We start from the raw sequence: 56,881 nt of genomic DNA on the forward strand, positions 1-56,881 counted from the left end.
CGGCGCCCCGGGGGGCCCGTTCGAGTGTTTGGCCGGGGGGCCGCCCCCCCCCCCCCCGGGGGGGGGGGCCCCCCCCCCCCGCCCCTGAGGCAGTGCAATCGCCTGCGGGAGCGAAGGCTAAAGGTGCAGTGCCCGGAACAGCCCGAGCGTGTTCGCCATCAGGAAGACCGCGTACGCGCACAGCAGCAGCCCGGCAATCCGGGCCGGCACGCGGCGGGCCGCCGTACGGGTCGCTGCCGCGCCGTCGAAGCCGAAGCCGTCGCCGAGGGTGCGCATCGCCCGGGTCGGGGCCAGCAGCAGGGTGCCGCCGACGGCGAGCAGGGTGAAGGTGATGATGCAGGGCAGCGCGGCGAGTTCGATCAGGCCCACGGGGTGCTCTCCTCCGACTTCGGTTCAGCGGCTCGGCCGCGATCAGACGCTCAGCTGGCCAGGGCCACGCCGTGGCCGTGGTTGTGGTGATGGCGCAGGCCCAGCCGGGCCAGCACGCCGGCTCGGGGAGTGGGCAGGAAGGTGACGTCGCCGGGCCGCACCGCCACGGACTCGACGGCCTGCCGCAGGGTTTCCGACCGGACTACGGTCGGCTGGACCCGCACCGGCTCCTCGGGACCGATCGCGTCCACAACGAGCTCGTCGAGCTGGTCGCAGGCGCGGCGCTCCCAGTCGCGTGCCAGTTCCGGGCACGGGTGCGCCCGGTAGAGCTGCTCGCCGCCGACCGGGTACCAGGCCAGCACGGGGACCAGCACGGCGTGCTGGCGCCGCGCCTCCTCCGCCGCGCGACGCAGCAGGGCGATGTCGCCGACCTCGTCGCTCACGCCGACGATCACTCGTGAGGTCTCAGTCATGGCACACGCTTCTTTCCGAACTCTCTGACTTCTGAACTGACTTTCTGAACTGCCGAACAGCACTACGGCGGCCCGTCCGGACCGCCCGACTCCATTGGACGGCCTGAGAAGGGGTGCGACCAGGGGCATTGACGCGCTCCATACGCGCGCGGGCCGCTCCTTTACGCCTCCCTGACCCGTCCCTGTGCCGGGTGTTCGACCGACGCGCAAACTGGGCAGGGAGCGGACGCGGGTGGGCGCGGGTGGACGCGAGGGGCAGCGGCGGCGGTGGACAAGGAGAGGGTGCGATGAGCGATGCCGGCGGGGTCGTCACCGGCGTCTTCCTGGGTGTCGGCGGGGTCGTCGCGTATCTGGCGGGGATCGTCGGTCTGGGGCAGACGCGCCGGATCCGTCACTATGGCCGTCGGGTCCGCGCCCTGGTCCGGCTCCGGCCCGGCGCCACCCGGCCGTTGCTGCAGTTCACCACCGACGACGAGCGCGAGCTGGTGATGGAGGTCTACGGGCCGGCCGGGCTGCGCGACGGCAGTGAGGTCTGGCTCCGCTACGACCCGGCCGATCCGCGCGAAGTGGTCGTCGAGGGCCGAGAGGGCCAGGGGCGCGAACGGGTCTTCGTCGCGCTCGGGGTGGTGGCCGTGCTGGCGGCGCTCGCGCTGCTGGTCGCGCCCGGCTGAGGGCGACGTCCCCGGCGCCCGTGCTGAGCTGCGGAAAGGCGTCCGCGTCAAGGGTTCGTCAGGAGATCGGCCAAGGGCGTGAAGGAGGCGTCAGGGCGGTCGGGTCGGGGCGCGGGATCCGGCTAGGTTCTCTGGTCAGGGGGAACCAGGCCCGCAGTTCCGTGGGGGAGCATCGGGCCGGGGTTTGCTTTCCACCGGTCATGCCTTGCAGGGCGGCGACCGGTACAGGTGGGAGAGCAACAGCGAGGGGCGTGCGGCCCGAGGGAGAGCCGCGCGCCCCTTTTCCTTTGCCTGCGTCGGCTGCTCTCGTCTGCGCCCACCTGTGTCCCCTCGCGTGGAGCAGGGTTGACCGAAACCCCGCTTGTTTCGCAACGCCCGGGCGACCCTCGGGTCTCAGCCGGATAAAGGACCGATAAGAGCGCGTATCGGTTCCCGGGGGCCGCGCAAGGAGGGCGTCAAGGATGTGCTGACGGCATCTGCACGTGCGCTTTCCTTTCGGTTGCCGCCCTCAGGGCGGCGCCGCCCGGGAACTCCCCCGGCCGGATCACACCTTCGTTCTTCTGGGGTGGCATTCCCATGCAGGACCTGTTCTTCGTCGGGGTGACGATCGTGGTGTTCGCGGTCCTCGCCTTGATTGTCAAGGGGGTTGAGCGGCTGTGAACGCCGACAACATCATCGGCCTGATCGTGTCGATCGGCCTTGTCGCCTACCTCATCGCGGCCCTGATCCGTCCGGAGAAGTTCTAGTGAACCCTACCCTCGCGGGCTTTCTGCAGGCCCTCGCCCTGGTGGGAGCGCTGGCGCTCTCCTACCGGCCGTTGGGCGACTACATGGCCTACGTGCTGACGACCCGTAAGCACCTGCGCTTCGAGCGCGGCATCTACAAGCTGATCGGCGTCGACGGTGACGCGGAGCAGACCTGGGCCGCCTACCTGCGCTCCGTATTGGCTTTCTCGTTCATCTCGGTTCTCTTCCTCTACGGATTCCAGCGGCTGCAGGAGCACCTGTGGCTGTCGCTCGGCTTCCCGGCGGTCTCGCCGGCGATGGCCTGGAACACCGCGGCGTCGTTCGTCACCAACACCAACTGGCAGTCGTACTCGGGTGAGGCGACGATGGGCCACCTGGTGCAGATGGCCGGTCTCGCGGTGCAGAACTTCCTCTCCGCGGCCGTCGGCATCGCCGTGGTCACGGCGCTCATCCGCGGCTTCATCCGTCAGAAGACCGACCTGCTGGGCAACTTCTGGGTGGACCTCACCCGCCTGACCCTGCGGGTGCTGCTGCCGATCTCGGTCGTCTTCGCGATCGTGCTGGTCGCGAGCGGCGTGGTGGAGAACCTGCACGCCGCGCAGATCGTGCACACGCTGAACGGCACCGCGCAGTCGATCCCTGGTGGTCCGGTGGCCTCGCAGGAGGTCATCAAGGAGCTGGGCACCAACGGTGGTGGCTTCTACAACGCCAACTCGGCGCACCCGTTCGAGAACCCGAACCCCTTCACCAACCTGCTGGAGATCTACCTCCTGCTGGTGATCTCGTTCGCGCTGTGCCGCACCTTCGGCACGATGGTGAAGTCGCAGAAGCAGGGCTACGCGATCGTCTCGGTGATGGGCCTGTACTGGGCCGCGTCCGCCGCGCTGATCTCGTTCTTCGAGAACCAGCACTCGGGCATCGCCGCCCACATCGCCGGTGCGGCGATGGAGGGCAAGGAAGTTCGCTTCGGCATCCCGGGCAGCTCCCTGTTCGCTGCTTCGACCACGCTGACCTCGACCGGTGCGGTCAACGCCGCGCACGACTCGCTGACGCCGCTCGGCGGCGGCGTGACGATCCTGAACATGATGTTCGGTGAGATCGCGCCCGGCGGTACCGGCTCGGGCCTCTACGGCATCCTGATGCTCGCGATCGTCACCGTCTTCGTGGCGGGTCTGATGGTCGGCCGCACGCCGGAGTACCTGGGCAAGAAGCTCGGCGCCCGTGAGATGAAGTTCGCCTCCCTCTACATCCTGACCACGCCCTCGATCGTCCTGGTCGGCACGGGCCTTGCGATGTCGCTGAAGGCCGGTCACGGCGGCGGTATGAACAACACCGGGCCGCACGGCTTCTCCGAGGTCCTCTACGCGTTCACCTCGGCCGCCAACAACAACGGTTCCGCGTTCGCCGGTATCACGGTGACCAGTAACCACTGGCAGGAGGCGCTCAGTCTGACGATGCTGTTCGGCCGGTTCCTGCCGATGGTGTTCGTGCTGGCGCTCGCCGGTTCGCTGGCCAAGCAGCAGCACGTGCCGGCGTCGACCGGCACGCTCAAGACCCACAGCCCGCTCTTCGTCGGCATGTTGTCCGGCGTGATCCTGATCGTCGTCGGGCTCACCTACTTCCCGGCCCTGGCGCTCGGGCCGCTCGCGGAAGGCCTCCACTGATGTCCACTCCCACCCTGCACTCTCCGGAGGTCGCGCCGGAGTCCCCGCAGCCCGAGCTCCCGGCTGAGCGCCGGATCGGCGGGGGCCTGCTCGACCCCAAGCAGCTGCTCAAGTCCTTCCCGGACGCCTGCAAGAAGCTCGACCCCCGGGTGATGTTCAAGAACCCGGTGATGTTCGTGGTCGAGGTGGGCTCGCTGCTCACCACGCTGTCCGCGATCGAGAAGCCCAGCGTCTTCGCGTGGGTGATCACGGTCTGGCTCTGGCTGACCGTTGTCTTCGCCAACCTGGCCGAGGCCGTGGCCGAGGGCCGCGGCAAGGCGCAGGCAGACACCCTGCGCAAGACCCGTACGGACACCCTGGCACGCCGTGTCGTCGGTGCCTGGGCCCCGGGTACCACGGAGGTCGCCGAGGAGGAGATCTCCGCAACCCAGCTCAAGCTCGGTGACTTCGTCATAGTCGAGGCCGGTCAGGTCATCCCCGGTGACGGTGACGTTGTCGAGGGTGTCGCGTCGGTGGACGAGTCGGCCATCACCGGCGAGTCCGCTCCGGTCATCCGTGAGTCCGGTGGTGACCGCTCGGCGGTGACTGGTGGCACGAAGGTGCTGTCGGACCGGGTCGTCGTGAAGATCACGTCCGAGCCGGGCAAGACCTTCATCGATCGGATGATCGCCCTGGTCGAGGGCGCCGCTCGGCAGAAGACGCCGAACGAGATCGCCCTCAACATCCTGCTGGCGTCCCTCACCATCGTCTTCCTGCTGGCAGTTGTCACGCTGCAGCCGATGGCCAAGTACGCCGGTGCGCCGCAGACGATCGTCGTCCTGGTGTCCCTGCTGGTCGCGCTGATCCCGACCACGATCGGTGCGCTGCTCTCCGCGATCGGCATCGCGGGTATGGACCGGCTGGTGCAGCGCAACGTGCTCGCGATGTCGGGCCGCGCGGTCGAGGCCGCCGGTGACGTCTCCACGCTGCTGCTCGACAAGACCGGCACCATCACCTTCGGCAACCGCCAGGCCGCCGAGTTCGTGACCGTCGGCGGTGCCGACGCGAACGAGGTCGCGAGTGCCGCGCAGCTCTCGTCCCTCGCGGACGAGACGCCCGAGGGCCGTTCCATCGTGGTGCTGGCCAAGGAGAAGTACGGCCTGCGCGAGCGGGCCCAGGGCGAGTTGGCCCACGCGGAGTGGATCGAGTTCACCGCGCAGACCCGGATGTCGGGTGTGGACCTGGACGAGCCCGCCGGCGTCCACGCCATCCGCAAGGGTGCCGCCGCCGCCGTCGCGACCTGGGTCCAGGAGAACGGCGGTCAGACGTCCAACGAGCTGGACGTGGCGGTCGAGCGCATCTCCAACCTCGGTGGCACGCCGCTGGTGGTCGCGGAGAAGAAGGGCGACGCCCCGGCCCGCGTGCTCGGTGTCATCTACCTGAAGGACGTCGTCAAGCCTGGCATCAAGGAGCGCTTCGCGGAGATGCGCACCATGGGCATCAAGACCGTCATGATCACGGGTGACAACCCGCTGACGGCCGCCGCGATCGCCGAGGAGGCGGGCGTGGACGACTTCCTCGCGGAGGCCACTCCCGAGGACAAGATGGCCCTGATCAAGAAGGAGCAGGAGGGCGGCCGCCTTGTCGCCATGACCGGTGACGGCACCAACGACGCCCCGGCCCTGGCCCAGGCTGACGTGGGTGTCGCGATGAACACCGGTACCTCGGCCGCCAAGGAGGCCGGGAACATGGTGGACCTCGACTCCAACCCCACCAAGCTGATCGAGATCGTCGAGATCGGCAAGCAGCTCCTGATCACTCGCGGCGCGCTGACCACCTTCTCCATCGCCAACGACGTCGCGAAGTACTTCGCGATCATCCCGGCCATGTTCGCCAGCGTGTACCCCGGCCTCGGCAAGCTGAACATCATGCAGCTGCACAGCCCGACGTCGGCGATCGCCTCGGCGATCATCTTCAACGCGCTGATCATCATCGGCCTGATCCCGCTGGCCCTGCGCGGCGTCCGCTACCGGCCCTCGTCCTCGCAGTCGCTGCTCCGCCGCAACCTGGGGATCTACGGCATCGGCGGTCTGATCCTGCCGTTCGTCGGCATCAAGGCGATCGACCTGATCGTCATGTTCATCCCCGGCCTGCACTGAGCACTCCGTAAGGAGATTAAGAGAAGTGATGAATCGTCATGGCTAAGCCTCTTCCCACCTCGGTGCGGAACCACCTGACGGGTCTGCGGATCCTGCTGCTCTTCACGGTGCTCTGCGGCCTCGCCTACCCGCTGGCGATCACCGGGATCTCCCAGGTGGCGTTCAGTGACCAGGCCAACGGCTCCATGGTCAAGAACGCGCAGGGACAGGTCGTCGGCTCCTCGCTGATCGGCCAGAACTTCACCGTTGTCTCCAAGGACGGCAAGTCCCAGACGCCGGACCCGAAGTTCTTCCAGTCCCGGCCGTCCGCGGCAGGCGCGCTCGGCTACGACCCGACCGCGTCCGGCGCCACCAACAAGGGCACCAACGACGCCGGTCTGGCCTCCACCTACACCCAGCTCAAGGCGGCCATCGCCTCGTTCAACGGGGTGTCGCAGAGCGCCGTCCCGGCCGACGCGCTCACGTCGTCCGGCTCGGGTCTGGACCCGGACATCAGCCCGGCCTACGCGGCCATCCAGGTCGACCGTGTCGCCAAGGCGCGTGGTCTGTCGGTCGGTACCGTTCAGGCGCTGGTCGCGAAGTACACCCAGGGCCGTGACCTCGGCTTCCTGGGCGAGCCCCGCGTGAACGTGCTGGAGCTCAACATCGCTCTGGCCAAGCTCGGCTGAGCTGGCGTCAGACAGGTAGTTCGTAGTATGACCATCACCGGTCCGGCCGCGCGGAGCCGATCTGCTCCGCACGGCCGGGCCGCACAGGTCGTCACTCGTCACTCGTCACTCGTAACTCGCAAGGGAGTTCGTGGTGTCAGCGCGGAACGGGTCGGTCCCGCCGGGCAAGTTGAAGGTCTTCCTCGGTTCGGCGCCGGGTGTGGGAAAGACCTACAAGATGCTCGACGAGGCACAGCGCAGACTGGCCCGAGGGCAGGACGTGGTGGTCGGCTATGTCGAGTGCCACAAACGCCCGAATACCGAGGCGCTGCTGACCGGTCTGGAGACCGTGCCGCGGCTCGAACGCGACTACCGCGGCGGCCGGTTCACCGAGATGGACGTGGACGCGGTGATCGCCAGGGCGCCCCGCGTCGCCGTGGTGGACGAGCTCGCCCACACCAACGTGCCCGGCGGGCGCAACGCCAAGCGCTGGCAGGACATCCAGCAACTCCTCGACGCGGGCATCGACGTCCTCACGGCCGTCAACGTGCAGCATCTCGAATCGCTGAACGACGTGGTGCAGAAGATCACGGGCGTGCCGCAGCGCGAGACCGTCCCGGACGAGGTCGTGCGCCGGGCGGACCAGATCGAACTGGTCGACATGGCCCCCGAAGGCCTGCGCCGCCGCATGGCCCACGGCAACGTCTACACCGCCGAGAAGGTCGACGCCGCCCTCTCCAACTACTTCCGCGTCGGCAACCTGACCGCCCTGCGCGAACTCGCCCTGCTCTGGCTGGCCGGACGCGTCGACGAGGGCATGCAGCGCTACCGCGCCGAGCACGAGATCAGCAAGGTCTGGGAGACCCGCGAACGCGTCGTCGTCGCCCTCACCGGCGGACCCGAGGGCGAGACCCTGATCCGCCGCGCCGCCCGCATCGCCGACCGCGCGGGCAGCGGCGCCCTGCTCGCCGTCCACGTCGCCCGCAGCCACGGCCTCGCCGACGCCAACCCCGCCGCCCTGGCCACCCAACGCCACCTGGTCGAATCCCTCGGCGGCAGCTTCCACTCCGTCGTCGGCGACAACATCCCCCAGGCACTCCTGGACTTCGCCCGCGCCTCCAACGCCACCCAACTCGTCCTCGGCACCAGCCGCCGCGGCCCGCTCCGCCGGGCGCTCACCGCCGGACGCGGCATCGGCGAGACCACTGTCGAACTCTCCGGCGACATCGACGTCCACATGGTCACCCACGAACGGGCAGGCCGGGGACGGGTGTTGCGGGCCGCCGGGCAACTGCACTCCACCGGACGGCGGGTGACCGGGCTGGTCTCCGGACTGGTGCTGCCAGCGTTGTTGACGGCGGTGCTGTGCCAGACGCGCGAGACGGTCAACCTGACCAGCGACACGCTGCTCTACCTGACCGTGGTCGTCGGCGTCGCCCTGCTGGGCGGGATCACGTCGGCGCTGGTGGCCTCGGTGGTGGCGTCGCTGCTGCTCAACTACTACTTCATGCCGCCGATCCACTCGCTGAACATCAACGAGCCCAACAACGCGCTTGCGCTGGTGGTCTTCGCAGTCGCCGCCACCGTCGTCGCAGCCGTGGTGGACGCCGGCACGCGGTTCTCGCGGCGAGCGGCTCGCGCTGCGGCGGAGGCGGAGACGCTGTCCGCACTCGCGGGTGCGGTGCTGCGCGGGGACCAGGCGGTGCCCGCGCTCCTTGCCCGACTGCGCGAGACGTTCGCCATGGACAGCGTCGAGCTGGTCGAGAACGCGCTGCTGCCGGAGGAGTTGGCGCAGCAGCACGGAGCGGAGACGGTCCCGGTCGGGACGGACTCCTCACTGGTGCTGCGCGGCCGTCCGCTGCCCGCCTCCGACCGCCGCGTCCTCGCCGCCTTCGCCGCACACGTCGCCGTCGCGTTGGAGCGCGCCAGGTTGGCCGAGGCCGCCGCCGAAGTCGAACCCGTCAAGGCCGCCGACCGGCTCCGCACCGCGCTGCTCGCCGCCGTCAGCCACGACCTGCGCACGCCCATGGCCGTCGCGCTGGCGTCCGTCACCTCGCTGCGCAGCCGCGAGGTCGAGTTCAGCGCGGACGACCGCGACGAACTCCTCGGCACCGCGCAGAGTTCGCTGCTCAAGCTCAACCGCCTGGTCGACAACCTGCTCGACATGAGCCGGCTCCAGGCAGGCGCGCTCACCCTGCACCTCCAGCCGACACCGCTGGCCGAGGTCGTCGCGAGCGCCCTCGACTCCCTGCCCGACGACCACCCTGCGGTGCGCACCACCGGGCTCGACACGGTACCGCCGGTGCTCGTCGACCCGCCGCTGCTGGAGCGCGCCATCGCCAACCTGACCGCCAACGCGCTGCGGCACGGCGAGGGACGCTCGGTGGTCCTGGCCGCCAGCGCGCTCGACGACCGGGTCGAACTGCGCGTCGTCGACCGCGGCCCCGGCCTGCCCGCAGCTGACCGGGAGCGGATCTTCCAGCCGTTCCAGCGCCTCGGCGACCACGACAACACCACCGGCGTCGGCCTGGGCCTGGCCCTCTCGCGCGGCCTGGCCGAGGCGATGGGCGGCACGCTGACGCCGGAGGACACCCCCGGCGGCGGACTCACCATGTCCCTCGCCCTTCCTGCGGCGTCGCCCTCCCCGGGCACGGCGCCGCCCGAGCCGGATGCCGTCGACGGCATGCCGGAACCCCTGACCTCCCCAGCCCCAACCAGCCCCGTGACCGACGGAATGGCCTCGCTGTGACCCGTATCCTCATCGTCGACGACGAACCCCAGATGCTGAAGGCCCTGCAGATCAACCTCCAGGCCCGGCACTACACGGTCGCAACCGCCGCCGACGGCAGACGAGCCCTGTTGGAAGCCACGCAGAACCCCCCGGACGCGGTCATCCTCGACCTCGGCCTGCCGCAGATCGGCGGGCTGCAGGTGATCCAGGCGCTGCGCGCGTGGAGCGCGGTCCCGGTCATCGTGCTGTCCGGGCGGTCGGAGTTCGCCGAGAAGGTCGCGGCGCTGGACGCGGGCGCGGACGACTACGTCACCAAGCCCTTCGCCATGAACGAGCTACTGGCCCGACTCCGCGCCGCGCTGCGCCGCCCGACGCGGGCGGAGGCGCCCGCACCCACGGTCGAGATCGGCGCCTTCACCGTCGACCTCGCCGGCGCGGTGGTCCGCCCGTCGCGGGGCGACGGCCCGCAGGTTCGGCTGACGCCGACGGAGTGGCGCATCCTTGCTGTGCTGTTGACGCATCCGGGCAAGCTGGTGACGGGTGCTCAGATCCTCCAACAGGTGTGGGGGCCCGGCCACGAGCAGAAGACCAACTACCTCCGCGTCTACTTCGCGGGCCTGCGACGCAAGTTGGAGGCGGACCCGTCACGACCACGGCATCTCCTGACGGAGCCGGGGATGGGGTACCGCTTCGAGCCGTGAGCGGACGGTTCCGTGGGCAGGTGGGACGTTGCACTCACCAGGGGCGCGAGGCTCTGCTGATATGCGGCTCCGCCGCGTGGGCGCGAACAATCACTGATGTGCGGATGGCCCTGAGCGTTGAGGACCATCCGCATGCCGGTGGCTTGTCGCGCAGTTCCCCGCGCCCCTGGTAGTGCAACCGCCTGCGGGAGCGTCGGTGACCCGTCGCGCCCACGCGGCGGAGCCGCACATCAGCGGAGCCTCGCGCCCCTGGAGGTGCAACTGCCTGCGGGAGCACGTCGTCACGTCCTGGCGCTAAGCCGTCAACAAGAACCGCATCGCGGACATATCGGCCGCGTCAGGGTCCGTCAGGACGCTTGCGGAAGGGAGTCGGCGTCGGCTGGGATGGGCGGTATGGACCTCCTCGTTCGCAGCCATGTCCGCGCGGTCACCGCGCCGGGCTGCGCAGCCGCGCACTCGCGGCATGAGGATCGTCCGCCTCATCGCGCTCACCGCTGAGCTGCTGACGCCGCCTCCCGGGAACTTCCCTCCCGGGGTGAGCCCTGTGATGTCCCCTTTTCCCGATTTTCGAAAATTCTCGAATGGATCGCCGTGTCCGCTGACACCTTTGCCTTTGCCGGTCGCACCGCCCTGGTCACCGGCGCCACCAACGGTCTGGGCCTGCAGGCCGCACTGCGACTCGCCCTCGGCGGCGCTCGCGTGATCGTGCACGGCCAGACCGAGCAGAACACCGCCGTCGCCGTAGAGGCCCTGGTCGAGCTCGGCGCGCCGACCGGGCGGCTGGAACAGGCTCCCGCCGACTTCCGCCACCTGGACGAGGTCCGCAGCCTGGCCGAGAACCTCGTCGAGCGTCACGAGACGCTCGACCTGCTCGTCCTCAACGCGGGCATCGCCGCGCCGGAGCGGCGCACCCTCAGCGACGAGGGCAACGAGCTCAGCTTCCAGGTCAACTACTTGGCGCCCTACCTGCTCACCCGCCTGCTGGAGCGTCCGCTGGCGCGCGGCACGGACACGCGGATCGTGGCCGTCGGCTCGACCCTGCACCGCACCGCCAACATCGACTGGACCGACCTGACCCGCGCCAAGCGGTACTCGCGGATCGCCGCCTACGGGCAGTCCAAGCTCGCGCTGACCACCTTCGTGACCGCGCTCGCCAAGTGGCTGCCCGAGGGTCACACCGCGATCAGCGTCCACCCGGGCATCGCCGAGACCGCGACCCGTCCGCTCTACGGCACCACCGGCCGTCCCGCCGGTGAGGTCGCCGCGACGGTCGTGGCGCTCTGCGACCCGACCACCCCGGTCGTCAACGGCGCCTACTACGAGGGCTTGACCGTGACCGCCGCCGGCCCGCAGGTCACCGAGCGCCGCTCGGTGGACCGGCTGCTCAAGCTGAGCGAGAAGCTCACCGCCCAGCTTGAGCCCGCCCTCTGACGATGCGGCACGCCGCCTTCCACCCCGACCAGAACCTGAGGAACCCCGAGATGTCCAAGCGCGCCCGCAAGAAGCACGACCGCCGCAAGAAGGCTGGATCGCACGGCAAGCGCCCCAACTCGTGAAGAGGTGACCGCGCCGTTCATCTGAACGGACGCGCCGTCAGGCGGCCCGCGTCGACCCCCGCAAGGCTGAGCAGGACAGAGCCGGGTGGAGGGAGCGCGGGCCGTCATGACGTCGCAGCAGGTGCTGGTCGGCGCCGGACTGATCGTGGTGCTCGTTGACGGCAGGCGCAACCACGGCGGTCGTGCTCGCGCCCGAGCCCGAGCACGTGCCTGAGCCCGCGCCGTGACGGCGCTGTGGGGGACTGAACGGCCGCGGCCTACTCGTCCAGGCGGAAGCCGACCTTCAGGCCGACCTGGAACTGCTCGACCCGTCCGTCGCTGATGCTGCCGCGGATCTGGGTGACCTCGAACCAGTCCAGGCCGTGGAGGGTCTGTGAGGCACGGGTCAGCGCGCTGCGGATGGCGGCGTCGATCCCCTCCCCGGAGGTGCCGACGATCTCGGTGACGCGGTAGGTGTGTTCGCTCATGCGTCCACGGTCTCGCGGCTTCCCCGAGCCCGCACGTCCGCGCGGACGTCGCCGCCGAGCCTCGCCGTCGTCGGCCGCCATCGTCGGCACGGCGGCTGAAAGTGGTTGAAAAGTGGTTGAAAAGTGATGGAACGGCGTGGGCTCCGCGTGGGTGCGGCCCAGGTCGAGACCGGCGGATTTGCGATAGTTTGGCGGTGTAGGCGAGGGGTACTCGACCACGAGATCCCCTGCCCCTGAGGCCGAAAGGCACACGATGACCGAGCATGTCCGGCTGACGTCCCCCGAACCCCGCCGGAGCGCGTCGTGAGCGACCAGCGCGGCACCGGCGGCAGCATGCGGGTGGTCCGTCCCGTGCTGGGCGCACCCTCCTGGGTGAGCCTGATCGCGGGCGACCTGGACGTCGCCCAGCGCTTCTACGGCGAGCTGCTCGGCTGGGACTTCGAGCACGGGCCGGAGCGGCTCGGCCCGTACGTGTCGGTGCTGGCCGACGGCGTCCCCGTGGCCGGGATCAGCGGCGTCGCGATCTCGGCCGGGACGGGCGTCGGCTGGACCCCGTTCTTCGGCGTCAAGGACGCCCACGAGGCCGCGCGCCGGGGCGTGGACCGGGGCGGCACGATCGGCGTCGGGCCGGTGTCCATCGACGCCGGACGCATCGTGATCGCCCGCGACCCGGACGGCGCCTCCTTCGGGCTCTGGCAGGGCCGTGCCGCGGGCGTGGGCGATCCGCCCCGGCAGACCGGCGTCCCGGACTGGATCGAGCTGCGCACCGCCGACGCGTTCAAGGCCGCGCTCTTCTACGGCGAGGTCCTGGACTGGGACGCGGCGGAGCGCTGCGAGGTCTTCTACGAGCACGAGCGCGTCGTCCTGCGTGTGGACGGGCGCAGCGTGGCCGCGCTGCGCGGCCTGGACCGCCCCGCGTCCGAGGACGCGCCGGTCGAGACGCCGCGCTGGCAGATCTCCTTCGCCGCGCCGGACGTCGACCGGGCCGCGGCCCGCGCCGTCGAGCTGGGCGGCAGGGTGGTCCGGCGTCCTATGGACACCCCGTACGGCAGGACGACGGAGCTCGCCGATGTCGAGGGCGGCCTCTTCTCGCTGATCACGCCGAAGGCGCGCCCCTCCGCCACCGCCGGGGAGTGAGCCACTACCGGCAGTGACGCCGGTCACGCGGGCGGCAGCAGGTCGACAACATTCGCGCGGTGGGCGTCAGGAACGCGTCAGGGGCGGACGCAGGGCTGCGAGCTGGGGGAACAGTGTGGTCGTGAAGCCGTGATCCGCGACGGTTCACCGTACTGCGGACACGGGTTGACGCTTTCTCACTGAACGCTCGAAGGGTGACACCCATGGTCCAGATGCTGTGTGGGAGCGATCCGGAACCGTCGGAACGCGTCCCGGCCGGACTGCTCCTCATCCCCGTCCGGTCGGGTCCCGCAGGATCGGTCGTCCGCCTGTTCCGCACGCCGCTGGGCGAGCGGACCGCGGTCGGCTTCACGACCCGGCGGCAGCTCGCGGCGGTGCTGGGGGAGACGCAACGGTGCGTCGCCCTCGCCGAGGACGTGGTGCGCGCGATGACCGAGCCGCTCGGCGTGACCCGGCTGGTGGTGGACCCGCAGCTGGCCGCGCTCCCGGCGGGCCGCCTGCACCACAGCGCGTCCGACGCGTCCAACGCGTCCGATGCTTCCTGGGCGCACTGGGAGTCCTCGCTCGAGGGCTCGACGCACCTGCGGATCGCCTGAGGAGGACCACCGCCATGACCACCACCGTTCTCCCGACCGGCACCGCTCTCCCACCCGCCACCGTTCTCCCGCCCAGCGTCGCGGTGGCCCCGGACGACTCGTGGCTCGGCCCGTGGCCCGCCTCCACGCGGCCCGCGCCGCACGGGGACCTGACCGTCGGCGGCGTCTCGCTCACCGAGGCCGCCGACCGCTTCGGCACCCCGGTCTACCTGCTGGACGAGGACGAGATCCGGGCCCGCTGCCACGCCTACCGGGAGGCCTTCCCGGAGGCGGAGATCCACTACGCCGCCAAGGCGTTCCTCTGCCGGGCCATGGCCCACTGGGCCGCGGAGGAGGGCCTGGGCCTGGACGTCTGCTCGCGCGGCGAGCTGGAACTGGCCGTGACCACCGGCTTCCCGACCGAGCACATGATCCTGCACGGCAACGCCAAGAGCCCCGACGAGCTGGAGGCCGCGCTGCGGCTGGGCGTCGGGCGGATCGTCATCGACTCGCCCGCCGAGATCGCCCGGATCGCCGCGCTGGTCCCGCACGGCAGCCGGCAGAAGGTGCTGCTGCGGATCGCGCCCGGCATCGCCGCCGGCGCGCACCCGGCGATCCGGACCGGCACCGTCGACCAGAAGTTCGGCCTGGCCAGCACCGACGGCACCGCGCAGCTCGCGGTCGCCCGGGTGCTGGAGCAGCCGCGCCTGGAGCTGGTCGGGCTGCACTGCCACCTCGGCTCCCAGATCACCAGCGTCAAGCCGTTCGTGCAGGCCGTGCGGCGGATGGTCGGCATGATGTCCTGGGCACGGCAGGCGCACGGCGTCGTCCTGCCCGAGCTGGACCTCGGCGGCGGCCACGGCATCGCCTACCGCCCCGGCGAGGAGGCACTCGACCTGCGGACGCTGGCCGTCCGCGTCCAGGCGGAGCTGCGGGCCTCGTGCGCGACCGTGGACCTGCCGGTGCCGAAGCTGCTGCTGGAGCCCGGACGCGCGATCGTCGGACCGGCCGGGGTGGCGGTCTACCGGGTGCTCTCGGTCAAGCACGGCGGTGAGGGTTCCGGCGCAACCGGTGCTGCTGCGCGGCACACCTTCGTCGCCGTCGACGGCGGGATGAGCGACAACCCGCGCCCCGCGCTCTACGGCGTCCGCTACTCGCCGCGGCTGATCGGGCGCGAGGCGAGCGCGGAGTTGCGCCCCGCGCACGTGGTCGGGCGGCACTGCGAGGCCGGCGACATCATCGCCTCCGGCGTGCCGCTACCCGCGGACATCCGTCCCGGGGACCTGCTGGCGGTGCCGGCGTCCGGGGCCTACCAGGTGTCGATGGCCTCCGGCTACAACCTGGTGGGCCGCCCGCCGGTGGTCGCGGTGACCGGCGGCTCCGCACGGCTGCTGGTACGCCGCGAGTCGCTGGCCGACGTCCGGAGCCGTGACGTCGGGTTGTGAGCCGTCAACCCCGCGACGTACGACGTCGGCTGTGAGCCGGGTAACGCCACCGGGTGAAACCTCTCCCGCCGCAACCCCGTTGGACTCTCCGACGGGGTTGCGGCACATCGGGGCGGAGGTCAGGACGTGCGGCCGACAGGACGCGGGGGAGCCCAGGACGACGGGGTCGTCTGGGGGTGGGCGTTCCTCGGTGCGGGCGTGTTCACGCTGCTCGCGGGGGAGCTGGGCGGTGACCGTCATCTGGGCGCGACCCTGGGCGGGTTCGCGGTGGTGGCGGCGTGGTTGGGGACCATCGCGACGGCGCGCTCGGTGCCGCTGGTCGCGGCCACATGCTGGCTCTTCTACGACGGGTTCTTCGTCCACCGCAACGCCCGGCTGACCTGGGAGGGCGGACCGGACGTGCAGCGGCTCGCACTGCTGCTGGGCGCGGCCGCGGCGGGTCTGCTGGTCCACCGGGCGCTCCGCGGCCCCGGCCGCGCGGTGCGGACGCCGTCCGGGGTCCTGCCCGCCCTGGCTGCTCTGCCCGCTCTGCCCGCGCGGCCGAACCCGCTGCTCAGGGACACCGACCGGGCGCGCGCCCGGGTGCGGAGAGCGGTGCCCTACCTGATGGCGGTCTGCTTCGTGCTCGCCTGCTTCCTCGCAGCCTCGGCGGAGCGGACGACCGCCCAGTCCGCCGCCGACACGCGCGGCGCCGACCACGCGCTGACGGCGCGTACGGTCGCCGTGGCGGCGCAGCCGCTCGACCCCTCGGGCAAGCCGCTGCGCGGCGTCTACCCCGGCCCGGTGGAGACCGCCGTCAGCTGGGACGACCCGGCGGGCACGGTCCACAAGGGCTTCGCCCTGGTCCCGGTCGGACGCCCGGCGGGCACGCCGGTCCGTGTCTGGGTCGACCGGCACGGCGACCAGGTGGTCCCGCCCGCGACCGGGGCCGAGCTGGTACTGGAGGCACTCTTCGTCGGCGGCATGGCGTTCCTGGCCTGCGGCGGACTGGTCCTGACGGCGGGTTGGACGCTGCGCCGCCGCTACGACCGCCGCGACGAGCGCGCCTGGGGCGAGGCCTGGGCCCGCTTCGAGCCGGAGTGGTCCGGCCGCCACCGCCCGGGGCACCTGCCGTAGGCCCTGACGGGACAGCAACTCGCGGCCGGTCGGCGACCGGCAGGTCTGGCGGGACGTGAGGAAGCCCCGAGGGGCTCCCCTCGGGGCTGGGCACGGAGGGGGTCAGGCCTGGGGTGGGATCGGCAAGGAGGCGATGAGATCCCGGTCCCGGTCCCGGACGTCGATCCGGTCGGGCAGGGTCCGCCGTCCCGCCGTGCCGCCCACCGGGTCGGCGGGCCGTGGGGTGCCGAAGATCTGACGGACAGTCAGGCCGAAGGCGGCGGCGTTGGCGGGCTCGGTGATGGTGCGGGCCTGGTCGTCGAGGCAGTGCAGCACGAGGACCCAACCGTGTCGGTGCAGGCTGGTCCGGGGTCCGGTCGGCTCGGCGTCGAGGCCGAGCCGGTTGAGCGCTTCGAGCAGGCCCTCCATGTCCTGGCCGTCGATCTGCTGGAAGTTCTCCTCGATCAGGATGTGTGCCATGTTCCTGACGATATCCGGCGGTTCGGCGCCGCCGGGCGGGAAGATCGAAACTCACTGCCGGGGGTTGGCCGTCACCCGCTGGCCACCGCGCGTCCGCCGCCGTTCGTTGGCCACCGCCCGTCCGCTACCGCTCGCTCGCCGCTGGTGAGGTCCGTTCGGCCGATTCCCGCCGTGCTTGGCTGTCGCCGGTGCATCCCGCGCCGCATCCTGGTCCAAGGACGTCCGCCGAAGGACCCTGGGAGGTGCACGCGTGGCTCAGGGTCCTGTCGCCGACACGGACAAGAGCGCCGGTCGCGGCCGTGAGCGGGACCGGCTGACCGTCTCTCAGGGCATCGCGGCGCTCTCCCTCGACGCGCTCGCCTCGGTGGCGTACGGGCCCGAGGCGATCGTGGTGGTGCTGGCCACGGCCGGGGCGCAGGCGCTCGACTACACGCTGCCGGTGACGCTGGCCATCGTCGTGCTGCTGACCGCGCTGACCCTCTCCTACCGCCAGGTCATCGCGGCCTTCCCCAACGGCGGTGGCGCGTACGCGGTCGCCGGGCGGCATCTGGGGCGCCGGGTCAGCCTGGTCGCGGCGGCGTCGCTGATCATCGACTACGTGCTCAACGTGGCCGTCTCCGTCTCGGCCGGTGTGGCGGCGCTCACCTCGGCGTTCCCCGGCTTGTACGGCGACCGCGTCTGGATCTGCGTCGGGGTGCTGGCGCTGATCACCGGGCTCAACCTCTACGGCGTGGCCGAGTCCGCCAGGGTGCTGATCGCGCCCACCGTGGTCTTCATCGTCGCCATCTACGCCGTGATCCTGTTCGGCCTCGTCCGCTCCACCCCGGCCACCGAGCCGACCCACCCGTCCGCCACCGCGACCGGGACGGTCGGCGTGCTGCTCCTGCTGCGCGCGTTCGCGTCCGGCTGTTCCGCGCTGACCGGCGTCGAGGCCATCGCCAACGCCGTCCCCACCTTCCGCACCCCGCGCGTCAAGCGGGCCCAGCGGACCGAGGTCGGGCTGGGCCTGCTGCTGGGCACCATGCTGATCGGCCTGTCGCTGCTGATCCGGAAGTTCCACGTCGCACCCAACCCGACCAAGACCGTGCTGGCGCAGCTGACCGAGGCGTCCTTCGGGCACAACATCGGCTTCTTCGTCGTCCAGTTCGCCACGGTGGTGCTGCTGGCGCTCGCCGCCAACACCTCCTTCGGCGGCATGCCGGTGCTGACCTCGCTGCTGGCGAGGGACAACCACCTGCCGCACGCCTTCGCGCTGCGCGCCGACCGGCAGGTCTACCGGCACGGCGTCCTGGTGCTGGCCGGAGCGGCGCTGGTGCTGCTGGTGATCGCCCAGGGGAACACCCAGACGCTGGTGCCGGTCTTCGCGATCGGCGTCTTCATCGGCTTCACCCTCTCCCAGGCGGGGATGGTGGTGCACTGGCGGCTGGAACGCCCGCCGGGCTGGCAGGGGCGGGCGCTGCTCAACGGCGTCGGCGCGGTGCTGACGGCGGCGGCGACGGTGATCGAGCTGCTGTCCAAGTTCCGCGAGGGCGGCTGGCTGGTCTTCCTGGCGGTCGCGGTGCTGGTGGCGATCTTCGAGTGGGTGCACCGCAGCTACCAGCGGATCGGCGCGGCGCTGCATCTGGGCGAGCGGCCCGCGCATCCGGAGGCGCGGCGGTCGCTGGTGCTGGTCCCGGTCGGGGCCGTCAACCTGCTCACCGAGGAGGCGATCAGCGCCGCGCTCTCGCTCGGCGACGAGGTCCGCGCGATCACCGTCGTGCACGTCGACGACAGCCATCCGGACGACCCGCACACCGACACCGACACCGGCTCGGACATCGAGGCTACCGAGGCCCGGATGCGCGAGAGCTGGCTCGCCTGGCAGCCGGACGTGCCGCTGATCATCCTGCGCAGCCCGACGCGGTCGCTGACCCGGCCGGTGGTCGACTACGTCCACGAGGTCGAGCGCGAGGACGCGCACGACCGGCTGGTGGTGCTGATCCCGGAGATGCAGCTGACGCACCCCTGGCAACGCCTGCTGCAGAACCAGCGCGGGCCGATCCTCGACCTGGCCCTGCGCCGCAACACCGACGCCGTGATCTGCCGCCTGCGGATCCCCATCGAGACATGAACAGGCCCATCATGCGAGGCCCTGGAGCCGGGCCCGGAGCCGGATCCGGAGCCAGGCCTGGAGCCAGGTCTGGGAGAAACCTGGGCGGTCAATGGCCGAAATGCCGCACTCACCCGGACGGGCTAAGCTCGCGCCAGGTGAGCCGGGAAGTCTGGTCGGCAACGCGCGGTCCCGTCCCGGAGACGGGAACAGGCCGTCGCGACGATTCGGCCTGGAGTGAGTGACACATGCCCGCGCAGTTCCGCTACCGGTTCCGCGTCCACGACTGGCGCAGAGAGCGGCTGCGCACCAACCTCTGGCTGGTCCCCGCGCTGGAGGCGGCGGTCGCCGCGGTGCTCTTCGCGGGCACGCTCAAGCTGGACCGGGTCGCCTACAACGGCGGACTGCACTTCCCCTCCTGGGTGTTGAGCGGCAGCGCCGACGGCGCGCGGCAGGTGCTGAGCACCATCGCCGCCGCGATCATCACGGTGGCCGGCCTGGTCTTCTCCATCACCATCGTGGCGCTGACGCTGGCGTCGACCCAGTTCGGCCCCCGGATGCTGCGCAACTTCATCCGGGACCGCGGCACGCAGTTGACGCTTGGTACCTTCGTCGCGACCTTCCTCTACACCATGCTGGTCCTGGTCGCGATCAGCCCCGGCCCGCACGGGGACTTCGTCCCGCACCTCTCCGTCACCGTGGCGTTGGCGCTCACCCTGGCCGACCTGGCCATGCTGATCTACTTCATCAACCACATCGCCCGGGTCATCCAACTGCCGCATGTCATCGCGGACATCGCCCGCGAGCTGGCCCGGGCGATCGAGCAGGAGGGCACCGGCGACGCGGTCGGCGTGGGCGGCCGGGAGCGCGGGCTCTCGCCCCGCGAACTGCTGGAACGGATGGCCACCGAGGGCGCACCCGTGCTCACCCCCGAGCCCGGCTACCTCCAGTACCTGCGCCACGACCGGTTGATCGCCATCGCGCACGAGTCGCACGCCGTCGTCCACCTGCTCAACCGGCCGGGCCACTTCCTGGTCCAGGGCAGCCCGCTCGCCCTGGTCTGGCCGCCGGAGGCGGCGCCCAGGGTCGAGGCGGGGCTGGACCGGGGCCAGGTCACCGGGCCGTACCGGACGCTGACGCAGGACATCTCGTTCGGCGTCGACCAACTGGTCGAGATCGCCATCCGGGCGCTGTCCGCCGCCGTCAACGACACGTTCACCGCGCTGACCTGCATCGACTGGCTGGGGGAGTCCCTGTGCCGGATCGGTCCCGGCTGGCACCAGCAGCGGGTGCACCGCGACACCGAGGGCTACGTACGGCTCATCGCCTACCAGGCCTCCTACGAGCGGTTGGTGCAGCGCGCCTTCGAGAAGATCCGGCAGGGCGGCGTCGGCATGCCCGCCGTGATGATCCGTCAACTCGACGCGCTGGCCAAGCTGATGGAGCGCGCCGGCACTGCGGACCGCCGCGACCTGCTGCTGGAGCAGGCGGACCTGATCGTCGCCTCCTGCAACGCCTCGGTCCCCGAGGCCGCCGACCGCGAGGACGTGATGCGGCGCTACCGGGCGTTGCAGGAGCTGGCGAAGAACGAACCGCTCGGGATGCCAGGAGTACCTCGGTTCGACCCGCCGGAGGGCGGCTGACTACGTGAAGGCGGGCGACGCCGGGTGGCAATTCCTGACATCCGCCTTACGGCGCGCGGCCCGCTCTTGTCGCGGCCTTGGCGGCGCGACGGGAGCCGGCCGCGCGATCGCGGTGGCCGGGTCGGTCAGCAGGCCAGCGGCTCGTACTTGTAGCCGACACCGCGCACCGTGACCAGCATGGCGCGGAAGCGCTGCCCGAGCTTGCGACGCAGCCGGACCACGTGGACGTCGACCGTGCGCCCGTCGCCGATGGCGGGTTGGTGCCAGACGGCCTCGATGAGCTGGTCGCGGGTAAAGACCTGGTGGGGGCGGGAGACCAGATGGGCCAGCAGGTCGAACTCGACCTTGGTCAGCGCCAACGGCTCTCCGCCCGCAACTGCCGTGCGACGCAACGGGTCGACGGTGACGGGTTGGATCCTCGGGGCGGGCCCGGACGGCAGGGGTCCCGGTGCGGGTGGCAGCGGGACGAGGTGCGGCGGAATGATCGCCGCAGGGCCCGTTCGGTGCTGCTGCAGGCGGTGTGCGCGCAGGTAACTGACCGACACGCGAGTGTCCTTCCGGGATGGGGCGCGGTGGTTCCGAGGGTGCGAGGTACCGAGGGGGTGCCCCGACGACCCCCGCTCGATCCAACACCACGTCGCCGACCTGCGGGTTCGCGCTGACGTCATGTTGACGGGTCCGGCCGAGCTCTTGACGCCGCCATGACGCCCGGGCCGGTTCCAGCCCGTCCCGTCGCTCGCGCCCCGGTTCATATCGTGTTCATCTCGCGTGCTGGGACACCTCGTTGACACCCTCCGTGTTCGGATGTTGACTGCACGTGCTGTCGCCACACCAGGAGCACAAGGCTCCATCGGGACTCGCGACGCAAAGGACGCTCTCCACTTGCAGACAGCGACCAGAACCTTGTTCCACGTCAGTCCGTATACGCCCCACTGCGCCCTGATCGAGGCGGACGGCGACCATGCGGTGATCGGGATCTCCCCGGGGAACAGCTACTTCTCAGCCCAGCGCGTCAACGACCTGGCCCAATGGGGCGTGGACCACTTCCGCCGGGTCGACCTGGTGTACACGGACCTGTACGTCGCGGAGATGTACGAGGCCCTCGGCTACACCCCGGACGACGCCCGCCGAAAGGCCGTCAAGAACCTGCGCGGGGTGAGAGCGAAGGTGCACAACGCGGTCGAGGAGGCCCGCGCCGGTCTGGCCGGTCTGGCGGACGACGGCGGGGACCGGATCCGCGCCCACGCCATGTCGGACTTACGCGCCAATCCGGCCTACCGTCAGATCCACGACCAGCTCTGGGGACGCCTGGAGCGGGACGACGAGTTCCGGGGCGTGATCGACGAGTTGGTCGGCCGCTTCCTTGCGGCCAAGGTGCTGGGCGGCCAGACCGGCACGCCCGAGCAGCGCGAGATCTGCCTGCGCTACATCTGCGCGGAGGCCCCGCTCTTCCTGGACAGCCCCGCGATCCTGGGCGTGCCTTCCTCGCTCAACTGCTACCACCAGCTGCTGCCGCTGGCCGAGTTGCTCTACTCGCGCGGCCACGGCCTGCGCGCCTCCCGCAACCAGGGCCACGCGATCGTCACGCCGGTCGAGCCGGTCGAGCCGGTCGCGCCCGTCGCGCCCGTTGTCGAGCCGGTCCCGTCCGCGCAGCCTCTCCCTTCCGTCCAGCCGGCCTCGACGCCAGACGCGTCCGCTGCCGCCGCTGCCCCTACTCACGCAGGAGACGACCGATGACCGTGGACGCCCTCGCCTCCGCCCTCGCCTCTGCCCCCGACCTTGGCGACGACCTGGATGTCGACGCACTGCCGGCCTTCCCCTTCTCCTGGCGCGGTGACCGACTGCCCGACGAGATCGCGGAGTTGCGGGCCGAGCCGGTCCGCCGGGTGCGCACCATCGCCGGAGCCCCGGCCTGGCTGGTCTCCTCCTACGCGCTGTGCCGGCAGGTGCTGGAGGACCGGCGGTTCAGCCTCAAGGACACCTCCGCACCGGGCGCGCCGCGGCAGTACGCGCTGACGATCCCGCCCGAGGTCGTCAACAACATGGGCAACATCACCGGCGTCGGACTGCGCAAGGCCGTGCTCAAGGCGATCAACCCCAAGGCCGACGGCCTGGTCGACTGGCTGCGGGAGCACGCCGCCTGGCTGCTCGGCGGACTGCTCGCCGAGGGCGCTCCGGTCGACCTGCGTACGGGGTTCGCCAATCCCTACTCGGAGGCGATGCACTGCCGCATCCTCGGCATCCCGCTCGCCGACGGCCCGCGCCTGGCGGCCAGCCTGGACATCGCGTTCATGAACTCGGCCTGCCCGGTCACCGGCGCCAAGCTCAACTGGGACCGCGACATGGCGTACATGACGGAGCGTCTGGACGACCCGGCCACCACCGGGTTGATGGCCGAGCTCGCCGCCCTGCGCGACGACCCGGACTACGCGCACCTGACGGACGAGATGTTGGCAACGGTCGGTGTGACCCTGTTCGGCGCGGGCGTCGTCTCCACCGCCGGGTTCCTCACCATGGCCTGCGTCTCGCTGCTCCAGCGGCCCGAGCTGTGGGCGCGGTTGCGCGAGGACCCGTCCCGGATCCCGGCGGCCGTGGACGAGTTGCTGCGGATCAACCTCTCCATCGGCGACGGACTGCCCCGGATCGCGCTGGAGGACGTGCAGTTGGGCGACGTGCTGGTGCGTCGCGGTGAGCTGGTGCTGGTGCTGGTCGAGGGCGCCAACTTCGACGAGGCGCACTTCGCCGACCCGTACCGGGCCGACGTCGACCGGCCCAACAGCACCGACCACCTCTCCTTCGGCGGCGGACAGCACTACTGCCCGGCCACGGCCCTCGGCAGGAAGCACGCCGAGATCGCGGTCGAGACCCTGGTCGAGATGGCGCCGGAGCTGCGGCTGGCCGTGCCGATCGAGCAACTGGTCTGGCGCACGGGCTACATGAAGCGCCTGCCGGAGCGGCTCCCGGTCATGTGGTAAGCAGACGTCGGGGCGCGGCCGGCAGAAACACCGGCCGCGCCCCCGAACTGACGTAGCGTCAGGAACCCGGTTACGTCATGGCTGCTGCAGGTCCACCACGGCGTAGATCGCGCCGGGGTTGATCCCCTCACCCGTCGACGGGTAGTCGACAGTCAGGTCGGTGGTGCCGTTGGCGAGCTTGCCGTCCAGCAGGAACCGGTGGTTGTCGTAGCCGAGCGTGTTCTGGTAGTCCGGCGTCCGGTGCCACATGTAGTTGCTGTCGTTGGGGTCGTCGTTGGCCAGCACCGAGTTCTGCACGTCGTCCGGCGGGCTGAGGCTGTCGCCCAGCGCGAAGGGGGCGCCGATGTTGGGCGTCACGTTGGCGTGGTCCGCCCAGCCGCGGTCGCCGTCGTAGGTGATCTCGCCGAGTCGCAGGCCGACCGGGCCGCTCGCGGGGGTGTGCAGCCCGTGCAGGGAGACCGCGACGGTCCTGCCGGAGTTCATCGCCTGGTGCTCGTATCCGTCCCAGACCTGCAGGTGGCGCAGTGGCTTGTTGCAGTCCTGGTAGCCGACCACCATCGACCAGCCGCCCCAGGAGTCGACCGCCAGCGCGGCGTCCAGGTCGGCGACCTCGTAGGTGCCGGACCCGCCGGCGCGCACCAGGTTGGTGATGTCCGCGGAGGTGGCGTAGCTGTGGTCCGGGTTGGTGCCGTCGAAGCCCAAGGCGGCGTCGTGGTCGATCCGGACGTAGCCGTGGCTGTTCGGGGTCCTGAAGTCGACCCAGCCGACCTGCTTGATCGACTTCTGCACGTTGATGTGCAGGCCGGGGATCACGATCCCGTACGTGCCGCCCCAGTACAGCCTGGCGAACTTCACCTCCGCGCCCGGCGGCAGCTTGAAGTCGGCGGAGCTGGAGGAGTAGATCGGGTTGCCCTGCCGGTCCCGGTGACCGGGTCCGTCGATGTTGATGTACTTCATCCAGTAGTCGTTGTTGCGCCCCGCGCGCTGCCCTGTGGTGGGCGGCACCTGGTCGCGGGCGACGAGGCAGTCCGGCGCGTCCTTGTTCCGCTTCGGCTTGTGCGGGTCGCACGTGACGACGGAGTTGCCGACGCTGGTCACCGTGCCGTGGATGTCGGCGGACCAGCGCGTGCTGAACGGGACGTTGTGCTCGGTCCCGGCCTTGACGCGGTGGTTCGCGACGGCGGCGTCGGCCGGCGAGAACGCGGGCGAGAACAACGAAGGCAGCACGGCGGTCAGCGCGCCGACGGCGGCGACGGCGGCGAACCGTCGGGCGCGGCTGACCTTGGAAAGCCCGCGACTGCTGCGGGGCATGAGACCTCCCATGAGGGTTCGGACGGACTGATGCCCATCCGAACATGACGCTCCGTTGGCTTCTCGTTACGGTGCGCCATCTGGGCCGTTCGTAGGCCGTCGATTGCGCCGTCCGGAGCCCGTCCGGCGACCGCCTCCCTTGCGGAAGGCTTACGGACACGAGCACCTTCTGTCTTCGCGCGCACACCGGGATTACGCTGGAAGCGCCGACGCGGTGGCCCGCATGGTGACCGCGCGACGGCGCGTGTGCCGACGGAGGCGATGATGGTGAAGTCCCGCTTCGCTCCAGACCGACAGCTGACGGTCCGCATGGTGACCGTGCTGTTCCTGTTGGGGCTGCTCTACGTGGTGTTCGCGGCGGTTCTCGTCGCGCTGCTCAAGTCGGTCGTGCTGGTCGTGCTCATCGCCGGAGGCCTTCTCTTCGCGCAGTACTGGTACTCCGACCGCGTCGCCCTCTTCGCCATGAAGGCCCAGGAGGTCTCGCCGGAGGAGGCGCCGCAGCTGCACGGCGCCGTCGACCGGCTCTGCGCCCTCGCGGACATGCCCAAGCCGCGGATCGCGCTCGCCGGGATGGACCTGCCGAACGCGTTCGCCACCGGCCGCGACGCCGACCACGCCGTGCTCTGTGTGACCACCGGCCTGCTCCGCCGCCTGGAACCCGACGAGCTGGACGGTGTCCTCGCCCACGAGCTCTCGCACATCGCGCACAAGGACGTCGCGGTGATCACCATCGCCTCCTTCCTCGGCGTGCTGGCCGGGCTCGGGGTCCGGGTCGGCTTCTACACCGGACTGGTCGGCGGCCGGGCCCGGCGGGACCAGAACACCACGATGATCGTGCTGGCCGTGGTCGCCGTCTCGGCGGCGGTCTACGCCCTGAGCTTCGTGCTGATCCGCGCGCTCTCCCGGTACCGGGAGCTGGCGGCGGACCGGTCGGCGGCGATCCTCACCGGACAGCCGTCCGCGCTCGCCTCCGCGCTGGTCAAGGTGACCGGGGCCGGGGCCAAGATCCCGAGCAAGGACCTGCGCACCGCGCAGGCGTTCAACGCCGTCCTCTTCGCCCCGGCGCTGACCGGCGAGGAGGGCTCGGTGTCCCGGTTCTTCTCCACCCACCCGCCGCTGCAGCGTCGGCTTGACGCGCTGGCCGAGCTCAGTGCCCGGCTGGGCGACCGCGTCGTGGAGCACTCCGAGACGGAGTGAGCTCTGTGGCCACCCGTTCACCCGAACGGGTGGCCACGGTGGCGTTCTCGGCCGTGCCGATCTTGACTGACCGGTACCAGGTCGAGAAGGGGGCGGGTCCGTGTCCGAAGAGGACGAGAACCCTCCGGCCGAGGATCCCACCGGCCGAGCGGTCCGGGCGCGGGCCCGTGTGGGGCTGGTCAAGGGCCGCGCCCAGGTCCGCTTCGCGATGCTGGAGCGGCAGTTCCCCGTGATCACCGCGCTGACCGAGCGGATGCTGACGGTCGGCCTGATGGACGCGGCGACCCGGCTCGCCGCCCAGATCTTCATCACCACCGTGCCGCTGCTCTTCGCGCTCGGGGCGTTCGCCTCGGACTCGGTGCGGAACACGATGGTGGACTCGCTGCGCGCCGTCTTCGGCATCCACGGCGGCGCCGCGCAGCAGGTCCAGGAGGTGCTCCACGCCAGCGGATCGGCGGGCGAGCTGCGGCAGACCACGGGCATCATCGGCATCCTGATGGCGGTGGTCGCGGCGACCAGCGCCAGCCGGGCGCTGACCCGTATCTGCAACGACTCCTGGCGGCTGCGCAAGGCCTCCACCCGGATCGCGGCCTGGCGCTGGCTGGCCTGGATCGCGGCGATGATGGTGATGCTGGTCTGCCAGGGCCCGGTGCGGAACGGCTTCGGCGTGGGCCTCTGGCTGGGTGTCCCGTTGACGTTCGTGCTCAGCGTCTCGCTCTGGTGGTGGACACAGCACCTGCTGCTGGCCAAGCGCGTGCCCTGGCTGCCGTTGCTGCCGGGTGCCCTGCTGTGCGCGATCAGCGTCACCGGGCTCTCGCTTACCGCCCGGGTCTACATGCCCAACGCGCTGAACCGCGCACTCGACCAGTACGGCGCGCTGGGCCTGGTGCTGACCTGCCTGTCCTGGCTGATCGTCATCTCCGTGGCGCTCACCTTCAGCATCGCGGCGGGCGCGGTGCTGGCGCAGAACGCCCCGCTCGACCGGGTGCTCGGCACCCCGGCCGCTCTGAAGCCCGCCGCGGACTGACCGCGCGGCAGCGGGCCGCCCGGCCCGCCCGTGCGGTTCGTGCCGTCCGTGCCGTCGGCTGCCGTCAGACGTGCAGGCCGAAGACGCCGACGAAGAGCGGGCCGGTGATCGGCAGCAGGAAGTTGGAGAGCGTGTAGGTGATCGTGTAGCCCAGCATCGGCACGCTGGACTGGGCCACGTTGCCGACCGCGGTGATCGCCGGGGTCGAGCACTGCTGGCCCGCGATCGCGCCGACCAGGATCGGCGGCTCGATCTTCAGCAGCTTGCGGCCGATGAAGAGGCCCAGGAACGCGGGCACGAGGACCATGCCGATGCCGGACAGCGGCAGCAGCACCGGATACTGCTTGAGCAGCGGGCCCGCGTCCGGGCCGGCGGCCAGGCCGGTCACGGCGATGAAGATGGACAGGCCCAGGTCCTTCATCGTCTGCGCGGCCACCGGCGGGTACGCGCCGAAGGTGGGCCGGGTGGCCCGGAACCAGCCGAAGATCAGGCCGGTGATCAGGCAGCCGCCGCCCGTGCCGAGCGCCAGGTTGGCGCTGCCCACCTTGACCGTCACCATGCCCAGCAGCACGCCCAGGCAGATGCCGAGCCCGATGTAGATCCAGTCCGCGCTGGACGTGCGGACCTTGGCGCCGAAAGCGCCGGTGAACCGGCTCAGCTTGGCGCCGGTGCCGACGACGGTGAGGGTGTCGCCGCGGTGCAGCTCGGTCGATCGCAGCACCGGGATGTCCTGGTCGACGCGCTGGATCCCGGTGAGGTAGATGCCCTCGGTGGCGTCCATGTGGTGGGCGCGGATCTCCCCGAGGGTGTGCCCGGCGACGGACTTGTCGGTCACCACCACCTGCCGGACCGTCAGGGGGCTGTCCAGGCCGGGCACCCCGGGCGTCTCCGGGCCGAGGTCGCGGCCGGTGTCGATGACCGACTGCCGCCGCCCGACGACCAGCACCTGGTCCCCGCGACGCAGCCGCAGGTCGGGTGCGACGTCGAGCACCCGGCCGCTGCGCTTGACCCCCTCGATGGACGCGTCCTGTCCGACCGCACCCTCCAGATCGGCGATCGAACTGCCCTCGCCCTGGGAGACCAGGTACGTGCGCCCCACCAGCACGGGCAGCGCCGCCGTCTCGTCGTCGGCCAGGGACGCGTCGCCGCCGCGCATCTTCTCCCACAGCTGGCGGCTCGCGTCACGCAGGTTGATCCGCATCAGCATCGGGAAGAACTGGCTGGTCAGCAGGACGATGCTGATCAGGCCGAAGAGGTAGCAGACCGAGTAGGCGGTGGCCACGTGGGCCTGCAGCTCCTGGGTCTGCGCCGGGGTGATGCCGGGCAGCTTGGAGATCGCGTCCTGCGCGGTGCCGACGACGGCCGACTCGGTCGCGGAACCGGCCAGGATGCCCGAGGCGGTCCCGGTGTCCAGCCCCGCGCCCTTGCCGATGGCCAGGGCCATGCCGACGACGAGCACGGCCTCCATCACCGACAGCACGCCGAAGCGCAGCCCCTTGGCGTTGAGGTTGGCGAAGAACTGCGGCCCGGCGATGTAGCCGAGCGAGAAGATGAACAGGGCGAACGCCACGTTCTTGACGTCGGCGTTGACCTTCACGTGCTGCGCGCCGATCAGCATCGACACGATCAGGGTGCCGCAGATCCCGCCCAGTTGGATGGGGCCCACCCGCAGTTTGCCGACCAGGTAACCGAGCGTCAGGCAGGCGAAGACCGCCAGCACCGCGTTCTCGCGCAACAGGCTCACAGAACCGTCCCTTCCCACCGCTGAGGCCACTGCGGAGGACTCCGGGATCACAAGATCACGGAGTCTTCCCTTGCATCAGAACCCGGAAGGGGGGCGGTCGGCCCGCGCTGTGCGACGAACGGGTGAACAGGGCGTCAGATCGGGCCGGGGGTCGGACGACAGGCCCTACGGCGCGAGCAGCGACAGGGCCCCGGGGAGGACCTCGATCCGGGCCGGGAGGGAGGCGATCTCGTCGCCGTCCGCGCAGACCGGGATCGGCCGGTCCGCGTCGACGGTGACCGTGCGGGCGGTGGCGAGGGTGACCTCGGGGCGCTCGATGTGCGTGCCGCGCTTGGCCTCGCGCATGAAGGAGACGACCTGGCTGCGCGGGCCGTCGCCGACCACCATCACGTGCGCCACACCGTCGTCCAGCTCGGCGGGCGGCACGATCCGCAGGCCGTGGCCGTAGGCGCCGCTGTTGGCGACGACGACGGTGTGGCCGCGCGTGCGCAGCTGCTCGCCGTCGATGTCCAGGGTGTACTCGGCCGCGCGCCAGCCCAGGATGGCCCGGACCGGGGCCACCCGGTAGACCAGCAGGGCCGGAAGCCACCGTCCGGCGTTGATGATCTGCGTGGCCAGCGAGTCGATCCCGATGTAGACGTTGCCCGGCGCGATCACGCCGTTGACCTCCAGCACGTCGATCCGACGAGCCGTCCCGTCGAGCAGTAGCCGGGCCAGGCCCTCCGGGTCGGTGGGGAGGCCGAGCCGCCAGGCGAGGTCGTTGCCGCGCCCGGCCGGGACCAGGCCGAGCGTGCCGCCGCCGCGGACCACGCCGTCGGCGGCGTCGCGGGCCATTCCGTCGCCGCCCACCGCGACCACCACGTCGCCGCGCTCGGCGGCCTGCCGCGCCGTCTCGACGGCGTGCTCGCGGCTGCGGCTCGGGATCGTCCGCACGGTCGCGCCCGCCGCGCGGAGGTGGTCGGAAACCGGCTGCCAGTGCTCGAAGCCGTGGCCGCCGCCGGAGACCGGATTGATGATCGCGGTGAACTCGCGCGCCTCGCGGTCGGATTGCACCCCGCCCTCCTTCTCCACCTCAGTCGCCGCCCGTCGTGGGGTCGATGAGCACGCCGGGGTTGAGGATCCCGGCCGGGTCGAGCGCCTGCTTCACGGCGCGCAGCGCGTCGACGGCCAGCGGGCCGATCTCCTGCGCGTACGTGTCGCGGTGGTCGGTGCCGACGCCGTGGTGGTGGGTGATCGCGGCGCCCGCGGCGCGGATCGCGGCGTTGGCGGCGGACTTGGCCTGGGCCCACTGGGCCAGCGGGTCCTCGGCCTGGGCGCAGGCGACGGTGAAGTAGAGCGACGCGCCGGTCTCGTAGAGGTGCGAGATGTGGCAGAGCACCAGCGGCGCCGTGCCCTGGGCGGTGAGCGACTCGGTCAGCGCGGTGGTCACCGCGGCGCGCAGGGCGTGCAGGTTGGACCAGAAGGTGACCGTCTCCAGGGTCTCGATCAGCACCCCGGCGTCGAGCAGCGGGTCGCGCAGGTAGGGGGCGCGGTAGCGGCCCTTGCGCCAGGCCTCGCCGCCGTCGGGGCCGAGCAGTTCGCCGCCCGCCTCGGTCAGCACGGCGGTCGCTCCCGCGCGGCGCGCGGCGACGTCGGCCGCCGAGCCCTCGTAGCCGACGACGGCCAGGCAGCCGCCGGGGCCGCTGCCGAACATCGCCGACGGGTCGGCCAGGTTGATCCCGGTCTCCGTCTCGTCGGACAGCCGCAGCACGGTCGGCTCGGGGCCGTCCTGGACCAGCCGGCGCAGTGCGTCCGCACCCGCCTCGAAACTGGCGAACCGCCAGGACTCGAAGACCCGCTCGGCCGGGGCGGGCCGGACCCGCACGGTGACCGAGGTGATCACGCCCAGCGTGCCCTCGGAGCCGAGCACGAGCTGCCGCAGGTCGGGCCCGGCCGCGGACTTGGGCGCGCTGCCGAGGGTCACCGTGCCGCGCGGGGTGGCCAGCACCAGGCCGACGACCATGTCGTCGAACCGTCCGTAGCCCGCCGAGGACTGCCCGGCGGAGCGGGCCGCCGCGTAGCCGCCGATGCTGGCGCCCTCGTAGGACTGCGGGAAGTGGCCCAGGGTGAAGCCCTTCTCGCCCAGCAGCGCCTCGACGCGCGGCCCGCGCATGCCCGCCTGCAGGGTGGCGGTGCGGGAGACCGGGTCGAGGTCGAGCAGCGCGTCCAGTTGGCCGAGGTCGATCGCGACCACCCCGGCGAAGCCCTCGCGCCGCGGGGCCAGGCCGCCGACGACCGAGGTGCCGCCGGAGTAGGGGACCACGGCGATGTTGCGGGTGCTGCACGCGTCCAGCAGCGCGACGACCTCGTCGTGGGTGCCCGGCTTGGCGACCGCGTCGGGCGCGTCGGTGGCGTCGCCCGCGCGCAGGCGCAGCAGGTCGGGGGTGGACCAGCCGCGGGTGTGGCCGAGGCGGGCGTCGTGGTCGGTGTGCACGTGCTCCGCGCCGACCACGGCGGCGAGGGCGTCCAGCGCCTCCGCGTCCAGTGCCACCGCCGGGAGGGTGATCTCCACGGGCTCGACCGGGCCGTGCTCGGGGGTCTTCACGCCGAAGAGCGCCAGCGTGTCCTTGGCGGACGTCGGCAGTTCGGTGGCGTGCGCGGGATCGCCCCAGCGGTAGGGGTGGAAGTCCACGACGGGAAGGTCTGACTCGGTCACGGGCGCGATCCTCGGATACTGGGCGGTAACGTGTGCTGATACACTTCTACATGTGATGTCGCAGCGAATCAACACGCCGGACGGAACCGGACCCACACCGAGTGGCGCAGCGAGCGGTCCGGCCGGTGCTCCGGCGAGCGGGCCCGAGTTCAGGGCGGCCAACGCGATCCCCGAGGAGCGCATCCTCGAGGCCGCCTACCGGCTGCTGCTGACGATCGGTCCGCAGCGCATGACCATGGCCGACCTGGCCCGCCAGGCCGGCGTCTCGCGCGCCACGCTCTACCGGCGCTGGGGCTCGGTCCGCGACGTCGTGGCCGCGCTGACCACGCGCGTCTGGGTGGAGCTGGCCGAGTCGGCGTTCCCGCAGGGCACCCACGAGGACGTGACTCGGGCCCGGCTGGTCGACGGCGTCGTCACCCTGATCCGCGCGGTGCGCACCCACCCGCTGCTGCGCACGATCATCGAGCTCGACCCCGACTTCCTGATGCCGTACCTGCTCAAGCGGCGCGGTACCAACACCGACCACCAGCTCGCGCTGCTGGAACTGGCCCTGGCCGCCGGCATCGCGGACGGCTCGGTGCGCGAGGAGGAGCCCGCGCTGCTGGCCCGCTCGGTGCTGCTGGCCGCCTGGTCGTTCACGCTGACCGGCCCGGTCCTGGTCGGCGCGGCGGACGGCACGGGCGAGCAGCTGGACCGCCTCGACGAGGAGCTGCGCCTGATGCTGGACCGCTACCTCGCGCCGCTCGACGTGTAGCGCCTCCCTGTTCCACACGCCCGCCGTTCCACCCGCCCGCCCCGGAAGGCAGGACCATCGCGTGAACATCGCCCCCAACGCCTCTCTCAACGCCGACCGCCGCGCCCGCGACCTGGCCGCCCTGCGCGCCGCGAGCGGCCCGGACGCGACCGGCCCCGCCGTCGACCTGCTGGTCGTCGGCGGCGGTGTCACCGGCGCGGGCGTCGCGCTGGACGCGGCCGCGCGCGGGCTCTCCGTCGTCCTCGCCGAGAAGCACGACCTCGGCTTCGGCACCAGCCGCTGGAGCTCCAAGCTGGTCCACGGCGGGCTGCGCTACCTCGCCTCCGGCGCCGTCGGCATCGCCCACGAGAGCGCGGTCGAACGCGGCATCCTGATGCGGCGGACCGCCCCGCACCTGGTCCGCGCCCTGCCGCAGGTCGTCCCGCTGCTGCCCGGCACCGGTGCGGCCGAGAGCGCGCTGGTCCGCATCGGGTTCCTGGCCGGGGACGCGCTGCGGATCGCCGCCCGCACGCCGTCGTCCAGCCTGCCGCGCTCGCGTCGTCTCTCCCGCGCCGAGGTGCTCCGTTACGCCCCGACCGTCGCCGACGCGGGCCTGCGCGGCGGCCTGGTCTTCTGGGACGGCCAACTGACCGACGACGCCCGCCTGGTGACCGCGCTGGCGCGGACCGCCGCCGCCCACGGCGCGCAGGTGCTGACCCGCTGCGGCGTCAGCGAGGCACGCGGCGACGGCGCGGTGCTGACGGACGGGCTGACGGGGGAGAGCTTCCGGCTGCGCGCCCGGATGGTCGTCAACGCGGCGGGCGTCTGGGCGGGCGAGCTGGCCCCGGACATCACCCTGCGGCCGAGTCGCGGCACGCACCTGGTCTTCCGCCAGGAGTCGTTCGGCGGACTGACGGCCGGTCTGACGGTGCCGATCCCGGGCGAGACCAACCGCTTTGTCTTCGCCCTCCCGGCGCCCGACGGCCGCGTCTACGTCGGCCTGACCGACGAGGAGGCCCCCGGCCCGATCCCGGACGAGCCGCGGCCGTCGGAGGACGAGATCGACTTCCTGCTGCGGACCATCAACACCGCGCTGCGCCGCCCGCTCACCCGCGACGACCTGATCGGCAGCTTCGCGGGCCTGCGCCCGCTGCTCGACACCGGCTCCGGCCGGACCGCCGACGTCTCGCGCAAGCACGCGGTGCTGACCGCGCCCGACGGCCTGGTCACCGTCGTCGGCGGCAAGCTGACGACCTACCGGCAGATGGCCGAGGACGCCGTGGACGCGGCGCTCGCGGCGTCGGGCCGGGCGGCGGCGAACTGCCGGACCCGCTCGCTCCCACTGGTCGGCGCGGCCGACCGGGACACCCTCGCCCGGGTCGACGCCCCGCTGCGCCTGGTCCAGCGCTACGGCACCGAGGCGGCGGCGGTCGTCGCCGAGGCGGAGGGCGACGCGTCCCTGCTGGAGCCGATCGCGCCCGGCACCGACACGACCATGGCCGAGCTGCTCTTCGCGGTCCGCCACGAGGGCGCACTCGACGTCTCCGACCTGCTGGACCGTCGCTCGCGCCTCGGCCTCGCCCCGGAGACGCGCGCCGCCGCGCTCCCGGCCGCGGAGCGGGCGCTTGCGCGGGCGCTGGAGCGCGCCTGAGCCGGTGGTGACCGGCGGTCAGGCCCCGCCGTCGGCGGTGGCGACGGCAGGCGGTGCGGGCAGGCGGTTGGCCCGGCGCATCAGGGAGTCGAAGGCGCGGTCGGGCAGCACGCGGCGCAGCATGATCAGCGGCTTCGCACCGCGGCCGATCGCGTAACGGGTCCGGGGCTTCTCGGACTGCACCGCGTGCGCGATCGCCTCGGCGACGACGCCGGGACCCGAGCCGAAGCCGGAACCGATCCGCTCGCCCCGCAACGTCTTGGCCATGGCCTTGGCCTGCCCGGCGTAAGGGCCGGAGCCGGAGGTCGCGAGCAGGTTGTCGGCGGCGATGCCACCCCACTCGGTCTTGATCGCGCCCGGCTCGATCACGACCACCTGGATGCCGAACGGCTCCAGCTCCAGCCGCAGACAGTCGCTGAGTCCCTCGACCGCGAACTTGGTGGCGTGGTACCACCCGCCCAGCGGGGAGTGGAGCCTGCCGCCCATCGAGCTGATGTTGACGATCCGTCCGCTGCGCCGCGCCCGCATCTGCGGCAGCACCCGCCGGATCAGGTCGGCCGCGCCGAACAGGTTCACCTCGAACTGCGCCCGCGCCTCTGCCAGCGGCACATCCTCGACCGCGCCGTAGGAGCCGTACCCGGCGTTGTTGACCAGCACGTCGATCCGGCCGGCCTCGGCCAGGATCCGCTCCACCCCGGCCCGGTTGGACTCCGGGTCGGTCACGTCCATCCCGACGACGTGAACGCGGTCGAGCTCGGCGAGGTCGCTCATCCGCTCCACCCGCCGCGCGGCGGCGTAGACGGTGCAGCCGAGCGCCTGCAACCTGCGCACCGTGGCCTCGCCGATCCCGGACGAGGCCCCGGTGACCAGAACCACCTTGCCTGATGGGGCGACCTGCCCGGACGGGGCGATGGACACGGAGTTCTCGGACATGCCACCCATCTCACTGCGTGGCGGGCCGACCCGCATCCCAACCGCGTCCGGACGCGCTCAGCGGATCACGTCGGTGGTCCAGTCGAGGGCGTTTGCGCCGAGTGGCATGCGAGATTTCGGTCCCTGTTCTGGCCGTCACCCGAGCGGGGGGCTTCGACCTGCGCGGCGACCGGGCAGCCCCCAAGGTAAGGGAACAGCGGAGGAGTGCTCCATGACGAGGACCGACGGCGAACTGCAGCACGCGGAGCCGCACCGTGAGCCCGTGGTGGGCCACGAGGCCGGTCGGGCCGCGCGGAAGATCGTCGCGCGTGCGGCGCAAGGGCCCTGGCACGCCCCGGCGGACCGGCCGGACCCCCTCGCGATCCTGGAGCGTCAGTGCGCCGCCCGCGTACCGGAGTTGGTGCCGATCCGCTACGGCCGAATGGCCTCCTCCTGCTTCGCGTTCCTGCGCGGCGCGCCCGCGGTCATGGCGGCGGACCTCGCGTCCTCGCCCAACACCGGCCTGACCGTGCAGCTCTGCGGCGACGCGCACCTCTCCAACTTCGGCTTCTTCGCCTCGCCCGAGCGCACCCTGCTCTTCGACCTCAACGACTTCGACGAGACACTGCCCGGTCCCTTCGAGTGGGACGTCAAGCGCCTCGCCGCCAGCCTCGCCGTCGCCGCGCGCGAGAACGGGGACTCCGACCACGCGGCGGGCGAGGCGGCCCACGCCGCCGCCCGGGCCTACCGGGAGCACATGCGCGAGCTGTCCGTCCGCGACGAACTCGACGTCTGGTACGAGCGGGTGGACACCGCGGACCTGCTGGAGACCGTCCGCGAGGCCAACCGCGCCGAGGCCCGCGCCGAACTGGTCAAGGCCGGGCGCCGCACCAGCCTCCAGGCGCTGGAGAAGCTCACCGAGACCGGTCCGGACGGGGAGCCGCGCATCAAGCACGACCCGCCGCTGCTCCAGCCGATCAGCATGCGCGACCTGGGTCTCGTCCAGGAGACCTACGAGGACTACCAGCGCAGTCTGAGCGACGAGAAACGGGCGCTGCTGGGCCGGTTCCGGCTGATCGACGCGGCGATGAAGGTCGTCGGCGTGGGCAGCGTCGGCACCCGCTGCTTCATCGGCCTGCTGGAGGGGACGACGACCGGCGACCCGCTCTTCCTCCAGGTCAAGGAGGCGGACCAGTCCGTGCTCGCCGCCCACCTCGCGCCCAGCAGCCACCGGCACCAGGGCCGCCGCGTCGTCGACGGGCAGCGGCTGATGCAGGCGGCCGGGGACATCTTCCTCGGCTGGGCCACCGGACCGGGCGGCCGGCACTTCTACTGGCGTCAACTGCGGGACATGAAGGGTTCCGTGGAGATCGGCAAGCTGACCGCGTCTGAACTCGCCCGCTACGGCGAGGTCTGCGGTCGCACCCTCGCCCGCGCCCACGCGCGCTCCGGGGACCGCGCGGCGATCGCCGGATACCTCGGCCACGGCAACGCGTTCGACCGCGCGATCGCCGAATGGGCCCTCAGCTACGCGGACCAGACCGCCGCCGACCACGCCGCGCTGCTCGCCGCCGTCGCCGACGGCCGGATCACCGCCCGCGCCGATGTCTGACCCGGACGGACGCCGGCTGACGCGGGCCCGAGCGCTGGCGCGGCTCGCCCTGCTCTGCGCGGCGGGCGCGGTGGCGGTGCTGCTGGTGGTGGTCGGGCACCACGGCGTGCTGGTGCCAGTCGTCGGACTGCTGGGGCTCGTGCTCGCGGCGGGCGGCGCCTGGTGGGCACTGGCGCACCGGGGCGTGCGACGGCTCGCCGGGGCGCTGGTGGTGCTCGGTGCGCCGGTCGCCGTGCTGGTCGTCTACGCCGTCACCGGCCTGCTGCTGGCGGCGTTCGGCGCGCTGCTGCTCTGGGGCGCGGCGCTCACCTGTGCGCGCTCGGCGCTGCGTCAGGTCCGCCGGCCACGGCGGATGCACGCGCACCGGACCTCCCGGCCGCTGCGGCCGGTGCTGATCATGAACCCGCGTTCCGGCGGCGGCAAGGTCGCGCGGTTCGGGCTGGTCGAGAAGGCGGAACGGCTCGGCGCGCGGGTGCTCCTGCTGGAGCCGTCGGCGGCGGACGACGGGCCGGTGGACGTGTCGGCGCTGGCCCGGCAGGCGGTCGCCGACGGCGCGGACCTGCTCGGCGTCGCAGGCGGCGACGGCACCCAGGCGCTGGTCGCGGCGGTCGCCGCCGAGCACGGCCTGCCCTTCCTGGTCGTCTCCGCCGGGACCCGCAACCACTTCGCCATGGATCTGGGTCTGGACCGCGCCGACCCCTCCCGCTGTCTGGACGCGCTGGAGGACGGCGAGGAGCTCCGCGTCGACCTCGGCACCGTCGCCGGGCACCCGTTCGTCAACACGGTCTCCTTCGGCGCGTACGCGGAGATCGTGCAGAGCCCCGCCTACCGGGACGCCAAGGCGGGCACCGCTCTGGAGGCCCTGCCCGATCTGCTGCTCGGCGACCCCGAGGGCCGGCTGCGGGCCCGTGCCGACGACCGCAGTCTGGACGGGCAGCAGGCGCTGCTGGTCAGCAACAACCCGTACTCCGGCGGCGATCCGCTGACCGCAGGGCGGCGTTCCCGGCTCGACCGGGGCCTGCTCGGCGTCCTTGGCATCCGCGTCGACGGTCCCGCGCAGGCGGCCGAGGTCGCGCTGCTCGGCGTCCGCGCCTCAGGGCTCTCGACTCTGACGGCACGTCAGGTCGTGGTCCACGCGGACGCGCCGACGATCGCCGTGGCCGTCGACGGCGAGGCGCTGCGGATGACGCCGCCGGTCACCTGCACGGTGCGTCCGGGCGCGCTGCGGGTCCGGGTCCCGCGCCACCGCCCGGGCGCGCCGGTGACCAGCCCGCCGCTGGACTGGCGGCGCATCGTCGCTCTGGCGCTGGGCCGCCCCCTGCCGCAGCCGCGCACGGCCGCGCGGACGGCCGGGACGGCGGCCGAGGCGCGGGACTCCAAGGACGCGCAGGACCCGAGCACACCGGAGGAGAACTCCCATGGCTGAAACGGCCGTTGCCCCGGGCACGTCCCGTGTCTCGTCGCTCCTGCACGACCTGCAGCAACTCGACCACGCGCTCTACGCGGCCGTCGCGGCGACCGACACTCCGACGCTCGACACCGGCCTGCGCCGCCTGTCCCGCGCGGCGGACAACTCCAAGATCTCGCTGACCATCGCCGCGCTGCTCGCCCTCCGCCCCGGCCGCGGCCGCCGTGCGGCGCTGACGGGTGTCGCGGCCGTCGGCCTGGCCTCGGCGAGCGCGAACCTCGTCGGCAAGGAGCTCGTCCGCCGCCCCCGCCCCGACCGCGCCGCCGCGGAGGTCGTCGCGGACCGTCAGGTCCCGATGCCCGCCTCGGCGTCCTTCCCCTCCGGTCACACCGCCTCCGCGGTCGCCTTCGCCTTCGCCGTCAGCGCCGGCCTGCCGGCGGCGGCTGTCCCCCTCTTCCTCCTCGCCACCGCCGTCGGCTACTCCCGCGTCCACACAGGCGTCCACTACCCCGGCGACGTGGCGGCCGGCGCGCTCCTCGGCACGGCCTGCGGCGCGGCGGCGGTGGCCCTGTTCCGCAGCAGGTAGCAGAGGACGACCGGAGGCCACGGCGTGGGCTGGGTGGGGGTGACTTGGGCTGGATGGCATGGGGTGCTCCCGTTCGGTCAGGTGGTGCTACGAGTGGTGGGTGAAGCCGTTGATGAGCCACTGGACGGTGAAGTCCAGGGGGTTCCCGAGCGGGCTGCGGGCGAGGTAGAAGCCGAACATCGTCAGCACGAGCACCTGCCAGACGCGCAGTTCGCCGGAGCGGATCAGCAGGAACACGACCACGGCGAGGAAGCCGACCAACGGCATGGCGAGCGTCATCGGTCGATCACCCCACCGATCGGGCCCGCTTCCCCGCCCGAGTCCGCCATGCCGTCCGGCGGGCTGTCGACCATGGGGTCTGCCTTCACCAAGTGCACGCCGAGCGCCTCCGGCATGGCAGGAGCCGGGGGGTCACCCAGCGGCGGCAGAACCGGCGTCATGTGGGCGTACCTGCCCGAGGACTTCCGGGCTTGGTCCGGGGTGACCAGGAACGAGCGGGCGCGCATGACTTGTCCGTCGACGTAGGTCACCGTGACGCCCTGTTGGGTGTGGCTGATCTGCTGCGCGGCGATCACGGCGTCCTTGCTGAAGTCACCGAGGACCATGTCCGCCGTGGCGGGATCGTTCACGCGGTGACAGACCCGGCGGCCGAGCTGCGCGCGCAGCGCAGTCACCCCCGTTCCGAGGTCCGAGCCCACCCGCTGACCGGCAACGACCAGGTGCACGCCGAGCGCCGCGCCGAGCTGCGCCAGCCGCAGCAACGCCGTCGAGACCCGGCCCACCTCCGCCTTCTCAGCGCTGGAGGCCATGAGGTACAGCTCTGCCACCTCGTCCACCAGCACGATCACGGGCACCGGACGAGCCTTGTCGCTCAGCTCCCAGATCGAGCGCACCCCCGCCTCACTGACCGACCGCAGCCCGCATCAACTGGCCCCGATGGTGCGCCGCTCGCGAAGAACCCGGCCATGCCGCACCCCAAGGCCCAGGCTGCACTGACCAAGGCCCACGGGCCGCTCCAGTGGCGGGAATCCATCAGCGCCCGCATGCCGCAGCCCGACGAAACCACAGCGCTCAAACTCGACCAGCCCAAATACCTACTGGTCATACAGCGTCACCGTCGCCGCAGACTCTGGACTCCCTCTGATCACCGAGACGACCGCGACACCCTCCGACGCCACCCGCTACACCTACACACTCACGTCTGAGCCCGCGTCGGTCCCGGGCACGCGCAGGAAGTACATGCGGCCTGTCCAATCATGAGTCTGCGCGCACATGGAGACCCTAGGAGTGGCCTAACCACGTTGAGCTAATGGGCCGTCTCCTCGCCTCGTATACAGCGGCCCCGGCAGACGCTCGGGGTTCGAGACGTCGACCGGGGCCGCTTTGGTGCTGGCGTTCGTGGCTGACCAGGACCCACGGTGGCCGAGACGATACGAGTTCGCTTCAACCACCGCAGGACTGACAGATGCGCCTACCCCTGTGTCGCCAGGAGCGAAAAGACGCTGCCCGGCTGAGATGAGACGTCGATCTTGAGGGGTGCCGTGCTGTCGGCGGTAAGGGAGACCTTCTGAACGCTGCCCTCACAAGGTTGCCTGTTGATCTGGTAGATCGGCTTGGCGCTCCCCTGATAGATCTGTGCCGACACGGCCAGCTTTCCCCCACCGCCGATGCACCCGAGCTGAATGGTGATCGAGCGGCTGGCAAGAGTCAGGGTTGTGTAGCTCTTCTGCCCCGCCTGGTTGGAGGCCGACGCCAGCAGGTTCTGCTGAGGGACCGTCGGGAACGCGGGCATCGTGGCACTGGGCGTGGCCGAGCTTGTGTGCGATGGAGCGGGGGTCGCAGCTCCAGAGGTGCAGGCGGTTGCCACGCCGCACACCAATGCCATTCCGGCGATACCGAGTACCACGGGGCGCATCTGTTGTTTGCTCATGCTCAAACCTAATAGTTCGTCAGCCAGGTGTGCCAGCCGTCGCCCTCGTCGAAGTAGGTCTCCCCCTCCGCGATGGTCGTCTTGGCGCACACACTGTTGAGGCTGTAGGTCTCGTCGTAGGTGTCAGCCTGGAACTCCGCATACTCGGCGTGGAGCGCCTTGTGCGGGGCGACCGTGTAGGTGACGGTGTGACTCCCGCCGATTGTGGCGGAGGCAGTCAGAGACAGCCCCAGGTCTGCGGACACCCCCTCCACAAGCGTGCTCTCACTGACGTGGAAGTTGGCGTTGATGGTTGCCGAGATCGTGCCACTCCATGTGTTGGAGAAGCTGGTGGTGGAGTTGTTCCCCGTGCCGTTGTCGTCGACGAACGGCCCAGACTTGACGTTGTAGTAGGTGCCGTAGTTCGTGAGCACCTCCACGAACGGCCCCGGGTCGCCGCCGCAGGCACCCTGCGGGACGACCGCACCGGGGTTGACACTGTGGGGCGCAGCCGTGTGTGCGCTGGCAGGCGCGACCGTCGCGAGCATGGCCCCCGCGACCACGCTCGCGACGGTGACGCCCTTCAGCGCGACCCTCGTGATATGTGAAACGGAACGCATCTTTCCCCCTGGACTTTTCGGCCTCTGCCGAGTGCGGTAACCGCTACCGCTTGCGCAGACACTAGGTAGATTGACGCGAACACAGCACAAACTTGAGGAAGACTTGAGTGTCCATCCTCAGCAGTTTCTCGACGATCCAACTCATTCCGGGCTCCCCGGCTGGGTCATTGCCACGGGATTGCCCGATTCCCGATGGCCCCATCGAGCACAAATGCGGCTGAAGGGATGCTCGCGAGAGTGACACGGATCACATGAACCACCAACTGGCTGACCATCAGCGAACTGGGCGGCAGCGCAGTTAATTGGCCTTGGAAAGCCGCCTACGGACAGCGCGGAGCGCCTCCGCCGGGTCCCACGGCTCGCCGCGCCCGCGCGTCAGCGGGTAGCAGGCGAAGCCGATCAGCGCAGCGCTGAAGTGGCCCACGCTGGTGAAGTCGCGGCTCTGGATCAGGTCGAGGCCGTAGTAGAGGACGACGGCCGCCGCGTAGACGTACCGCCAGGGCTTGGCGATCCGGTACGTCAGGACCGCCTCCACGCCCGCAAGGGCGTAGCTGACGCCGTAGTCGAGCGTGTAGCGCGCCGACTCGGGCGCGTAGCCATGTTGGATGCTCCAATACAGGACGCCCTCGCTGATGTACGTCGCGCCGACGTGCGCGATCGCGGCGACGCAGAGCCAGCGCAGCGTGCCCAGCCAGCGTTCGGCCGGGACGTGGAAGATGTTGTAGAGGACGAAGTACGAGAACCACCCGCTGCCCGCGATCCACAGCGCGCTGGTGATCAGCACCCGGATCGGGGACTTCTCCAGGTAGTGGATGTTCGTGGAGCGCCGCTCCAGGATCCGGTCCGCCGCGGCCGGAGCGACGTGGCGGATGATCAGCGTCGTGACGAAGAGGATGGCCAGCCAGACGAACGTCCCCGGCGCACGGCGGATGTAGGCCCAGGTCGCGCGCCCGGCACGGGCGACGCCGCTGACGACGGCAGTCCCGCGCTCGCGCATGGCGGGTCTCCCTCCCGGCTACCGCTGCCGCTCTTCGTGGTCCAGTTCCTCGTCCAGCGACATGGCCGCGTCGATCAGCGCCAGGTGCGTGAACGCCTGCGGGAAGTTGCCGAGTTGCTCGCCTGTCGGGCCGATCTCCTCGGCGAAGAGGCCGACGTGGTTGGCGTAGGTGAGCATCTTCTCGAAGGCGTACCGGGCTTCGTCCAGTCGACCCGCGCGGGCCAGGGCGTTGACGTAGAGGAAGCTGCAGAGCGAGAAGGTGCCCTCGCTGCCCCGCAGGCCGTCGGGGGAAGCCTCGGGGTTGTAGCGGTAGACGAGGCTGTCGGAGACGAGCTCCTCGCCCATCGCGTCGAGCGTCGCCAGCCAGCGGCGGTCGCGCGAGGAGACGAAGCCGCTCAGCGGCATCAGCAGCAGCGAGGCGTCCAGCACGGTGCTCCCGTAGGACTGGACGAAGGCCTGGCGTTCCTCGTTCCAGCCGTGCTCCATCACCTGGCGCAGGATCGCGTCACGGGTCGCGGTCCAGCGGGTGAGGTCGGCGGGGCGGGAGAACTCGACGGCGACGCGGATGGCGCGGTCGATCGCGACCCAGCACATCAGGCGGCTGTAGGTGAAGTTCTGCCGGCCGCCGCGCGTCTCCCAGATGCCCTCGTCGGCGCGGTCCCAGTGGTCGCAGAGCCAGTCGCCGAGTTGACTGAGCGTCACCCAGCCGTCGTATCCCGCCTCCAGGGCCAGCCGGAGGGCTTCGGGGCCCTGCTGGAACAGCGCGTAGATGGCCTCGCCGTAGATGTCGAGCTGGAGTTGGTCCGCCGCGCCGTTGCCGACCCGGACCGGGGCTGAGCCGCGGTAGCCCTCGAAGTGCGGCAGGATCTCCTCGGTGAGGTGCGGGTCGCCGTCGATCCGGTACATGATCTGCAGCGGTTCGCCCGACGCGGTCCGTCCCGCCTGGATCCGCCCGCCCAGCCAGCGGCGGAAGGCGTCGCCCTCCTCGATGTAGCCGAGCCGGATCAGCGCGCTGGCGGAGAGCGACGCGTCGCGGATCCAGGTGAAGCGGTAGTCCCAGTTGCGCTCGCCGCCGATCTGCTCGGGCAGCCCCGTGGTGGCCGCGGCCAGCAGCGCGCCGGTCGGGGCGTAGCTCAGCAGCTTCAGGGTGATCGCCGACCGGTTCACCACCGCCTGCCAACGGCCCTTGTACCGGCAGCGGCCGGTCCAGTCGTGCCAGAAGCGGCGGGTCCGCTCGAACTCACTGCGCAGCATGGGCCCTTGCAGCGGGACCGGTGCTTCGGCGTCGGCCGGGCCGGTGGTCAGCAGGAAGGCAGCGAACTGACCGTGCGTCAGAGTGAAGGTCGCGGTGACGTCTTCGTGGTCGGCGTCGTCGCCCGCGCTGTCGTCCCGGCCGCCGTCCGCGCGCCGCTCCAGATCGAGGGCGCCGAGCGCGCCGACGGCCTGGAGGTACACGGACGCGTCGGCGTCCGCCGAGCGGAAGGAGATGCCGCCGTCGGGGTTCCGCTCCGCGACGTGCAGCGCGCGCCCGTAGTCGAACCGCGGTCGGCACTCCAGCCGGAACGGCACGCTGCCGCGCACCACCCGGACGGCGCGGACCAGCCGCCGGACCTCGTCCGCCTGCTTCGGGTCGTCGGCCAGCGGCATGAAGTCGACGACCTCGCCGATCCCGGCCGCGGTCAGGAACCGGGTCACCACGATCGCCGTGTCCGGGAAGTAGAGCTGACGTACCGTCACTTCGTCCGCAGGGACGTCGGCCGTGATCGAGAAGTGGCCGCCCCGGTCGTGGTCGAGCAGGGAGGCGAAGACGCTGGGCGAGTCGAAGCGCGGCGCGCAGAACCAGTCCACCACGCCCTCGGAGGAGACCAGCGCGCAACTCTGCAGGTCGCCGACGAGGCCGTGGTCGGCGATCGGGGGATATCGGCGCATGGAGCGCTCCTCCGGGGCAGGTCGGGGTGCTGGACGGTTGACCGCGAGGGTGACCGGGCCGGTCAGGCGAGCAGCTTCGCCTTGGCCCGCTGGAACTCGTCCTCCGTGAGCGCGCCGCTGTTCTTGAGGTCGACGAGCTTGGCCAGGTCTTCGACGTGGCCGGACGACGCACCGCCGCCCGAGGCCGTGGCCCCGGCCGTCCCCGCCGCACCGCCCGCGCCCGCCGCGCCGGAGGTCCCGGCCGCGTCGCGGACGTACTGCTTGAACGCCGCGTCCGCCTGCTGCGCCCGCTCCATGTCGCGTTCGCCCATCGAACGGCCGCGCACGATCACGTAGACCAGGACGCCGAGGAAGGGCAGCACGATCACGAAGATGATCCAGCCGGCCTTGCCCCAACCGCCCATGTCGTGGCTGCGGAAGATGTCGGCCAGGACCTTGAACAGCAGGAAGAACCAGAGGATCCAGAGGAAGAACTCCAGCATGGTCCAGAACACGTTCAGCAGCGGATAGTTGGACACGACGCCTCCTGCACTCCTGGCCTCCCCGATCGGGTGACGCCCGTCCAACAGACCTACCGTCGGCACCCGGTTCCCGCACGCGCACAGAGCCGAACGGGCGTACGGGTGGCACCGCGCATCCGAGGCGTGCGCGCGTCCGAACGGTGGACGCGCGGGCGAACCGCGCGGCGTGGCGGGCGGGGAGCGCGGTGCGACGGCCCTGTAATGACGGTCCTGTCATTGGGCGACCGCAGGGGACGTGACCGGGAGTGGGCGGATTGCAGCAGGTGCACGAGTCGCAGCAGGCGCAGGAGATGTCCGTGGCGTGGGACCCGGTGGGTGACGCGTGGTTGGCGGCGCTCCAGGACGACGGGCACACGTGCGGCCCGCTGTGCGAGCAGGAGCTGGGCATCGCCCAGGTCCACTGGACCGAGCTGCCGCTCGCCGCACCCCTCGGGGAGGCCTGACGCCGTGTGCCGGGTCACCCGGCCGGCGCAGCCTGTCTTCGCCAAGTACGACGTCCGCGCGGACCGGCTCCGCACCGACCTCGCGGCGCGGGGGACGACGCTGGTGAACCTCTTCTCCGGCCCCCGCAGCGGCAGCAGCGCACTGCTGGAGGCGCTGCTGGCCCGTGCCCGTGAGCGAGCCCTCCCGGTCGCCGCCTTCGCCGCGGCGACGCAGCTGGAGGACGCCCCGGCGGCAGCGGCAGCGGCAGCGGAAGGGGGAGCGACGGCGGCGGCGGTGACGGCGGAGCTGCCGGTCAAGCGGTTGCTCACGGGCGGTCTCTGCCACCTCGAACCGGCCATGGTCGACGCCCACCTGCGTGACTGGCCGCCGTACCCGACCCGGCTGCTGTTCGTCGAGAACGTGGGCGAGCCGAGCTGCCCCGCCCCTTACGAGCTGGGCGAGTCGCTGCGCGTGGCGCTGACCTCGGTCACCGAGGGGGAGCAGCGGCCGCTGCGGTCCCCGCTGGGTTTCGGTCTCGCCCACGCGGTCGTGGTGACCAGGTACGACCTCGCCGAGGCGGTCGACTTCGACCCGACGGCCTTCCGCGCGGCGGTCCACCGGGTCAACCCGGGTGTGCCGGTGGTCTTCACCTCCGCCCGCTCCGGCCAGGGGATCGACTGCCTGCTCGACCTCACCCTCGCCGTGGCGGACGGTACCCCGCCGCACCGACCGGCGCTGGCCACGCCCGGCGCGCGGGTGAGCTACCTGTACGCCGTCGACGACGACGGCCATGCCTACGCTGAGGACGTGGAGCCCGCCGGAGCGCACGCCCACGGGCACGTGCACTGAGTGCGCTGAGCGCGCTGAGTCCGGCGCGCGCACGTCGATGACGCCGGGTCGGCGTCGCCTCTCCGCTGAGGCGACGTCAATCCGGCGTCGGGTGCTGCGCGGTGCGGTGCTGTGCGATGGGGTGCTGCACTGTCCGGGCTCAGGCCGCCTGGGCCAGCTGGGCGCGGCGGGCGTTCGAGGTGAGCCGGTGGCCGCGGATCCGCAGGACCAGCATCCGGGAGACCACCTCACCGAGGGCCATCAGCACCAGCGCCGCGACCCAGGCCTGCGGGGTGATCGAGTGCTGGACGCTGAACCGGCCGATGGACGGGCCCATGCCGTGCGTGGAGGCGAAGGCGAAGGCCATCCGCAGGCCGATGCCGACGACCCAGAGCGCGGCGGCGGTGACCCCGGCCCGGGCGAACGGCACCCCGTCCTTGCCGAGGTTGAGCCGGGTGGTCGCCGCCGCGCCGACGCCCAGCGCCACGCCGAGTGCGGCCAGTCCGCCGATCAGCACCAGGTCGTTCCCGGCGGTCGGGATGGAGTGCAGGTAGCTGAAGCCAACGCCGACCGTGATGGCCAGCGGCAGCACGAGATTGACCAGGTCGAGCCGGGATCCGCGGATCTGGCGGACGACGAGGAGGACCAGTACGGCGTTGAGGAGGTAGTCGGTGAGGCTCATGTCCTCAAGCCTGCCGAGCGGCGCGCCCGCCGTGATCGGCTCCGGGGTGGAGCGCCGGGTGGACCTCGGGTGGAGACCGAGGCGGGTCGTGGGTGGAGCGGCAGGTGGAGCGGGGTGGAGACGTGTACCTTCGGATCAGACTCCGTCAGAACAGGAGCCCGGAAGTGTGGGGGGCGACCCCCGCCCAGTCGGGGGTCGCCGGCGTTCGCGAGCCGGGGGGAGCCGTGAACGCATAAGGATCATGTCATCGCGGACCGTGTTTGTCCATGGACCGTCAAAAGCTGGCCGTGAGTTCTGGGATTGCGCGTTCATGAGACCCGCCCGTTCATGAAAATCCGGTTCCTACCTTCCTGACGAGCGTGCCGGGCCCGCCAACGGGGCACGGGTCAGGGCAAGGGGGCGCCGAGCACGGAGGAGGCGCCATGCGGTGGAATGCGGCAGGGGTCGTGAGCTGCGCGGTCGCGGTCGTCCTGGGAGTCACGGGATGCTCGCTGTCGATGTCCTCGGCGAGTTCCTCCGGGAGCTCCTCGCCGTCTTCCGGCGCCGCGTCCGGTACGTCGCCCGGCGGCTCGTCCGGCACATCGTCCGGTGGCTCGTCCAGCACATCGTCCGGCGCTGCGTCGTCGGGCTCGTCGGCGTCCGCGGGTTCCTCGGTCCCGGCGGTGTCGGCGACCTCGCCGCCGTCGGCCCCGCCGAAGCTCTCCATATCCCAGGTGGACGCGGGCATGGTCGACCTGGTCAGTCAGCAGAGCCTGGCCGGAACGGCCGCCGCAGGGACCGGCATCGTGCTGACCTCGAACGGCGAGGTGCTCACCAACAACCACGTGATCACCGGGTCCACCTCGCTGAGCGGGGTCGACATAGGCAACGGCCGCACCTACACGGCCTCGGTGATCGGCTACGACCGCACCCACGACCTCGCGCTCGTCCAACTCCACGGCGCGTCCGGCCTGCAGACCCTCCAGCTCGACTCCGCCGCCAAGGTCGCCGTCGGCGACGCGGTCACCGCGCTCGGCAACGCGGGCGGCAAGGGCGGCACCCCGGCGGTGGCCACCGGGTCGGTGACCGGGACCGACCAGCAGATCATCGCCAGCGACGAGGGCAGCGGCAGCTCCGAGCAGCTCAACGGCCTGATCCAGGTGGACGCGCCGATCCAGGCCGGGGACTCCGGCGGGCCGCTGCTGAACGCGTCGGGGCAGGTGATCGGCATCGACACCGCGGCCACCGTCAGCTACCAGTTCCAGACCGCGCCCGCCCAGGGCTTCGCCATCACGGCAGCGCAGGCACAGCAGACGGCCGCGGCGATCGCCGCGGGGCTTTCGTCGAGCACCGTCCACATCGGCCCGACCGCCTGGCTCGGCGTCGGCGTGGGCGCGGCCAACGCGTCGGTGGCCGGGACCAGCGGCGCGGAGATCGTCCAGGTCATCCCGGGATCGCCGGCCGATGGGCTGGGCCTGGCACCCGGCGACATCATCACCTCGCTCAACGGCAGCCAGGTCGGTGACCCGACCACGCTCACCCGGCTGCTGGACCTGCACCACCCGGGCGACTCGGTCACGATCGGCTGGACCGACGCCAACGGCCAGGCGCAGTCCTCGCCGCTCCGCCTCGGCAGCGGCCCGGCGGGCTGAACACGCAGGCCCGCTGGCCTGCTGGCCTGCTGGCACCGCGCGACCTCACCCGCGCGGTGGCGTTCCGGTTGCCGGGGTCGAGCAGGCGGGTGAGCCTGGGGCGAAGACTCGATCATCCGGACGGGGTGAGGGATGTGCTGTCGGCCAAGAGCGTGTTCCAGGAGATCCTGGACGACGACGAAGCGTTCCGGCTCTTCTGCTCGGTCGCCGCGAGCGGCGAGGCGCAGGGCGGCTGGGAGAACGGCCGGATCGCCGCGCTGCTGCCCGACAGCATGGAGTACCTGACGCCACGCGTCGCCCGGCACGGGGCGGATGAGGACAAGCACGGCCGGATCTTCAACGCCCTGATGCGCAAGCGGGGGCTGACGCCCGTGCCCGTCCCGCCGGAGACCGACTACACCATGCTGCTGGAGCAGGCCGGCATCGGCCTCTCGCACCAGAAGCTGCGCGGCGACCGGCCGTTGGAGGAGCGGGACGTGGTCGCCTACCTCGCGCACAGCCGGGTGACCGAGCAGCGCGCGTCCGAGCAGATGCAGCTGCTGGTCCGGTACTTCGGCGAGGACCCGGACATCGGCCGTGCGGTCCGGATGATCTGCCACGACGAGGACAACCACCTCGCCTACTGCCATGAGGAACTCCTGCGGCTGGCCGCGACGGGCCGGGGACGCGAGATCAAGGATCTGCTGGACGGCGCCGCGGAGGTGGAGATCCGCGTCTACCGCGACGTCAGCCGCGCGGTGATGGCCCGGATGGCCGAGATCCTGCGCTGGCCGAAGGCCAAGACGGCGGCGATCACGGCCGGGATCCAGGGCGTCTACGCCTTCGAGCGGGTCGGCGGCTGGTACCGGATGGTCAGCCTGCACATGCCCGACCGACGCGGCGCCCTCGACGGCCCTGCTCCGGCGGTGGCGGCCGAGTTCGGCTGACGCGCCGGTTGACGGGTCGTCCGACGCTGCGCCTGCGCCCGGGCCGGTGCCGGGCGCGCTGCTCGGTTCGGGTGGACCGTCGCCGCGCGCTGGTGCGTCGCGCCGAGCCGACGCCCGTCCCCGTGGTCCGCTGGAAACCGCGGCGAGCGGTGGCGGCGCAGGAGGCCCGCCCGGAGCGGAGGGCGACGGCATGCGGGCACGGCGGTGGATGTGGCAGTACCCGACGGCGGCGGCGTTGGCCCTGTGCGCGCTGCTGACCGGCGGTGCGGGAACGTCGGGAGCGCGCATGGCGGCTGACGTCGGTCTCCCGCACGTGGGACTTCCACAGGTCGGACTCCCGCTGGCCGGGCGGACCGTCGTCGTCGACCCCGGCCACAACCCGGGCAACCCGGCCCACCTGGCCGAGATCAACCAGCTCGTCGACGTGGGCAACGGCCGCAAGGCCTGCAACACCACCGGTACCGCGACCGACGGCGGCTACCCCGAGTCCGCTTTCACGCTGGACGTCGCCCGGCGGGTGCGCGCGCTGCTCGACGCGGAGGGCGCGCGGGTGGTGCTGACCCAGGACGGCGACCGGCCGTGGGGGCCGTGCGTCACCGAGCGCGCCGCCGTCGGCAACCGCGAGCACGCGGACGCGGTCGTCGCGATCCACGCGGACGGCGCGCGGCCCGACGGCTACGGCTTCCACGTGATCCTGCCCGCTCTCGTCGTCGCGGGCGCGGCGGACACCAGCGCCGTCGTCGGCCCGTCCCGCGCGTTGGGCCTCGCCCTGCGCGACGCCTTCGCCCGGGCGACCGGCGAGCCGTACTCCAGCTACCTCGGCCAGGGCACCGCGCTGGTCACCCGCGGCGACCTCGGCGGGCTCAACCTGTCGCGCGTGCCCGCCGTCTTCATCGAGTGCGCCAACATGCGCAACGCGGACGACGCAGCCCGCGTCACCTCGCCCGAGTGGCGGGAGTCTGCGGCCCGGGGCATCGCCGCGGGCATCACGGCGTACCTGACCGGCGCGACGGCGGGCGTGGCGCCCGCGCAGTGGCGTGGCTGACCACACCGGCCGGACGCAGGCATAGTTGACTGATCGTCAGTTCTGCCTGGCGTCGAGCTGTCGCAGCGCCGTGAGGGTGTCGAGGGCGAGCGACGGGTCGGCGTCGTCGGGGGAGTGGACGGAGAGCCGGGTGACCGTGCCCGCGTAGCGGCGGTGGACCTCCGCGGCAGCCTCGGCCGGGGTGCCGGCGACCGCGAAGGCGTCGAAGACCGCGTCGTCGATCAGCGCGCCCATCTCCTGCCAGCGTCCGCGAACCGACAACGGGTGCAGCTGGTCCTGGAGTTCGCCCCAGCCGTGCCGGTCGAGGACCGCCCGGTAGGCGGGCGTGGAGGCGTAGAACGCGATCCGCTCGCGCACCCGGACGCGGTTGGCGGCCAGCTCCTCCTCGGTGCGGCCGATCGCGGCGAGGACGTTGCCGACCACCTCGAACGGCCGGTCCGTCCAGGCCGCTCCCTCCGCCTCCGCCTGGGCGCGGGCGGCGAGGACGCCGGGCAGGACGTGCTCGGTCAGGTAGGGGACGGTGGTGAACGGGTGGCTGATGAAGCCGTCGGCGACCGCGCCCGCCGCGGCCGTCATCAGTGGCCCCACACCCGCCAGCAGGATCCGTGGCAGACCGGCGGCGACCGGCTCGGGGGAGAAGACCGGCGTCATCAGCGTGTGCTGGTAGAAGTCGCCGCGGAAGGTCAGCCGGGTGCCGTGCTGCCAGCTGTTCCAGATCGCGCGGACGGCGTGGACGTACTCCCGCATCCGCGCGGCGGGCTGACTCCACGTCATCCCGAAGCGGCGCTCGATGTGCGGCTTGATCTGCGAACCGAGCCCCACCACCGCCCGTCCGCCGGAGGCCTCGTGCAGGCCCCAGGCCTCGTAGGCGAGCGTCATCGGGGTGCGGGCGAAGGCGATGGCGACGCCGGTGGCCAGCTCGATCGACCGGGTCCGGTCGGCGGCGCGGGCGAGTTGGACGAACGGGTCGTGCGCGGTCTCGGCGACCACCAGCCGGTCGACGCCCGCGGCCTCGGCGCGCTCGGCGTCGGCCAGGATGCTGCCAGGCCGCCCGGAGGCGGTCGCGTCCAGCAGCAGCGGCGCGGTATCGGCGTGGGCGGCTTCTGCGGGGCGGGCGGCGCGGTCGGTCATACGGCCGGATCCTAGGGTTCCGCGCCGCCGACGGCCAAAACGGACGTCCCGTCCGGTCGCGGGCAGGAGCGATCGGACGGGGCGCCGAGCCGTGAGGTGCTGTGCGGGACTACGGCAGGGAGAAGGTGGCGGTCACCGGGTAGTGGTCGCTCGGCGCGTTGGTGTCGAGCTGGCCGCTGGTCCAGCCGGACTGCGGGTCGAAGGCGATGCCGACGGTGGGCAGCGAGGTCGGCACCGGGCGGCTGCCGTCGTTCAGGTAGCCGATGTAGTCCAGGTCGTCCTGGTAGTTGGTCGGGAAGGACTCGACCCCGCCCATGTACTGGCACCAGGACGAGATCGGGCAGTCCATCGTGTACATGGTCTGGCTCGGGTCCAGGGCGGGGCTGCCCAGGACGCCGCCGACCGCGTTCTGGGCGTTGGTGTAGTCGCCGCGCGAGGCGCCGTTGTAGTACTCGACGTTGAGGTCACCGCCGATCAGCACCGGCGCGGAGGTGCCGACGATGCCGTTGACGAAGTTCTTGATCTCACCGAGCTGCGCGAGCCGGGTCGACTGGGTGGTGTTGGTCGAGGTGCCGGACTGGTCGGCCTGCAGGTGCGTGCCGACGACCCACTCGTTGGACCCGTTGACGTTCAGCTCGACCAGGTCGGCGCCCTTGTTGGCGTCGTAGTCCCAGGTGCCGGAGGTGGAGTTGGAGAAGATGTGCGCGTACTGCTTCTCGATCGGGTACTTCGACAGGATCATCGTCCCGCCGTTGATGACGAACGGGGAGTTGGAGCAGTCGCCGCTGATGCCCGTCCAGCCGCCGCCCGAGCAGGTCTCGCCGACGACCGGGGTCGCGTACGGGTAGAGGTCCTTGAGGGCCGACGGGATCTTGCCGTCGGAGGTGTTGTTGAACGCCTCGTCGAGGATGACGACGTCCGCGTCGTGCGTGCGGATGATCGACTCGATGGTCGGGGTGCGACCGGCCGCGTTCTCGTTCTCGACCGAGTCGACGACCGCGGTGCCCAGGTCGACGTTCCACGCGAAGACAGACAGCTGCTGCGGGGAGGTGGTGGCCGCAGTGGCCGCCTGGGAGGGGGCGATGACGGCGCCGGTGAGCGCAAGCGCGGCGACGAGGGGGTAGGCGGATCGGCGCGCGAGCAGGGGGTGACGCACGGGGGCTCCTGGGGTTCGGACGGTCCGTGCCTACGGGGCACGGCATTGCCATCGGGTTGACTTGTCCGGACAAGCTCGAAAGCGGTGTTGAGCGTAGGAGCGCGCAGATCGAAGTGCAATACTCGCGGGTAGCCTGTTGGAGAACAATCAACGTCCGTTTGGAGCTGGGGTTTTGATCCAGCCAGGCGGCCTGTTCGCGGATGTCGGACAAATTCGCTGGTGCGCGGCACGCCTGTGGTCGAGCTGTGAATGGCCAGTCCCAGCGCGCACTACTGACCAGTCAGTTCTGGTGCGGGCCAAGGATCCAAATGTTTCGCGGGGCGACGGACGTCCGTTACCCGAAGGCTGCCGGAAACCACGCCGAAGACCTTCAGGATCGGCAACATGTCTGAACAACTTCGCGGATTCGGTAAGCGCCACACGCTGGCTGCTGCCGCAGCGCTCTCCCTCGCGCTCGTCGCCGCCGGTGGCTACCAGGCCTCCGCACTCCCCTCCGTCGCGGGTGCCACCGCGTCGGCCCCGACCCTCGCCGAGACCACGACCGGCCCGGTCTACAAGGGAGAGGCCGTCAACTTCTCCTACTCGGTTCCCTCGTCGGACCTGAGCTCGACCAACTGGGTCGGCCTCTACGCCCCGGGCGCGACCCCCGGCTCCCAGGGCTCGACCACCTGGCAGTACACCCCGGCCGCCAGCGGCACCGTCACCTTCGACACCTACGGCCTGGCCGCGGGCGCCTACAAGGTCTACCTCTTCTCGAACAACGGCTACACCGTGCTGGCCGGTCCGCTCACGCTGAACGTCGGCGCCCCGCCGACCCCGCACCCGACCCCCGAGCCGCCCGCGCCGAAGGTCGGGTCCGGCCCGAACCTGATCGTCAACGGCGACGCCGAGCAGGGCGCCGGCACCGAGGTCGGCGTCGACACCAACACCGTCCCCGGCTGGCAGGTCACCGGCCTGCTCAACTCCGTGGCCTACGGTGCGCAGGGCGGCGAGGGCATCACCGACTTCCCCACCGCGACCACGCCGGGCCCGAAGAACCGCGGTCACAACGTCTTCTCCGGCGGTGGCGGCGGCGTCAGCACCGGCACCCAGACCGCAAACGTCTCGGCGGCGGCGCACCGCATCGACCGCGGCGACGTCACCTACAACCTGACCGGCTACCTCGGCGGTTCGGGCGCGGTCAGCGACGACTCGACGGTCACCAGCTACTTCCTCGACGCCCACGGCCGGGTGCTCGGCCACGCCACCCTCGGTGCGGTCACCCCGCAGATGCGCGGCTACGCCACCGAGCTGCTGCCCGAGCAGGCCGTCGGCAAGCTTCCGCGCGGCACCCGCTCGATCCGCACGGTGATGACCGTCACCGGCCCGCAGCCGCACGACCGCCTCGGCCACGCCCAGGGCTACGTCGACAACCTCGCCCTGCACCTCTCCACGCCGGTCCCGGCCCCGCACCCGGCCACCCCGCCGGTCGCGCACGTGCCCGGGTACGACCACGTCTTCGTGGTCATGATGGAGAACCAGGACTACAGCGGCATCATCGGCAACACCTCTGCCGCGCCGTACATCAACAGCCTGGTCCCCAAGGCCGCCAACCTGACGAACGCGGTCGCCGAGACCCACCCCAGCGACCCCAACTACGTTGCGCTGGCGGGCGGCAGCCTCTTCGACGTCAACAACAACACGCCGTTCACCAGCACGGTGGACGCGCCGAACATCGGCGACCTGGTCACCAAGGCCGGTGGCAGCTGGCGCGGTTACATGGAGAACGCGGCCGGTCCCTGCGACACCACGTCCCACGGCGCGTACACCATCGACGACCTGCCGTTCTACTTCTTCAAGGACGTCAAGGACAACCCGGCCAACTGCAAGTCCCACCTGCTGCCGCTGACGCAGATGTCGACGGACCTGCAGAAGACCAGCACCACCCCGACGTTCTCCTGGCTCAGCGCGGACGACTGCGACGACATGGAGGGCTGCGGCGTCACCGCCGGTGACACCTGGCTGAAGAACACCCTCACGCCGATCTTCAACTCGCCCGCCTGGAAGACCCAGCGCTCGCTCCTCATCCTCACCTGGGACGAGGACGCGGCCGACGGCCAGCAGCAGCTCCAGCGCATCCCGACCCTGGTCCTCGGCTCCCAGGGCGTCCGCGCGGGCTCGACGAGCGACGTGCGCTACACGCACTACAGCATGCTGCGCACGGTCGAGGCCGCGCTCCACCTGCCCAGCCTGACCAAGAACGACCTCTACGCCCAGCCGATCACCGGCATCTGGGACCCCGCGCGCCGGGGCTGACCCCTACGCGTGCCGCCGGCCCCGAACCAGTCCCACGGTTCGGGGCCGGCGGCGTCTGCGCATGCCTTGTGTTCTCCGATCTGTCGCCCGACCATGCCAGGGCGTTCGACGGGCGTTCGACACCTGTGCGTCACGGACTGATCGACTGTCCGGCGGGCCGACCGACTGAACGACTGACTGATCGACTGATCAATGTCCTACTGACTGAACGACCGAAGACACAAGGACTTTCGCATGACGCGACGAACGCCGCACAAGGCCACCCTGGTCGCAGCAGCCGCCACCGGGCTGGCCCTCTCGCTCACCGCCGCCGCACCCGCCGCCTCGGCCCGCCCCGCCCCGCTGCCGCGCCCGGCCGGGACCGCCCTGCCGCCCGCCGGGGCGATCGACCACGTGCTGGTGATCGACCTGGAGAACGAGAGCTACGGCGAGACCTTCGGGTCCGGCTCGCCCGCGACCTACCTGAACGGCACGCTGGTGCCCAAGGGCGAACTGCTGCCCGGCTACTACGCGGTGGGCCACGTCAGCCTGGACAACTACCTCGCCCAGGTCTCCGGCCAGGCGCCCAACCAGGTCACCAGCAGCGACTGCACCACGGCCGCCGGCGGCGCCTTCGACGACGTGCTGCCCGGCACGCCCGACCCCGACCAGGCGCGCTACCCCGGCCAGACCGACGGCCAGGGCTGCGTCTACCCGGCGGACGTGCAGACCATCGGCGGCCAGCTCCAGGACGCCAGGCGCCTGCCCGGGATCCCCACCGCCGTCGACTGGCGCGAGTACGCGGGCGACATGGGCAACGACCCCGCCCGCGACGGTGGTACCCCCGACCCGAGCGGCGGCACCGACTGCGCCCACCCGACGCAGACGAACGGCGTCGGGGCGGACGACACCGAGAACGCCGAGGGCCCCAACGCGACCGGCTCGCAGGTGAAGTCGAGCACCACCGACCAGTACGTGGACCGGCACAACCCGTTCGCGTTCTTCCACTCGGTCACCGACGACGCGTCGTCCTGCGCGCAGCACGTCGTGCCGCTCGGCACGGTGACGGCGAAGACGGGCGGCGGCTACCACTACCAGGGCCACCTGGCCCAGGACCTGGCCAGCCCGTTCACCACCCCGCGCTTCGCCATGGTCAGCCCGAACGTCTGCGACGACGGCCACGACGCGACCTGCGCCGGCGTCAACGCGGCGGGCACCACGACCGGCGGGCTGGTCGGCGCGGACGCCTTTCTCAAGGCATGGATGCCGCTGATCCTCGACTCGCCCGCCTACAAGGACGGGTCGATGCTGGTGATGATCACGTTCGACGAGGGCTCGGTGGCCGACGTCGCCGCGGGCGACCACGAGCAGCCCGGCCCCGGCAGCGCCAACCCCGGCTACTCGCCGCTGCTGAACACGCCGATCCCGTCGCTCGGTGGCAAGACCTACTACCAGCTGCTCGGCTTCAACGGCCTGACACCCGGTCAGGAACCGCCCGCCGGAACCATGCCCGGCGGCGGACAGGTCGGCGCCCTGCTGCTCAACCCGTTCTGGATCAAGGCGGGCAGCACCGACACCACCGGCAGCTACAACCACTACTCGGCACTGCGCACCTTCGAGGACCTGCTCGGCCTGCGCACCGGCGGCGCGGACGGCCAGGGCCACCTTGGCTTCGCCGCCACGGCCTCGGACTTCGGCCCGGACGTCTTCAACGGCCTGAGCCTGCCCGCAGCGCGCCGCTGACCCTCCGGCACGTCACGTCAACGGCCCCCGCTCACTCCTCGTGGGCGGGGGCCGGTCGCTACTCGATATCAGTCGTTCGATCGCGACGCCGCCGCGCGCAGCTTCTCCAGGTCGGCGGCCGCGTCGGAGGCGGGGACGCGGTGCAGGACGGCGTGGTGGCGGGCCGCGATGGCGTCGACGGAGCGGGGGTCGGACTCGACCATCTCGGCCGTGACCAGGCAGTGTCCGGGGTCCACCCACGCGGTCAGGCCGATCAGCGCGTCGGTCTCGTCCTCGGCCTCGCGGCCGTCGGCGACCGCGCCCACGCCGGTGCCCAGCGTCAGGCCGATCGCGACGCCCAACGGGCCGCCCAGCAGGCCGACCAGCGCTCCGACCGCGCCGAGTCCGAACATCGCGCCGCCCGCCTGCGGGTCGTAGTCCTTGGGCACGCTGATCCGGCCGTCCGCGTCGCGCTCCAGCAGCACCGCCCTCGTGACGGTGGGCAGTTGGGTGATCTCGTCGAAGACCGCCGCGGCGGCGTCGGCGTCGGCGACGTCGAGGAAGAGCATCTTGTCGTCGTGGGCCATGTCGTCGGACATCTCGTTCATG

At 71.6% G+C, this 56,881-nt stretch carries 54 protein-coding genes (1 of these 54 cut by a window edge); 31 read left to right on the forward strand and 23 right to left on the reverse strand.

Annotation, left to right across the window (positions count from 1 at the left end; translation table 11 throughout):
- Nucleotides 1–117 precede the first annotated feature (117 nt).
- A complete protein-coding gene (locus I2501_RS12460; protein ID WP_196193978.1) occupies nt 118–369 on the reverse strand; it encodes a hypothetical protein in 252 nt (83 codons plus the stop codon).
- A 50-nt stretch (nt 370–419) separates the two neighbouring features.
- Entirely contained in the window at nt 420–842 is a 423-nt protein-coding gene (locus tag I2501_RS12465; protein WP_196193979.1) for a universal stress protein, read from the reverse strand.
- A 287-nt stretch (nt 843–1,129) separates the two neighbouring features.
- On the opposite strand from I2501_RS12465, the gene I2501_RS12470 reads away from it, so the two are divergent.
- From I2501_RS12470 to I2501_RS40225, 9 genes are all read left to right on the forward strand, one after another.
- Nucleotides 1,130–1,513 carry a DUF3592 domain-containing protein gene (locus I2501_RS12470; RefSeq protein ID WP_196193980.1) on the forward strand — a complete coding sequence of 128 codons (384 nt, stop codon included), beginning with the start codon at nt 1,130–1,132 and terminating at the stop codon, nt 1,511–1,513.
- Between the two features lie 656 nt (nt 1,514–2,169).
- Nucleotides 2,170–2,259 (forward strand): K(+)-transporting ATPase subunit F, encoded by a 90-nt coding sequence (gene kdpF / locus I2501_RS12475; RefSeq protein WP_196193981.1) that lies wholly within the window; start codon nt 2,170–2,172, stop codon nt 2,257–2,259.
- Nucleotides 2,259–3,923 (forward strand): potassium-transporting ATPase subunit KdpA, encoded by a 1,665-nt coding sequence (gene kdpA / locus I2501_RS12480; protein ID WP_196193982.1) that lies wholly within the window; start codon nt 2,259–2,261, stop codon nt 3,921–3,923. Before kdpF ends, kdpA begins: the two co-directional genes overlap by 1 nt.
- Nucleotides 3,923–6,061, forward strand: a complete 2,139-nt coding sequence (kdpB, locus tag I2501_RS12485) for a potassium-transporting ATPase subunit KdpB (RefSeq protein ID WP_196193983.1) — start codon at nt 3,923–3,925, stop codon at nt 6,059–6,061. Before kdpA ends, kdpB begins: the two co-directional genes overlap by 1 nt.
- A 38-nt stretch (nt 6,062–6,099) precedes the next feature.
- On the forward strand, nt 6,100–6,729 hold the full coding sequence (kdpC, locus tag I2501_RS12490) for a potassium-transporting ATPase subunit KdpC (RefSeq protein ID WP_196193984.1): 630 nt from the start codon (nt 6,100–6,102) through the stop codon (nt 6,727–6,729).
- Between the two features lie 133 nt (nt 6,730–6,862).
- On the forward strand, nt 6,863–9,457 hold the full coding sequence (locus I2501_RS12495) for a sensor histidine kinase (RefSeq protein ID WP_328806331.1): 2,595 nt from the start codon (nt 6,863–6,865) through the stop codon (nt 9,455–9,457).
- The gene (locus tag I2501_RS12500; protein ID WP_196193985.1) at nt 9,454–10,140 is read left to right on the forward strand and encodes a response regulator; all 687 of its coding nucleotides are present in this window, start codon (nt 9,454–9,456) and stop codon (nt 10,138–10,140) included. Before I2501_RS12495 ends, I2501_RS12500 begins: the two co-directional genes overlap by 4 nt.
- Nucleotides 10,141–10,731: 591 nt before the next feature.
- Nucleotides 10,732–11,571 carry an SDR family NAD(P)-dependent oxidoreductase gene (locus I2501_RS12505; protein ID WP_196193986.1) on the forward strand — a complete coding sequence of 280 codons (840 nt, stop codon included), beginning with the start codon at nt 10,732–10,734 and terminating at the stop codon, nt 11,569–11,571.
- A 2-nt stretch (nt 11,572–11,573) separates the two neighbouring features.
- Nucleotides 11,574–11,696: a 50S ribosomal protein bL37 gene (locus I2501_RS40225; RefSeq protein WP_268926905.1), complete on the forward strand. Its 123-nt coding sequence runs from the start codon at nt 11,574–11,576 to the stop codon at nt 11,694–11,696.
- A 257-nt stretch (nt 11,697–11,953) separates the two neighbouring features.
- Here I2501_RS40225 and I2501_RS12510 read toward each other — a convergent pair whose 3' ends face one another.
- Nucleotides 11,954–12,163: a dodecin gene (locus I2501_RS12510; RefSeq protein ID WP_196193987.1), complete on the reverse strand. Its 210-nt coding sequence runs from the start codon at nt 12,161–12,163 to the stop codon at nt 11,954–11,956.
- Nucleotides 12,164–12,466: 303 nt separating this feature from the next.
- Here I2501_RS12510 and I2501_RS12515 point away from each other — a divergent pair, with 303 nt between their 5' ends.
- From I2501_RS12515 to I2501_RS12530, 4 genes are all read left to right on the forward strand, one after another.
- Complete coding sequence (locus tag I2501_RS12515; RefSeq protein WP_328806332.1) at nt 12,467–13,300, forward strand: VOC family protein; 834 nt, start codon at nt 12,467–12,469, stop codon at nt 13,298–13,300.
- 203 nt (nt 13,301–13,503) lie between these two features.
- Nucleotides 13,504–13,896 carry an SAV_915 family protein gene (locus I2501_RS12520; protein ID WP_196193988.1) on the forward strand — a complete coding sequence of 131 codons (393 nt, stop codon included), beginning with the start codon at nt 13,504–13,506 and terminating at the stop codon, nt 13,894–13,896.
- 14 nt (nt 13,897–13,910) lie between these two features.
- The gene (gene lysA, locus I2501_RS12525; RefSeq protein ID WP_196193989.1) at nt 13,911–15,320 is read left to right on the forward strand and encodes a diaminopimelate decarboxylase; all 1,410 of its coding nucleotides are present in this window, start codon (nt 13,911–13,913) and stop codon (nt 15,318–15,320) included.
- A gap of 126 nt (nt 15,321–15,446) precedes the next feature.
- Nucleotides 15,447–16,436, forward strand: a complete 990-nt coding sequence (locus I2501_RS12530; protein WP_196193990.1) for an Rv1733c family protein — start codon at nt 15,447–15,449, stop codon at nt 16,434–16,436.
- A 102-nt stretch (nt 16,437–16,538) separates the two neighbouring features.
- Here I2501_RS12530 and I2501_RS12535 read toward each other — a convergent pair whose 3' ends face one another.
- Nucleotides 16,539–16,895 (reverse strand): hypothetical protein, encoded by a 357-nt coding sequence (locus I2501_RS12535; RefSeq protein ID WP_196193991.1) that lies wholly within the window; start codon nt 16,893–16,895, stop codon nt 16,539–16,541.
- Between the two features lie 250 nt (nt 16,896–17,145).
- Here I2501_RS12535 and I2501_RS12540 point away from each other — a divergent pair, with 250 nt between their 5' ends.
- Both I2501_RS12540 and I2501_RS12545 read left to right on the forward strand, forming a co-directional pair.
- On the forward strand, nt 17,146–19,005 hold the full coding sequence (locus I2501_RS12540) for an APC family permease (RefSeq protein WP_196193992.1): 1,860 nt from the start codon (nt 17,146–17,148) through the stop codon (nt 19,003–19,005).
- Nucleotides 19,006–19,232: 227 nt separating this feature from the next.
- Nucleotides 19,233–20,627, forward strand: coding sequence for a DUF2254 domain-containing protein (locus tag I2501_RS12545; protein ID WP_196193993.1), 1,395 nt, complete (start codon nt 19,233–19,235; stop codon nt 20,625–20,627).
- A 125-nt stretch (nt 20,628–20,752) separates the two neighbouring features.
- Here I2501_RS12545 and I2501_RS39215 read toward each other — a convergent pair whose 3' ends face one another.
- Nucleotides 20,753–21,172 (reverse strand): winged helix-turn-helix domain-containing protein, encoded by a 420-nt coding sequence (locus I2501_RS39215; RefSeq protein WP_408022727.1) that lies wholly within the window; start codon nt 21,170–21,172, stop codon nt 20,753–20,755.
- A gap of 337 nt (nt 21,173–21,509) precedes the next feature.
- Between I2501_RS39215 and I2501_RS12555 the strand changes: the two genes are divergently transcribed.
- Nucleotides 21,510–22,364, forward strand: a complete 855-nt coding sequence (locus I2501_RS12555; protein ID WP_236046159.1) for a cyclodityrosine synthase — start codon at nt 21,510–21,512, stop codon at nt 22,362–22,364.
- Nucleotides 22,361–23,602 carry a cytochrome P450 gene (locus I2501_RS12560; protein ID WP_196193996.1) on the forward strand — a complete coding sequence of 414 codons (1,242 nt, stop codon included), beginning with the start codon at nt 22,361–22,363 and terminating at the stop codon, nt 23,600–23,602. The genes I2501_RS12555 and I2501_RS12560 overlap by 4 nt, the downstream gene beginning before the upstream one ends.
- Nucleotides 23,603–23,677: 75 nt before the next feature.
- On the opposite strand, the gene I2501_RS12565 is transcribed toward I2501_RS12560, so the two are convergent.
- The gene (locus I2501_RS12565; protein ID WP_196193997.1) at nt 23,678–24,913 is read right to left on the reverse strand and encodes a hypothetical protein; all 1,236 of its coding nucleotides are present in this window, start codon (nt 24,911–24,913) and stop codon (nt 23,678–23,680) included.
- Between the two features lie 267 nt (nt 24,914–25,180).
- Here I2501_RS12565 and htpX point away from each other — a divergent pair, with 267 nt between their 5' ends.
- Together htpX and I2501_RS12575 are read left to right on the forward strand one after the other, a co-directional pair.
- Nucleotides 25,181–26,110 (forward strand): zinc metalloprotease HtpX, encoded by a 930-nt coding sequence (gene htpX / locus I2501_RS12570; protein ID WP_196194153.1) that lies wholly within the window; start codon nt 25,181–25,183, stop codon nt 26,108–26,110.
- A gap of 100 nt (nt 26,111–26,210) precedes the next feature.
- On the forward strand, nt 26,211–27,137 hold the full coding sequence (locus I2501_RS12575; RefSeq protein ID WP_328806333.1) for a YhjD/YihY/BrkB family envelope integrity protein: 927 nt from the start codon (nt 26,211–26,213) through the stop codon (nt 27,135–27,137).
- 64 nt (nt 27,138–27,201) lie between these two features.
- On the opposite strand, the gene aspT is transcribed toward I2501_RS12575, so the two are convergent.
- The 3 genes from aspT to I2501_RS12590 form a co-directional block, all read right to left on the reverse strand.
- Nucleotides 27,202–28,881, reverse strand: a complete 1,680-nt coding sequence (gene aspT / locus I2501_RS12580) for an aspartate-alanine antiporter (protein ID WP_196193998.1) — start codon at nt 28,879–28,881, stop codon at nt 27,202–27,204.
- Nucleotides 28,882–29,046: 165 nt separating this feature from the next.
- A complete protein-coding gene (locus tag I2501_RS40580) occupies nt 29,047–29,934 on the reverse strand; it encodes a diacylglycerol/lipid kinase family protein (protein WP_196193999.1) in 888 nt (295 codons plus the stop codon).
- A gap of 19 nt (nt 29,935–29,953) precedes the next feature.
- Nucleotides 29,954–31,576, reverse strand: a complete 1,623-nt coding sequence (locus tag I2501_RS12590; protein ID WP_328806334.1) for an FAD-binding oxidoreductase — start codon at nt 31,574–31,576, stop codon at nt 29,954–29,956.
- A gap of 55 nt (nt 31,577–31,631) precedes the next feature.
- Here I2501_RS12590 and I2501_RS39230 point away from each other — a divergent pair, with 55 nt between their 5' ends.
- A complete protein-coding gene (locus tag I2501_RS39230) occupies nt 31,632–32,330 on the forward strand; it encodes a TetR/AcrR family transcriptional regulator (protein WP_196194000.1) in 699 nt (232 codons plus the stop codon).
- A gap of 61 nt (nt 32,331–32,391) precedes the next feature.
- On the forward strand, nt 32,392–33,960 hold the full coding sequence (locus I2501_RS12600) for a glycerol-3-phosphate dehydrogenase/oxidase (RefSeq protein WP_196194001.1): 1,569 nt from the start codon (nt 32,392–32,394) through the stop codon (nt 33,958–33,960).
- Between the two features lie 18 nt (nt 33,961–33,978).
- Here the strand turns inward: I2501_RS12600 and I2501_RS12605 are convergent, their stop codons facing one another.
- Entirely contained in the window at nt 33,979–34,893 is a 915-nt protein-coding gene (locus I2501_RS12605) for an oxidoreductase (RefSeq protein WP_196194002.1), read from the reverse strand.
- Nucleotides 34,894–35,104: 211 nt separating this feature from the next.
- Here I2501_RS12605 and I2501_RS12610 point away from each other — a divergent pair, with 211 nt between their 5' ends.
- Genes I2501_RS12610 through I2501_RS12620 form a run of 3 tightly spaced genes read left to right on the forward strand, consistent with a single transcriptional unit; the run spans nt 35,105 to nt 38,478 of the window.
- A complete protein-coding gene (locus tag I2501_RS12610; protein WP_196194003.1) occupies nt 35,105–36,484 on the forward strand; it encodes a DUF2252 domain-containing protein in 1,380 nt (459 codons plus the stop codon).
- Nucleotides 36,477–37,910 carry a diacylglycerol/lipid kinase family protein gene (locus I2501_RS12615; protein ID WP_196194004.1) on the forward strand — a complete coding sequence of 478 codons (1,434 nt, stop codon included), beginning with the start codon at nt 36,477–36,479 and terminating at the stop codon, nt 37,908–37,910. The genes I2501_RS12610 and I2501_RS12615 overlap by 8 nt, the downstream gene beginning before the upstream one ends.
- Nucleotides 37,903–38,478 carry a phosphatase PAP2 family protein gene (locus I2501_RS12620; RefSeq protein ID WP_196194005.1) on the forward strand — a complete coding sequence of 192 codons (576 nt, stop codon included), beginning with the start codon at nt 37,903–37,905 and terminating at the stop codon, nt 38,476–38,478. The genes I2501_RS12615 and I2501_RS12620 overlap by 8 nt, the downstream gene beginning before the upstream one ends.
- A gap of 87 nt (nt 38,479–38,565) precedes the next feature.
- Here the strand turns inward: I2501_RS12620 and I2501_RS12625 are convergent, their stop codons facing one another.
- The 7 genes from I2501_RS12625 to I2501_RS12655 form a co-directional block, all read right to left on the reverse strand.
- The gene (locus I2501_RS12625) at nt 38,566–38,757 is read right to left on the reverse strand and encodes a hypothetical protein (RefSeq protein WP_196194006.1); all 192 of its coding nucleotides are present in this window, start codon (nt 38,755–38,757) and stop codon (nt 38,566–38,568) included.
- Complete coding sequence (locus I2501_RS12630) at nt 38,754–39,371, reverse strand: FtsK/SpoIIIE domain-containing protein (protein WP_328806335.1); 618 nt, start codon at nt 39,369–39,371, stop codon at nt 38,754–38,756. The genes I2501_RS12625 and I2501_RS12630 overlap by 4 nt, the downstream gene beginning before the upstream one ends.
- A 578-nt stretch (nt 39,372–39,949) precedes the next feature.
- Nucleotides 39,950–40,408, reverse strand: a complete 459-nt coding sequence (locus I2501_RS12635; RefSeq protein WP_196194007.1) for a hypothetical protein — start codon at nt 40,406–40,408, stop codon at nt 39,950–39,952.
- A gap of 8 nt (nt 40,409–40,416) precedes the next feature.
- Nucleotides 40,417–41,007: a hypothetical protein gene (locus I2501_RS12640; protein WP_196194008.1), complete on the reverse strand. Its 591-nt coding sequence runs from the start codon at nt 41,005–41,007 to the stop codon at nt 40,417–40,419.
- Nucleotides 41,008–41,305: 298 nt separating this feature from the next.
- Nucleotides 41,306–42,004, reverse strand: coding sequence for a rhomboid-like protein (locus tag I2501_RS12645; protein WP_196194009.1), 699 nt, complete (start codon nt 42,002–42,004; stop codon nt 41,306–41,308).
- An 18-nt stretch (nt 42,005–42,022) separates the two neighbouring features.
- Nucleotides 42,023–43,933 (reverse strand): glycoside hydrolase family 15 protein, encoded by a 1,911-nt coding sequence (locus tag I2501_RS12650; protein WP_196194010.1) that lies wholly within the window; start codon nt 43,931–43,933, stop codon nt 42,023–42,025.
- 62 nt (nt 43,934–43,995) lie between these two features.
- The gene (locus I2501_RS12655) at nt 43,996–44,451 is read right to left on the reverse strand and encodes an SHOCT domain-containing protein (RefSeq protein ID WP_196194011.1); all 456 of its coding nucleotides are present in this window, start codon (nt 44,449–44,451) and stop codon (nt 43,996–43,998) included.
- A gap of 257 nt (nt 44,452–44,708) precedes the next feature.
- Between I2501_RS12655 and I2501_RS39235 the strand changes: the two genes are divergently transcribed.
- Both I2501_RS39235 and hypB read left to right on the forward strand, forming a co-directional pair.
- A complete protein-coding gene (locus I2501_RS39235; RefSeq protein ID WP_236046160.1) occupies nt 44,709–44,897 on the forward strand; it encodes a hypothetical protein in 189 nt (62 codons plus the stop codon).
- Between the two features lie 4 nt (nt 44,898–44,901).
- Entirely contained in the window at nt 44,902–45,726 is an 825-nt protein-coding gene (gene hypB / locus I2501_RS12660) for a hydrogenase nickel incorporation protein HypB (RefSeq protein ID WP_328806336.1), read from the forward strand.
- Nucleotides 45,727–45,865: 139 nt separating this feature from the next.
- Here the strand turns inward: hypB and I2501_RS12665 are convergent, their stop codons facing one another.
- Together I2501_RS12665 and I2501_RS38790 are read right to left on the reverse strand one after the other, a co-directional pair.
- Nucleotides 45,866–46,387 (reverse strand): hypothetical protein, encoded by a 522-nt coding sequence (locus tag I2501_RS12665; RefSeq protein WP_196194013.1) that lies wholly within the window; start codon nt 46,385–46,387, stop codon nt 45,866–45,868.
- A 325-nt stretch (nt 46,388–46,712) separates the two neighbouring features.
- Nucleotides 46,713–47,114 carry a hypothetical protein gene (locus I2501_RS38790; RefSeq protein ID WP_215909526.1) on the reverse strand — a complete coding sequence of 134 codons (402 nt, stop codon included), beginning with the start codon at nt 47,112–47,114 and terminating at the stop codon, nt 46,713–46,715.
- Here I2501_RS38790 and I2501_RS12670 point away from each other — a divergent pair.
- The 3 genes from I2501_RS12670 (at nt 47,113) to I2501_RS12680 (ending at nt 49,989) form a co-directional block, all read left to right on the forward strand.
- Complete coding sequence (locus I2501_RS12670) at nt 47,113–48,018, forward strand: S1C family serine protease (RefSeq protein WP_215909527.1); 906 nt, start codon at nt 47,113–47,115, stop codon at nt 48,016–48,018. The genes I2501_RS38790 and I2501_RS12670 overlap by 2 nt on opposite strands.
- A gap of 134 nt (nt 48,019–48,152) precedes the next feature.
- Nucleotides 48,153–48,944 (forward strand): ferritin-like domain-containing protein, encoded by a 792-nt coding sequence (locus I2501_RS12675; protein WP_196194157.1) that lies wholly within the window; start codon nt 48,153–48,155, stop codon nt 48,942–48,944.
- Nucleotides 48,945–49,134: 190 nt separating this feature from the next.
- The gene (locus I2501_RS12680; protein ID WP_196194015.1) at nt 49,135–49,989 is read left to right on the forward strand and encodes an N-acetylmuramoyl-L-alanine amidase; all 855 of its coding nucleotides are present in this window, start codon (nt 49,135–49,137) and stop codon (nt 49,987–49,989) included.
- A gap of 36 nt (nt 49,990–50,025) precedes the next feature.
- Here the strand turns inward: I2501_RS12680 and I2501_RS12685 are convergent, their stop codons facing one another.
- Together I2501_RS12685 and I2501_RS12690 are read right to left on the reverse strand one after the other, a co-directional pair.
- A complete protein-coding gene (locus I2501_RS12685) occupies nt 50,026–51,120 on the reverse strand; it encodes a TIGR03617 family F420-dependent LLM class oxidoreductase (RefSeq protein WP_196194016.1) in 1,095 nt (364 codons plus the stop codon).
- A 109-nt stretch (nt 51,121–51,229) separates the two neighbouring features.
- A complete protein-coding gene (locus tag I2501_RS12690) occupies nt 51,230–52,276 on the reverse strand; it encodes a sphingomyelin phosphodiesterase (protein ID WP_328806337.1) in 1,047 nt (348 codons plus the stop codon).
- A 384-nt stretch (nt 52,277–52,660) separates the two neighbouring features.
- On the opposite strand from I2501_RS12690, the gene I2501_RS40230 reads away from it, so the two are divergent.
- Nucleotides 52,661–54,571 (forward strand): alkaline phosphatase family protein, encoded by a 1,911-nt coding sequence (locus I2501_RS40230; RefSeq protein WP_196194017.1) that lies wholly within the window; start codon nt 52,661–52,663, stop codon nt 54,569–54,571.
- A gap of 234 nt (nt 54,572–54,805) precedes the next feature.
- Nucleotides 54,806–56,293 carry a phosphoesterase gene (locus I2501_RS12700; protein WP_196194018.1) on the forward strand — a complete coding sequence of 496 codons (1,488 nt, stop codon included), beginning with the start codon at nt 54,806–54,808 and terminating at the stop codon, nt 56,291–56,293.
- A 68-nt stretch (nt 56,294–56,361) separates the two neighbouring features.
- Here the strand turns inward: I2501_RS12700 and I2501_RS12705 are convergent, their stop codons facing one another.
- Nucleotides 56,362–56,880: a histidine kinase gene (locus I2501_RS12705; protein ID WP_196194019.1), complete on the reverse strand. Its 519-nt coding sequence runs from the start codon at nt 56,878–56,880 to the stop codon at nt 56,362–56,364.
- Nucleotides 56,877–56,881: the 3' portion of a hypothetical protein gene (locus tag I2501_RS12710; protein ID WP_196194020.1), read on the reverse strand. 307 nt of this gene lie beyond the right edge of the window; only the last 5 of its 312 coding nucleotides appear in the window; the start codon falls outside the window, past its right edge; it ends in the stop codon at nt 56,877–56,879. Before I2501_RS12710 ends, I2501_RS12705 begins: the two co-directional genes overlap by 4 nt.

The sequence above is a fragment of the Streptacidiphilus fuscans genome (assembly GCF_015690355.1).
Lineage (GTDB): Bacteria > Actinomycetota > Actinomycetes > Streptomycetales > Streptomycetaceae > Streptacidiphilus > Streptacidiphilus fuscans.

Excerpts from the sequence above, each read along its gene's own strand:
- I2501_RS12465 (WP_196193979.1), bottom strand. The coding sequence starts at position 842 with ATGACTGAGACCTCACGAGTGATCGTCGGCGTGAGCGACGAGGTCGGC.
- I2501_RS12470 (WP_196193980.1), top strand. The coding sequence starts at position 1,130 with ATGAGCGATGCCGGCGGGGTCGTCACCGGCGTCTTCCTGGGTGTCGGC.
- kdpB (WP_196193983.1), top strand. The coding sequence starts at position 3,923 with ATGTCCACTCCCACCCTGCACTCTCCGGAGGTCGCGCCGGAGTCCCCG.
- kdpC (WP_196193984.1), top strand. The coding sequence starts at position 6,100 with ATGGCTAAGCCTCTTCCCACCTCGGTGCGGAACCACCTGACGGGTCTG.
- I2501_RS40225 (WP_268926905.1), top strand. The coding sequence starts at position 11,574 with ATGCGGCACGCCGCCTTCCACCCCGACCAGAACCTGAGGAACCCCGAG.
- I2501_RS12510 (WP_196193987.1), bottom strand. The coding sequence starts at position 12,163 with ATGAGCGAACACACCTACCGCGTCACCGAGATCGTCGGCACCTCCGGG.
- I2501_RS12520 (WP_196193988.1), top strand. The coding sequence starts at position 13,504 with ATGGTCCAGATGCTGTGTGGGAGCGATCCGGAACCGTCGGAACGCGTC.
- lysA (WP_196193989.1), top strand. The coding sequence starts at position 13,911 with ATGACCACCACCGTTCTCCCGACCGGCACCGCTCTCCCACCCGCCACC.
- I2501_RS12535 (WP_196193991.1), bottom strand. The coding sequence starts at position 16,895 with ATGGCACACATCCTGATCGAGGAGAACTTCCAGCAGATCGACGGCCAG.
- I2501_RS12545 (WP_196193993.1), top strand. The coding sequence starts at position 19,233 with ATGCCCGCGCAGTTCCGCTACCGGTTCCGCGTCCACGACTGGCGCAGA.
- I2501_RS12560 (WP_196193996.1), top strand. The coding sequence starts at position 22,361 with ATGACCGTGGACGCCCTCGCCTCCGCCCTCGCCTCTGCCCCCGACCTT.
- I2501_RS12565 (WP_196193997.1), bottom strand. The coding sequence starts at position 24,913 with ATGCCCCGCAGCAGTCGCGGGCTTTCCAAGGTCAGCCGCGCCCGACGG.
- I2501_RS39230 (WP_196194000.1), top strand. The coding sequence starts at position 31,632 with ATGTCGCAGCGAATCAACACGCCGGACGGAACCGGACCCACACCGAGT.
- I2501_RS12605 (WP_196194002.1), bottom strand. The coding sequence starts at position 34,893 with ATGTCCGAGAACTCCGTGTCCATCGCCCCGTCCGGGCAGGTCGCCCCA.
- I2501_RS12610 (WP_196194003.1), top strand. The coding sequence starts at position 35,105 with ATGACGAGGACCGACGGCGAACTGCAGCACGCGGAGCCGCACCGTGAG.
- I2501_RS12615 (WP_196194004.1), top strand. The coding sequence starts at position 36,477 with ATGTCTGACCCGGACGGACGCCGGCTGACGCGGGCCCGAGCGCTGGCG.
- I2501_RS12620 (WP_196194005.1), top strand. The coding sequence starts at position 37,903 with ATGGCTGAAACGGCCGTTGCCCCGGGCACGTCCCGTGTCTCGTCGCTC.
- I2501_RS12625 (WP_196194006.1), bottom strand. The coding sequence starts at position 38,757 with ATGACGCTCGCCATGCCGTTGGTCGGCTTCCTCGCCGTGGTCGTGTTC.
- I2501_RS12635 (WP_196194007.1), bottom strand. The coding sequence starts at position 40,408 with ATGAGCAAACAACAGATGCGCCCCGTGGTACTCGGTATCGCCGGAATG.
- I2501_RS12640 (WP_196194008.1), bottom strand. The coding sequence starts at position 41,007 with ATGCGTTCCGTTTCACATATCACGAGGGTCGCGCTGAAGGGCGTCACC.
- I2501_RS12645 (WP_196194009.1), bottom strand. The coding sequence starts at position 42,004 with ATGCGCGAGCGCGGGACTGCCGTCGTCAGCGGCGTCGCCCGTGCCGGG.
- I2501_RS12650 (WP_196194010.1), bottom strand. The coding sequence starts at position 43,933 with ATGCGCCGATATCCCCCGATCGCCGACCACGGCCTCGTCGGCGACCTG.
- I2501_RS12665 (WP_196194013.1), bottom strand. The coding sequence starts at position 46,387 with ATGAGCCTCACCGACTACCTCCTCAACGCCGTACTGGTCCTCCTCGTC.
- I2501_RS12670 (WP_215909527.1), top strand. The coding sequence starts at position 47,113 with ATGGTCGACCTGGTCAGTCAGCAGAGCCTGGCCGGAACGGCCGCCGCA.
- I2501_RS38790 (WP_215909526.1), bottom strand. The coding sequence starts at position 47,114 with ATGCCCGCGTCCACCTGGGATATGGAGAGCTTCGGCGGGGCCGACGGC.
- I2501_RS12680 (WP_196194015.1), top strand. The coding sequence starts at position 49,135 with ATGCGGGCACGGCGGTGGATGTGGCAGTACCCGACGGCGGCGGCGTTG.
- I2501_RS12685 (WP_196194016.1), bottom strand. The coding sequence starts at position 51,120 with ATGACCGACCGCGCCGCCCGCCCCGCAGAAGCCGCCCACGCCGATACC.
- I2501_RS40230 (WP_196194017.1), top strand. The coding sequence starts at position 52,661 with ATGTCTGAACAACTTCGCGGATTCGGTAAGCGCCACACGCTGGCTGCT.
- I2501_RS12700 (WP_196194018.1), top strand. The coding sequence starts at position 54,806 with ATGACGCGACGAACGCCGCACAAGGCCACCCTGGTCGCAGCAGCCGCC.
- I2501_RS12705 (WP_196194019.1), bottom strand. The coding sequence starts at position 56,880 with ATGAACGAGATGTCCGACGACATGGCCCACGACGACAAGATGCTCTTC.